Origin of the sequence: Ruegeria sp. HKCCSP351, from assembly GCF_017872535.1 — a bacterium.
GTDB lineage: Bacteria > Pseudomonadota > Alphaproteobacteria > Rhodobacterales > Rhodobacteraceae > Ruegeria.
The window spans coordinates 227117-283446 of record NZ_JAEDOV010000003.1; the positions used below are offsets into that span (position 1 = coordinate 227117).

General features: G+C 57.9%; 58 protein-coding genes and 1 other RNA gene (1 of these 59 cut by a window edge). 31 read left to right on the forward strand and 28 right to left on the reverse strand.

Features of this window, described 5'->3' with window-relative positions; genetic code table 11:
* From betA to I9182_RS08220, 5 genes are all read right to left on the reverse strand, one after another.
* Positions 1-1228, reverse strand: partial view of a choline dehydrogenase gene (gene betA / locus I9182_RS08200; protein WP_209597861.1) — the 5' portion only. It extends 431 nt beyond the left edge of the window; only the first 1228 of its 1659 coding nucleotides appear in the window; the start codon lies at positions 1226-1228; the stop codon falls past the left edge of the window.
* Between the two features lie 66 nt (positions 1229-1294).
* On the reverse strand, positions 1295-2803 hold the full coding sequence (betC, locus tag I9182_RS08205; RefSeq protein WP_209597863.1) for a choline-sulfatase: 1509 nt from the start codon (positions 2801-2803) through the stop codon (positions 1295-1297).
* Entirely contained in the window at positions 2800-3372 is a 573-nt protein-coding gene (gene betI / locus I9182_RS08210; protein WP_209504594.1) for a transcriptional regulator BetI, read from the reverse strand. The genes betC and betI overlap by 4 nt, the downstream gene beginning before the upstream one ends.
* An 83-nt stretch (positions 3373-3455) precedes the next feature.
* Positions 3456-4364 (reverse strand): DMT family transporter, encoded by a 909-nt coding sequence (locus I9182_RS08215; RefSeq protein ID WP_209504595.1) that lies wholly within the window; start codon positions 4362-4364, stop codon positions 3456-3458.
* Positions 4365-4404: 40 nt separating this feature from the next.
* On the reverse strand, positions 4405-5004 hold the full coding sequence (locus I9182_RS08220; protein WP_209597865.1) for a LysE/ArgO family amino acid transporter: 600 nt from the start codon (positions 5002-5004) through the stop codon (positions 4405-4407).
* An 87-nt stretch (positions 5005-5091) separates the two neighbouring features.
* Here I9182_RS08220 and I9182_RS08225 point away from each other — a divergent pair, with 87 nt between their 5' ends.
* Positions 5092-5985 (forward strand): LysR family transcriptional regulator ArgP, encoded by an 894-nt coding sequence (locus I9182_RS08225; RefSeq protein WP_209597867.1) that lies wholly within the window; start codon positions 5092-5094, stop codon positions 5983-5985.
* A gap of 27 nt (positions 5986-6012) precedes the next feature.
* Entirely contained in the window at positions 6013-6702 is a 690-nt protein-coding gene (locus tag I9182_RS08230) for a nitroreductase family protein (protein WP_209504598.1), read from the forward strand.
* A 46-nt stretch (positions 6703-6748) separates the two neighbouring features.
* On the opposite strand, the gene I9182_RS08235 is transcribed toward I9182_RS08230, so the two are convergent.
* Positions 6749-8008 carry a permease gene (locus I9182_RS08235; RefSeq protein WP_209597869.1) on the reverse strand — a complete coding sequence of 420 codons (1260 nt, stop codon included), beginning with the start codon at positions 8006-8008 and terminating at the stop codon, positions 6749-6751.
* 145 nt (positions 8009-8153) lie between these two features.
* Positions 8154-8894, reverse strand: coding sequence for a YebC/PmpR family DNA-binding transcriptional regulator (locus I9182_RS08240; protein ID WP_209597870.1), 741 nt, complete (start codon positions 8892-8894; stop codon positions 8154-8156).
* Between the two features lie 110 nt (positions 8895-9004).
* Here I9182_RS08240 and I9182_RS08245 point away from each other — a divergent pair, with 110 nt between their 5' ends.
* The 4 genes from I9182_RS08245 to I9182_RS08260 all read left to right on the forward strand — a co-directional run bounded on the left by I9182_RS08245 (position 9005) and on the right by I9182_RS08260 (position 14131).
* On the forward strand, positions 9005-10777 hold the full coding sequence (locus I9182_RS08245; protein ID WP_209504601.1) for an SLC13 family permease: 1773 nt from the start codon (positions 9005-9007) through the stop codon (positions 10775-10777).
* Positions 10778-10793: 16 nt separating this feature from the next.
* A complete protein-coding gene (locus I9182_RS08250) occupies positions 10794-11528 on the forward strand; it encodes a glutamine amidotransferase (protein ID WP_209597872.1) in 735 nt (244 codons plus the stop codon).
* Between the two features lie 73 nt (positions 11529-11601).
* Positions 11602-12459, forward strand: coding sequence for a bile acid:sodium symporter family protein (locus tag I9182_RS08255; RefSeq protein ID WP_209504603.1), 858 nt, complete (start codon positions 11602-11604; stop codon positions 12457-12459).
* 10 nt (positions 12460-12469) lie between these two features.
* Entirely contained in the window at positions 12470-14131 is a 1662-nt protein-coding gene (locus I9182_RS08260; RefSeq protein ID WP_209597874.1) for an FAD-binding dehydrogenase, read from the forward strand.
* Between the two features lie 13 nt (positions 14132-14144).
* Here the strand turns inward: I9182_RS08260 and I9182_RS08265 are convergent, their stop codons facing one another.
* The 3 genes from I9182_RS08265 to I9182_RS08275 form a co-directional block, all read right to left on the reverse strand.
* On the reverse strand, positions 14145-14882 hold the full coding sequence (locus I9182_RS08265) for a YbaY family lipoprotein (RefSeq protein ID WP_209597876.1): 738 nt from the start codon (positions 14880-14882) through the stop codon (positions 14145-14147).
* Positions 14883-14978: 96 nt separating this feature from the next.
* Entirely contained in the window at positions 14979-16757 is a 1779-nt protein-coding gene (locus tag I9182_RS08270) for an SLC13 family permease (RefSeq protein ID WP_209597878.1), read from the reverse strand.
* Positions 16758-16844: 87 nt separating this feature from the next.
* Entirely contained in the window at positions 16845-17660 is an 816-nt protein-coding gene (locus I9182_RS08275) for a TIGR00282 family metallophosphoesterase (RefSeq protein WP_209597880.1), read from the reverse strand.
* Positions 17661-17790: 130 nt separating this feature from the next.
* Between I9182_RS08275 and I9182_RS08280 the strand changes: the two genes are divergently transcribed.
* Entirely contained in the window at positions 17791-18018 is a 228-nt protein-coding gene (locus I9182_RS08280) for a DUF333 domain-containing protein (RefSeq protein WP_209597882.1), read from the forward strand.
* A 3-nt stretch (positions 18019-18021) separates the two neighbouring features.
* On the opposite strand, the gene I9182_RS08285 is transcribed toward I9182_RS08280, so the two are convergent.
* The gene (locus tag I9182_RS08285; RefSeq protein WP_209597884.1) at positions 18022-18579 is read right to left on the reverse strand and encodes a 5-formyltetrahydrofolate cyclo-ligase; all 558 of its coding nucleotides are present in this window, start codon (positions 18577-18579) and stop codon (positions 18022-18024) included.
* Positions 18576-19970: a magnesium transporter gene (mgtE, locus tag I9182_RS08290; RefSeq protein WP_209504610.1), complete on the reverse strand. Its 1395-nt coding sequence runs from the start codon at positions 19968-19970 to the stop codon at positions 18576-18578. Before mgtE ends, I9182_RS08285 begins: the two co-directional genes overlap by 4 nt.
* 139 nt (positions 19971-20109) lie before the next feature.
* On the opposite strand from mgtE, the gene guaD reads away from it, so the two are divergent.
* Positions 20110-21396 carry a guanine deaminase gene (gene guaD, locus I9182_RS08295; RefSeq protein WP_209597886.1) on the forward strand — a complete coding sequence of 429 codons (1287 nt, stop codon included), beginning with the start codon at positions 20110-20112 and terminating at the stop codon, positions 21394-21396.
* On the opposite strand, the gene I9182_RS08300 is transcribed toward guaD, so the two are convergent.
* From I9182_RS08300 to I9182_RS08310, 3 genes are all read right to left on the reverse strand, one after another.
* On the reverse strand, positions 21393-22727 hold the full coding sequence (locus tag I9182_RS08300) for an 8-oxoguanine deaminase (RefSeq protein ID WP_209597888.1): 1335 nt from the start codon (positions 22725-22727) through the stop codon (positions 21393-21395). The genes guaD and I9182_RS08300 overlap by 4 nt on opposite strands.
* Positions 22728-22841: 114 nt before the next feature.
* A complete protein-coding gene (hisN, locus tag I9182_RS08305; protein WP_209504613.1) occupies positions 22842-23633 on the reverse strand; it encodes a histidinol-phosphatase in 792 nt (263 codons plus the stop codon).
* A gap of 45 nt (positions 23634-23678) precedes the next feature.
* Positions 23679-24050: a helix-turn-helix transcriptional regulator gene (locus I9182_RS08310; protein WP_209504614.1), complete on the reverse strand. Its 372-nt coding sequence runs from the start codon at positions 24048-24050 to the stop codon at positions 23679-23681.
* A 338-nt stretch (positions 24051-24388) separates the two neighbouring features.
* Between I9182_RS08310 and I9182_RS08315 the strand changes: the two genes are divergently transcribed.
* A complete protein-coding gene (locus tag I9182_RS08315; protein WP_209597890.1) occupies positions 24389-25345 on the forward strand; it encodes an NADPH:quinone oxidoreductase family protein in 957 nt (318 codons plus the stop codon).
* Positions 25346-25351: 6 nt separating this feature from the next.
* Here I9182_RS08315 and I9182_RS08320 read toward each other — a convergent pair whose 3' ends face one another.
* Entirely contained in the window at positions 25352-26233 is an 882-nt protein-coding gene (locus I9182_RS08320; RefSeq protein WP_209597892.1) for a LysR family transcriptional regulator, read from the reverse strand.
* A gap of 127 nt (positions 26234-26360) precedes the next feature.
* Between I9182_RS08320 and I9182_RS08325 the strand changes: the two genes are divergently transcribed.
* Both I9182_RS08325 and I9182_RS08330 read left to right on the forward strand, forming a co-directional pair.
* A complete protein-coding gene (locus I9182_RS08325) occupies positions 26361-26570 on the forward strand; it encodes a DUF1127 domain-containing protein (protein ID WP_209597893.1) in 210 nt (69 codons plus the stop codon).
* A 182-nt stretch (positions 26571-26752) separates the two neighbouring features.
* Positions 26753-27529: a Bax inhibitor-1/YccA family protein gene (locus tag I9182_RS08330; RefSeq protein WP_209504618.1), complete on the forward strand. Its 777-nt coding sequence runs from the start codon at positions 26753-26755 to the stop codon at positions 27527-27529.
* 187 nt (positions 27530-27716) lie between these two features.
* Here I9182_RS08330 and I9182_RS08335 read toward each other — a convergent pair whose 3' ends face one another.
* From I9182_RS08335 to I9182_RS08345, 3 genes are all read right to left on the reverse strand, one after another.
* Complete coding sequence (locus tag I9182_RS08335) at positions 27717-28223, reverse strand: hypothetical protein (RefSeq protein WP_209504619.1); 507 nt, start codon at positions 28221-28223, stop codon at positions 27717-27719.
* A 217-nt stretch (positions 28224-28440) separates the two neighbouring features.
* Positions 28441-28608, reverse strand: coding sequence for a 50S ribosomal protein L33 (gene rpmG / locus I9182_RS08340; RefSeq protein ID WP_037309480.1), 168 nt, complete (start codon positions 28606-28608; stop codon positions 28441-28443).
* 126 nt (positions 28609-28734) lie between these two features.
* On the reverse strand, positions 28735-29442 hold the full coding sequence (locus I9182_RS08345) for a DUF533 domain-containing protein (protein WP_209504620.1): 708 nt from the start codon (positions 29440-29442) through the stop codon (positions 28735-28737).
* 278 nt (positions 29443-29720) lie between these two features.
* Here I9182_RS08345 and I9182_RS08350 point away from each other — a divergent pair, with 278 nt between their 5' ends.
* The 3 genes from I9182_RS08350 (at position 29721) to I9182_RS08360 (ending at position 31613) form a co-directional block, all read left to right on the forward strand.
* A complete protein-coding gene (locus I9182_RS08350; RefSeq protein WP_209597895.1) occupies positions 29721-30356 on the forward strand; it encodes a DUF1326 domain-containing protein in 636 nt (211 codons plus the stop codon).
* A 14-nt stretch (positions 30357-30370) separates the two neighbouring features.
* The gene (locus I9182_RS08355; protein ID WP_209597897.1) at positions 30371-31213 is read left to right on the forward strand and encodes a DUF2182 domain-containing protein; all 843 of its coding nucleotides are present in this window, start codon (positions 30371-30373) and stop codon (positions 31211-31213) included.
* Positions 31214-31280: 67 nt separating this feature from the next.
* On the forward strand, positions 31281-31613 hold the full coding sequence (locus I9182_RS08360; protein ID WP_209597899.1) for a GYD domain-containing protein: 333 nt from the start codon (positions 31281-31283) through the stop codon (positions 31611-31613).
* A 6-nt stretch (positions 31614-31619) separates the two neighbouring features.
* Here the strand turns inward: I9182_RS08360 and rnpB are convergent.
* The 5 genes from rnpB to gatC all read right to left on the reverse strand — a co-directional run bounded on the left by rnpB (position 31620) and on the right by gatC (position 35334).
* Positions 31620-32017: RNase P RNA component class A (gene rnpB, locus I9182_RS08365), an RNA gene on the reverse strand.
* 124 nt (positions 32018-32141) lie between these two features.
* Positions 32142-32861, reverse strand: a complete 720-nt coding sequence (locus I9182_RS08370) for an N-acetylmuramoyl-L-alanine amidase (RefSeq protein WP_209597901.1) — start codon at positions 32859-32861, stop codon at positions 32142-32144.
* Positions 32812-33516: a hypothetical protein gene (locus I9182_RS08375; RefSeq protein ID WP_209597903.1), complete on the reverse strand. Its 705-nt coding sequence runs from the start codon at positions 33514-33516 to the stop codon at positions 32812-32814. Before I9182_RS08375 ends, I9182_RS08370 begins: the two co-directional genes overlap by 50 nt.
* 39 nt (positions 33517-33555) lie before the next feature.
* On the reverse strand, positions 33556-35043 hold the full coding sequence (gene gatA, locus I9182_RS08380) for an Asp-tRNA(Asn)/Glu-tRNA(Gln) amidotransferase subunit GatA (RefSeq protein WP_209597905.1): 1488 nt from the start codon (positions 35041-35043) through the stop codon (positions 33556-33558).
* A gap of 3 nt (positions 35044-35046) precedes the next feature.
* Complete coding sequence (gene gatC, locus I9182_RS08385) at positions 35047-35334, reverse strand: Asp-tRNA(Asn)/Glu-tRNA(Gln) amidotransferase subunit GatC (protein WP_209504627.1); 288 nt, start codon at positions 35332-35334, stop codon at positions 35047-35049.
* A 228-nt stretch (positions 35335-35562) separates the two neighbouring features.
* Here gatC and I9182_RS08390 point away from each other — a divergent pair, with 228 nt between their 5' ends.
* Both I9182_RS08390 and I9182_RS08395 read left to right on the forward strand, forming a co-directional pair.
* Entirely contained in the window at positions 35563-35721 is a 159-nt protein-coding gene (locus I9182_RS08390) for a hypothetical protein (protein WP_209504628.1), read from the forward strand.
* A 157-nt stretch (positions 35722-35878) separates the two neighbouring features.
* Positions 35879-36442, forward strand: a complete 564-nt coding sequence (locus tag I9182_RS08395; RefSeq protein ID WP_209597907.1) for a DUF4202 domain-containing protein — start codon at positions 35879-35881, stop codon at positions 36440-36442.
* A 75-nt stretch (positions 36443-36517) separates the two neighbouring features.
* On the opposite strand, the gene I9182_RS08400 is transcribed toward I9182_RS08395, so the two are convergent.
* Positions 36518-37189: a ceramidase domain-containing protein gene (locus I9182_RS08400; RefSeq protein WP_209597909.1), complete on the reverse strand. Its 672-nt coding sequence runs from the start codon at positions 37187-37189 to the stop codon at positions 36518-36520.
* Positions 37190-37248: 59 nt separating this feature from the next.
* Here I9182_RS08400 and I9182_RS08405 point away from each other — a divergent pair, with 59 nt between their 5' ends.
* Complete coding sequence (locus tag I9182_RS08405) at positions 37249-37941, forward strand: metal-dependent hydrolase (RefSeq protein WP_209504631.1); 693 nt, start codon at positions 37249-37251, stop codon at positions 37939-37941.
* 8 nt (positions 37942-37949) lie between these two features.
* Here I9182_RS08405 and I9182_RS08410 read toward each other — a convergent pair whose 3' ends face one another.
* Positions 37950-38414, reverse strand: coding sequence for a nucleoside deaminase (locus I9182_RS08410; protein ID WP_209504632.1), 465 nt, complete (start codon positions 38412-38414; stop codon positions 37950-37952).
* 61 nt (positions 38415-38475) lie between these two features.
* Here I9182_RS08410 and I9182_RS08415 point away from each other — a divergent pair, with 61 nt between their 5' ends.
* From I9182_RS08415 to I9182_RS08480, 14 genes are all read left to right on the forward strand, one after another.
* Complete coding sequence (locus tag I9182_RS08415) at positions 38476-39291, forward strand: pseudouridine synthase (RefSeq protein WP_245222550.1); 816 nt, start codon at positions 38476-38478, stop codon at positions 39289-39291.
* 175 nt (positions 39292-39466) lie between these two features.
* Positions 39467-40381 (forward strand): 5-bromo-4-chloroindolyl phosphate hydrolysis family protein, encoded by a 915-nt coding sequence (locus I9182_RS08420; protein ID WP_209597913.1) that lies wholly within the window; start codon positions 39467-39469, stop codon positions 40379-40381.
* Between the two features lie 30 nt (positions 40382-40411).
* Positions 40412-41602, forward strand: coding sequence for a toxic anion resistance protein (locus I9182_RS08425; protein ID WP_209597915.1), 1191 nt, complete (start codon positions 40412-40414; stop codon positions 41600-41602).
* A 49-nt stretch (positions 41603-41651) separates the two neighbouring features.
* Positions 41652-42572: a DUF2927 domain-containing protein gene (locus I9182_RS08430; protein ID WP_209598092.1), complete on the forward strand. Its 921-nt coding sequence runs from the start codon at positions 41652-41654 to the stop codon at positions 42570-42572.
* A gap of 22 nt (positions 42573-42594) precedes the next feature.
* Positions 42595-43740, forward strand: coding sequence for an SPFH domain-containing protein (locus I9182_RS08435; protein ID WP_209597917.1), 1146 nt, complete (start codon positions 42595-42597; stop codon positions 43738-43740).
* Between the two features lie 47 nt (positions 43741-43787).
* A complete protein-coding gene (locus tag I9182_RS08440) occupies positions 43788-44891 on the forward strand; it encodes a TFIIB-type zinc finger domain-containing protein (protein WP_209597919.1) in 1104 nt (367 codons plus the stop codon).
* A 65-nt stretch (positions 44892-44956) separates the two neighbouring features.
* Positions 44957-45625: a nitroreductase gene (locus I9182_RS08445; RefSeq protein WP_209597921.1), complete on the forward strand. Its 669-nt coding sequence runs from the start codon at positions 44957-44959 to the stop codon at positions 45623-45625.
* Between the two features lie 40 nt (positions 45626-45665).
* On the forward strand, positions 45666-46103 hold the full coding sequence (gene dtd, locus I9182_RS08450; RefSeq protein WP_209504639.1) for a D-aminoacyl-tRNA deacylase: 438 nt from the start codon (positions 45666-45668) through the stop codon (positions 46101-46103).
* Positions 46103-47206 (forward strand): DUF4147 domain-containing protein, encoded by a 1104-nt coding sequence (locus I9182_RS08455; protein ID WP_209597923.1) that lies wholly within the window; start codon positions 46103-46105, stop codon positions 47204-47206. The genes dtd and I9182_RS08455 overlap by 1 nt, the downstream gene beginning before the upstream one ends.
* Positions 47207-47440: 234 nt before the next feature.
* A complete protein-coding gene (locus I9182_RS08460; protein ID WP_209504641.1) occupies positions 47441-49027 on the forward strand; it encodes an ABC transporter substrate-binding protein in 1587 nt (528 codons plus the stop codon).
* Between the two features lie 15 nt (positions 49028-49042).
* A complete protein-coding gene (locus tag I9182_RS08465) occupies positions 49043-49999 on the forward strand; it encodes an ABC transporter permease (RefSeq protein WP_209504642.1) in 957 nt (318 codons plus the stop codon).
* The gene (locus I9182_RS08470; protein ID WP_209504928.1) at positions 49999-50814 is read left to right on the forward strand and encodes an ABC transporter permease; all 816 of its coding nucleotides are present in this window, start codon (positions 49999-50001) and stop codon (positions 50812-50814) included. The genes I9182_RS08465 and I9182_RS08470 overlap by 1 nt, the downstream gene beginning before the upstream one ends.
* Positions 50811-52448, forward strand: coding sequence for an ABC transporter ATP-binding protein (locus tag I9182_RS08475; protein ID WP_209597925.1), 1638 nt, complete (start codon positions 50811-50813; stop codon positions 52446-52448). The genes I9182_RS08470 and I9182_RS08475 overlap by 4 nt, the downstream gene beginning before the upstream one ends.
* A gap of 156 nt (positions 52449-52604) precedes the next feature.
* The gene (locus I9182_RS08480) at positions 52605-53441 is read left to right on the forward strand and encodes an alkaline phosphatase family protein (protein ID WP_209504644.1); all 837 of its coding nucleotides are present in this window, start codon (positions 52605-52607) and stop codon (positions 53439-53441) included.
* A gap of 10 nt (positions 53442-53451) precedes the next feature.
* Here I9182_RS08480 and I9182_RS08485 read toward each other — a convergent pair whose 3' ends face one another.
* The gene (locus tag I9182_RS08485; protein ID WP_209504645.1) at positions 53452-54375 is read right to left on the reverse strand and encodes an alpha/beta hydrolase; all 924 of its coding nucleotides are present in this window, start codon (positions 54373-54375) and stop codon (positions 53452-53454) included.
* Positions 54376-54387: 12 nt separating this feature from the next.
* The gene (locus I9182_RS08490; RefSeq protein ID WP_209504646.1) at positions 54388-56277 is read right to left on the reverse strand and encodes an acyl-CoA synthetase; all 1890 of its coding nucleotides are present in this window, start codon (positions 56275-56277) and stop codon (positions 54388-54390) included.
* Positions 56278-56330 lie beyond the last annotated feature (53 nt).

Sequence of the window (56330 nt, forward strand, 5' to 3'; positions counted from 1 at the left end):
TGTAGTTGAACTTGATCACCGGCGCGTCTGCGGCTTGGGTAGAGCGCAATGTGACCGTCCCGCGCGACGGGGACCGCATCGGGCCGACATGCGCCTGGAACCCGTGCCCCTCTGCCGCCGCCTGCCCGTCATAGCGAACTGCGATCGGCAGAAAGTGGTACTGAATGTCGGGATATTCCACGCCCGGTTTCGACCTGATGAACGCCGCGCTTTCAAACTGGTTCGATGCGCCCAAACCTGTCTTGGTAAACAACCATTGCGCCCCGATCAGGCCTTTGCTGAACAGGTTCCAGTGCTTGTAGAGCGTGATCGGCTGCAGCGAAGCTTGTTGAATATACAGCTCCAGATGGTCCTGAAGGTTCGCACCCACCCCCGGACGATCCGCAACGACGTCGATCCCATGCTCGGCCAGATGCGCGCCCGGTCCGATTCCGGACAGCATAAGCAGCTTGGGCGAGTTGATCGAGGACGCGGCCAGAACGACCTCGCGCCGGGCCTTGATGATTTCTTTCTTATCGCCACGGATCAGTTCCACACCAGTGGCGCGACCGTTTTCCATAACAACCCGAGACGCAAGACCCCGCACGATATCGCAATTGTCGCGTTTGAGCGCTGGCTTCAGATAGGCATTCGCCGCTGACCAGCGCCGCCCTTTCCAGACGGTCTGTTCCATCGGGCCAAAGCCTTCCTGCTTTTCGCCGTTATAGTCGCCGGTGACCTCGTATCCCGCCTGCTGGCCTGCATCGACAAAGGCCTGAAACAGTGGATTTGCGCGTGGGCCGCGTGACACATGCAACGGGCCGTCAGTGCCGCGCCAGGCCGGATCGCCGCCATGACCACCGTCATGCCAGGTCTCCATACGTTTGTAATAGGGCAGAACATCCGCATAAGACCAGCCGTCAGCCCCCATCTCGGCCCATGTGTCGAAATCGCGTGCGTGACCGCGCACATAGACCATGCCGTTGATCGACGATGACCCGCCGATCACCTTGCCGCGCGGGCAGGCCAGACGGCGGTTGTTCAGATGCGGTTCAGGCTCGGATTGATATCCCCAGTCATAGCGCGACATGTTCATCGGATAGCTGAGCGCGGCAGGCATCTGGATAAACGGCCCCATGTCGGTGCCACCGTGCTCGATCACCAGAACCGAGGCCCCGGCCTCGCTCAGACGATATGCCATTGCGCAGCCTGCGGACCCTGCGCCAACGATGACAAAATCTGCTTCCATATTCATAACTCCTCACCCGCCGGGTATGACGCCTCCGGCGGGAGTATTTTCAAAAAGATGAAGAGGTTACTCGCCGCGTGGGAACCGGGCGTTTTCCTCGACGATGTTCAGATCCATGTGATTGCGCATGTAGCGTTCCGACGCTTTTTGCAGCGGCTGATAATCCCACGGGTAGTATCCGCCCTGCCGCAGCGCTTCGTACACAACCCAACGCCGTGCCTGACTGGCGCGGACATCCGCGTCGAAGCGCTCCAAATCCCATCGGGCCTCGGACTTTGCGCGCAGTGTTTGCAGTGTGCCCGCATGTTCGGAGCTGTCTGCCAGATTGGTCAGTTCATGCGGGTCTACCTCGAGATCAAACAGTTGATCCGGGTCCAGCGCACATCGATTGTATTTCCACTTGCCATAGCGCAGCGACACCAGCGGCGCGTAAGATGCCTCGGCCGCATATTCCATGGCCACAGGCGCGGTTCGCGCGCCACCTTGCGCCAATGGCACCAGGTTTTCGCCGTCCGTCCATGGGGCGATCTCGGCCATGTCAACGCCTGCCAGCGCCCCGAGCGTGGGTGTGACATCGATGGTGGAAACTGGCGTATCGATCCGCCCCGCAGGCAAGTCCGGGGACAAAATCATCAAAGGAACGCGCGCCGAGCCTTCGTAGAAGTTCATTTTGAACCAAAGGCCACGTTCGCCCAGCATGTCACCGTGATCCGAGACGAACAGGATGATCGCCTCTTGCCGTGTCGTTTCGAGCACTTCGAGGATTTCACCGATCTTGTCATCGAGATATGTGATGTTGGCGAAATAAGCACGGCGGGACTTGCGAATGTCTTCCTCGGTGATGTCGAAGCTACGCCAGTCGTTGGCATCAAAGATCCGCTTGGCGTGAGGATCCTGGTTGTCATAGCCGATATCAGCGATTTCGGGCAGCAAATGCGCGCAATCCTCGTAAAGGTCCCAGTATTTGCGACGGGCGACATAGGGATCATGCGGATGGGTGAAGCTGACCGTCACGCACCATGGGCGGTCACCCTTGCCGCGCGCAAGGTCATAAAGCTTGGCCTTGGCGTTATAGGCGACCTCATCATCATACTCCATCTGGTTGGAAATCTCGGCAATACCCGCGCCGGTCACCGACCCCATGTTGTGATACCACCAGTCGATCCGCTCACCCGGCTTTCGGTAGTCTGGTGTCCAGCCAAAATCGGCCGGGTAGATATCAGTTGTCAGGCGATCCTCAAACCCGTGCATCTGGTCCGGGCCGACAAAGTGCATTTTACCTGACAGACAGGTGTAATATCCGGCCCTGCGCAAATGGTGTGCGTAAGTTGGGATATCGCTGCGGAACTCTGCCGCGTTATCGTAGACACCAGTGCGCGAGGGCAATTGACCGGACATAATGCTGGCCCGCCCCGGCGCACAAAGCGGCGACGCTGTATAAGCGTTGGCAAAACGGGTCGACCTTTCGGCCAGTTTCTTCAGGTTCGGAGCATGAAGCCAGTCAGCGGGACCGTCGGGAAAGAGGGTTCCGTTCAGCTGATCCACCATCAGGATCAGAATGTTCGGTTTTGTCATTTTTCAGCCTCGAGCAGAGTATCGAGCACGCGCATAGCGTGGTTCACGGCCAATTGCGGTTCTTCCGGGGCGCTGAGCGCTGCGCGAATATAGAGCCCGTCAATCAGGGCAATCATGTTCTCGGCAGCCTCAACCGGATCCTGCATCCTTGGACGCAGGGCATGAACCAGATTCGATCTGATGCGCGCCTGATAGATCTGCCACAATCGCAGCGCGTCACTGTTGGTCTGCGCCAACACATAAAACGTCATCCAAGCGGCAGTCACGTCAGGTGTGAAACACGAAGGGGCAAAACAGGCGTGGATAATCGCCTCTGCCCGGTTGCCCGGTTTGGCCGCTTTCAACTGGGCCCTGGCTTCGTCGCTGAAGTCGGCGAGGATCTGACGCATTGCGGCCAGAAATATCTGATCCTTTCCGCCAAAATAATGGTGGGCCAATGCGCTGGACATGCCCGCGCGTTTGGCAATCTGGCTGACAGTTACATCCAGGGATTTCTTGACACCCAGTTCAGCAATCGTCGCTCGAACAATCGCGTCCTTGCGGATCGGCTCCATTCCAACTTTTGGCATCGCTTTCCCCATACAGGTGTCATGCGACCAAGCTAGGATGTTTTTATTGACTCGTCAATCAATGTAAGCGCGGAGATGTCACTTCACAGCTTCGGCGCAATACTGGGAGGCGTCAAGTCCCGACGGTTCAACATGAACTCGCGCCATGAGATGAAGCTTACAGCGCCCAGTATCAGGGTTCCGCCAGCCACAACCCATAGGTCGACACTTTCGTGGAAGATCGCTGCACCCACAAGCGTGGCCCAGATCAACTGCAGGAATGTAACGGGTTGTGTGACGGCCACAGGCGCGGCCTGCAACGCCAATGTCATGAAGTAATGACCTGCGGTCGCAAAGCTGGCCACCAGAAACAGAACCCCGAGTTCTTGCATACTGGGCCGGGTCCAGACGGCAACCGCAAATGGGATCAAGGCGATAGTTACCCAGATGGACAGATGCGCCACGACAACCGAAGGCGGAACGTCGCGGACAAGAAGCTTGGCCAGCAAATAGGACCCGCTTAGCATCAGGGCCGTTCCGAGCATGGCAAGGTGACCTTGCGAGACCTCGCGAAACCCGGGGCGCAGGATAACCAGTACGCCCACCAAGGCGACCAGAATGGCGGCAACCCTGCGAAAAGCCAGCTTCTCGCCCAGAAACAGGGCCGCGCCCAAGGTGACATAAACCGGCGTCATGTAGTTCATGGCAGTGACTTCGGCCAAGGGGATTTGTGTCATGGCAAAAAACCAAAGCATGACAGCTATCGCGTGTACGACACCGCGCAAACCGAACAACGTCAGCAGGCGGGGTGTCAGCCGGGTCGCCATGATCGACCGCAAGGCCGGTAACAGAAACACCAATCCCAGCGCATAACGCAGGAATGCAGCCTGGATCGGATTCATCGTCGTGCCCAGAGATTTGACCAAAGCGGTCATCACAACAAAGGACAGCCCGGCGGCAAACATCCAGAACATACCGGCAAGCGGGCGCGACGAAACGGCAAGCGATGTCATGGCTTAGGTTGAACACCGAAACCCTGCCGGGAACAACCCTTCACATGATAACAAGTTTCAGTGCGATACCCAGCATTACGACCCCGATCACTGCGTCCAGCACCTGCCAGGCGCGCGGGCGCGCAAACACCGGAGACAGAACACCCGCGCCGTATCCAAGTGAAAAGAAGAAGACAAAGCTGGACGTGACCGCCCCGATGGCAAATCCGACCCGGTCATCATACTGTGCCGAGATTGAGCCGATCAGAACCACTGTATCCAGATAGACATGCGGGTTCAGCCAGGTGAAGGCGAGAACGGCAAGCATCGCGGTTCTGAGGCTGGTTCGCGGGCCGCTGCCCGTTTCCATCACCGCGCCACCCCGCAGGGCAGACCCGAAGCTGCGCAGCCCATACCATGTCAGAAAAGCAACCCCGCCATATCGCATTACAGGTTCAAACCAGGGGGCTGAATGGGCCAGAGTCCCGAACCCTGTGACGCCTGCAACGATCAAAACCGCGTCGGACATTGAGCAGGTCAGGCACAGAAGAAACACATGTTCACGCCGCAATCCCTGTCGCAGAATAAAGGCGTTCTGTGCCCCGATGGCGAGGATCAGACTGAAACCCAGCGCGAAACCGGCGATCATGGACGTGGGCATGGGACCTCCTGCTATTGCAAGACGTTGACTAAGGCCGTCGGTGAGATCTATCAAATTAAAGATGTTATCCCGAGTTAAGCCTGACTAATGCTGCTGGATCCTCTTCACCTGTCCGCTTTGTCTGCCATTCTGCGCCATGGCAGCTTTGATGCGGCTGCGGCAGAGCTGGCGGTGACGCCCTCGGCGATATCCCAGCGGATCAGGGCGCTTGAAGATCGGATTGGAGCCACCCTGATACATCGGGGCAGCCCTTGCACCGGAACGCCCGCCGGGCTGCGCATTGCCCGTTACGCGGAAGATGTCGGGCTGCTTGAGGCACAGTTGGTTCGAGAACTGACGCTGGAGCAGGAACCAAGGTCCGCCCGCGTCCGCATCGCTGTACCGGCAGACAGTCTGGCCACCTGGTTTGTTGATGCGATGGCGCAGGTGCCTGACATGCTGTTCGATCTGGTGATCGACGATCAGGATCACTCCGCAGATTGGCTGCGACGGGGCGAGGTAAGCGCCGCCGTCACCGTTGGTGGCCAGACAGTGACCGGGTGCGACGCGATCCCATTGGGCGTGTTGCGCTATCTGCCAACAGCCAGCCCGGAATTCATCAACACCTGGTTTCGGGACAAAGTGACCGAGGCAGAACTTGGCAAGGCACCTTGCCTGGTTTTCAACCAAAAGGACGGGCTACAAAGGGCCTGGATTGTTCAACACACAGGCAAACGCCTGACACCCCCGTCTCATTTCCTGCCTTCTTCACACGGGTTCGTGGACGCGGCGATTGCCGGGCTTGGGTGGGGCATGAACCCCGCAGCTCTGGTGCAGGAGGCTTTGAAACATGGGCTGTTGCGCCCCATCGTGCCCGATGCGCCGTTGGATGTCGCGCTGAGCTGGCAGGTTGGGCGTGTTCTTGCGCCCGCGCTCAAACCTCTGACCCAGGCTGTCAAACGTGCCTCAGAACGAATTTTGCTTCTGCCTCAAAGCAGCTAAACAAACACGACATTTTCGGAGGAACCGATGTTCTCACGTGACGCTCTTGGCTATGACCCGATTCCCCTGCCGGACCGGTGCGACATCAGCGATGCAGACATGCTGGGCGCGGCGCAGGCATTTTACGAAAAGATGCGTCAGCGTCACACTGTCCGGGATTTCAGCCCCCGCCCCGTCGCCCGTGAGGTAATCGAATCCAGCCTGCGCACCGCGGGCACCGCCCCGTCGGGCGCCAATCACCAACCCTGGCATTTTGCAGCTATCTCGGACCCTGCCCTTAAACACCGCATCCGGGAAGAAGCCGAAGAAGAAGAACGCCGGTTCTACGCAGGTGGCGCCGGGGATGAATGGATCAAGGCACTGGAGCCCATCGGCACCAACGCGGTCAAAGAACATCTGACAATCGCCCCTTGGCTGATCGTGGTTTTTGCCCAGCGCTGGGGGCAATTCGAGGATGGAACGCGGTACAAGAACTACTACGTCCCGGAGAGTGTAAACATTGCCACCGGCTTTCTGATTGCCGCGCTGCATCACGCGGGCCTCAGCACCCTGACCCACACCCCGAACCCGATGCGGTTTCTGAACGACGCGCTGGACCGGCCCGCGTCGGAAAAACCAACCATGATCATCGCGGTGGGGCATCCGTCAGAAGACGCGACTGTGCCTGCTGTGGCAAAACTCAAGAAACCCCTGGAAGAGATTTCATCCTTCTTCTGAGGCCGTCGCAAGGGTGGCCGAAAACTCAATTCGTGGGCTGTACTGTCTATTTCTGTTCCGGTTGCATCATGCGGTAGCAGTTTACACAGGACGCCAGACTGGCGACGACGATGAAAGCCACGGCCATTGCGACCTCGTGCATATGGGCGACAGCGGCAAGGCCCGCGGACAACAACACTGCGGTTAAACGCGCAAACGCCTTGACCGCTGCCGATCCCCGCACCCGCTGTTCTTTGGGTGCCACATCCAGAAAATAGAGCTTGCGCGCACTGCTGATCCCGGTCACCGCAACGGTGACAACGAACAGCGCAATTGCATGCAAGTGAACCCGATGGTCGATGCCCAAATAGTGGAACACCAAAAGAACACTGCCTGTTGCGGCGACCATCAATGTCCCGACCACCATGACCGCACGATGGGACTTCATGTTGATGGTTTGCCACAGAGGGCCCGATACAAGATATCCCGAAGCGGAAGAGACGATCATCGCGGTCAATCCCTGTGTCGAGCTGTGATGCGCTTCGGCTGCGATGAGCGCGAAGAACGGAACGGACAGCGAAACAGCAACCAAGGGCAGACGCATGATCATATAGCGCCGGAACCACTGGTATTCGAACATACCCAGAATACCCTTGATATTCGCCTTAATCGAAATACCCCTTTCGGACTGCTGCGGTGTCGTCGGCGCGACCTCACGCACGGTTTCTGTCATCGCCAGCATGAACAGACCCGACAGCAGGAAGAATAAAACCGAAACGCCAATCATGACTGAATGGCGCGAAAAGGGTGGATTATCCTTGGTGATCTGATGCACCAGCAACGCAAGACCAATGGCACATAGCCCCCCGGCACCAAGCTGCAGATATTGCATGACCATGCGCGAACGTGCCTGAACGTGGTCGCCTAACAGATCCGTAAGCATCAGGGTCTGCACTTCGCTGACAAGCCCGATCACAAGAAATACAGACAGGAAAACCACAGCGATCAATGGGACAGCCCCGGTTGCGGCCGCAGCTATTGCCAGAAGCAGACAGGCGCCAATGACCGCTTCGGTCAACGCAATCGCACGTTTCTTCTTGCTTCTTGCTGCAACGGGTTGTGCCAGAAAGAAATCCGCAATCAAGCAACCGACCATCCGCACCGACACCAGTGCACCCGCCACAAACATCGGCAACTCGAAGGAAACGGCTAGAAACGGCAAAACAACCGACGGGCTGCCGAGCGTCCACGCGACCTGAGACAGGATACTCTGCCCAGCCAGAACGGGCACGTTGCGCTTGGCCTGATCGGAAGGTTTGAATGTCATTCGTACTGTGTCTTCATGTTTTCTGGATTTCCCGCACTTTCAGCCTAAGCGCATCGAATGTTTCAGCCAATAATTCAATAAAACCGTCAAAAAACAAAAAACCCGGCCGTTGCGACCGGGTTTCAATGAGTTGGTATGGGTCAGCTCAAAGCTGAGCCATGACCTCGTCGGTGGCTTCGAAGTTGGTCGTGACACGCTGAACGTCGTCATCGTCTTCCAGTGCATCGACCAGTTTCATCAGCTTTTGCATGTCCTCAAGGCCCAGTTCCGTCGTTGTGGTCGGTTTCCAGACCAGCTTGGTGGATTCAGACTCACCCAGCGCCCCTTCCAGAGCGTTTGAGACATCGTTCAGATCAGTATCCGCGCACCAGATGATGTGACCGTCTTCCGAACTCTCGACGTCTTCGGCTCCGGCCTCAATCGCGGCCTCAAATATCGTGTCGGCATCGCCAGCATCTGCCGAGTAAATGACCTCACCCTTGCGGTCAAACATGAACCCAACCGAGCCGGTCTCGCCCAGATTGCCACCGTTTTTTGAGAACGTGGAACGAACGGTCGAAGCGGTCCGGTTTCGGTTGTCGGTCATGGTTTCGACAATTACCGCTACTCCATTGGGCCCGTAGCCCTCGTAGCGAATTTCTTCGTAGTCCTCGCCTTCACCCGCTTGCGATTTCTTGATCGCACGGTCGATCACATCCTTGGGGACCGAGTTCGACTTGGCTTCTTTGACCGCCAGACGCAGGCGCGGGTTCTTGTCTGGATCGGGATCGCCCATCTTGGCGGCCACGGTGATCTCTTTGGACAGTTTGGAAAATAGTTTGGACCGCGCGGCGTCCTGACGCCCCTTGCGGTGCTGGATGTTGGCCCATTTGGAGTGGCCTGCCATAGTGCGTCCTCGTCATCATGTTTGCGTGTTCGGCGCTCATATAGACGTTTGCGGGGGGCAGGATCAAGAGAGCGGCTTGCGACGACCTCACCGCCTTGTATGGTGACGGCATGACGACAGATCAGATCATACTTTTTGCCCTTTTCATCACCGTCTTCGGAATGCTGCTATGGGGTCGGTTTCGATATGACCTTGTGGCCTTTGCCGCGCTTATGATCGGCGTGGTGCTGGGCGTAGTGCCTGTCGGTGACGCCTTCGCGGGATTTGGCCACCCGGCGACCATTATCGTCGCGCTGGTGCTTGTGGTCTCTGCCGGTTTGGTCAGGTCGGGAGCGGTCTTTCTGATCACCCGCACTCTGGTTGATGCGTCACGGGGACTGGGCGCGCATATCGCCCTGATGGGCGGGATCAGTGCCATTCTGTCGGCTTTCATGAACAATGTCGCTGCGCTTGCCCTGCTGATGCCCGTGGATATTCAGACCGCGCGCAAAGCAGGTCGCCCTCCGAGCTTGTCCCTGATGCCGCTGAGCTTTGCTACCATTCTGGGAGGCATGGTCACCCTGATCGGCACCCCTCCGAATATCATCATCGCCTCGATCCGGCAGGAAACGCTCGGCGAGCCGTTTCACATGTTCGATTTCGCCCCTGTTGGTGGAACAGCAGCGATTGCCGGTCTGGCATTTGTCGCGCTGATCGGATGGCGGTTGATCCCCAATCGCGGCGTGCAACAAGAAACATCCGAGGTGCTGGCCGAATACATTGCCGAACTGACGATTCCGCCGGGGTCTGCCCATATCGGCAAACGGGTCAGCGAACTTTATGAAACGGCCGAAAAATCCGACGTGGCTATCATCGGCCTGATCCGGAATGGGAAACGGCGATATGGCCGGTCAACCCATGCCACACTGAACGATGGCGACGCGCTGGTACTGGAAGCACGCCCCGAAGCACTGGACGAATTCCGTTCTGCGCTGAAACTGGATTTCTCGGACACACGACGGCAGGAGCTGCTGACGGCTGAAGGCGACGGGCTTGAAGTGATCGAAGTGGTCGTTCCCGAAAGCGCGCGCATAACCGGCCGTACTGCGCAGGGTATTGGACTGGCCTGGCGCCAAAGTACCGTCCTGATGGGCATCTCGCGTCAGGGTCGTCAGATCACCGAACAGGTTCGCAAGACCGAGGTTCAACCGGGAGACATCCTGCTGCTGCTTTGCCCTCGTGATCGCAGCCCTGATGTGACCGATTGGCTGGGGTGTCTGCCACTGGCCGAACGCGGATTGAACGTGACGGCAAACGACAAGGCCTGGCTGGCCATCGGTCTGTTTGCCGCTGCCGTTTTCGCGGCCAGTGTCGGATTGATTTACCTTCCAGTCGCATTGGGTCTTGTCGTCATTGCCTATGTGCTAACCAAGGTCATGCCAATCACGGAGATCTATAACCATATCGAATGGCCCGTTGTTGTACTGCTGGGTTCGATGATCCCTCTGGGCAGCGCTTTGGAAACATCCGGCGGCACCGAGCTGATTGCCAATGCGCTGATCCAGCTGACCAACGGCCTGCCTGCATGGGCGATCCTGACCGTACTGATGGTCGTGACGATGACCTTGTCGGATGTCCTGAACAACACCGCCACCGCCATCGTCGCGGCCCCGGTGGGCATCCAGATGGCCCAAACGCTCGGGGTGTCGCCCGACCCGTTCCTGATGACCGTGGCCGTTGCGGCCTCGGCTGCGTTCCTGACGCCTATCGGTCACAAGAACAACACGCTGGTTCTGGGCCCCGGCGGCTATCATTTTGGCGACTACTGGCGCATGGGCCTGCCGCTTGAGGCTCTGATCATCGCGGTTTCCGTCCCCGCCATCCTTGTCTTTTGGCCGCTGTGACGGGTAAAGGCTGTTCATGAAACGCTTTTTGATCCTGCAACTGCGCCCGGAAACGGATGCCTCCGACGCAGAATATGCTTCGATCCTGAACCGCAGCGGGTTATCGCCCGAACGCACACACCGCATCCGTCTGGATTGCGACGACCTGCCTGAAGGGCTGGATGTTACGGACTATGCCGGTGTCATCGTAGGCGGTGGGCCGGGATGCGTCAGTGATGACCCCGCAACCAAATCTGCGACGGATGCGCGGATCGAAGCCGCAATCCTGGGTTTGATGCCGCAGATTACCGCGCTGGATCACCCCTTCATGGGGTGCTGCTATGGCCTTGGTATTCTGGCCGTACATTTGGATGGCAACGTCAGCAAAGCCCGGTATGGCGAGCCTGTGGGACCATCCAGGTGCCGCCTGACCCCCGAAGGACAACAAGACCCGCTTACCGCAGAATTGGACGCCACCTTTGATGCTTTTGTTGGTCACAAAGAAGCGGTTCAAACCCTGCCCCAGGGCTGCGTTCACCTTGTTGCGTCCGACCCCTGCCCGTTCCAGATGATCCGCTGGGGCCAGAACGTCTATGCCACTCAGTTCCACCCGGAAGCCGATGCCAAAGACTTTGAACAACGCATCAACATCTACAAGAACCATGGCTACTTCCCGCCCGAAGACGCGCAGAAACTGATCGACCATTGCCATTCGGCAGAGGTTACGCAACCCGGCGAAATCCTGCGCCGTTTCGTCCAGCGATACGAGTGACCCAACGGCGCGGTTGCCTGCGCCTTGCCCCCTCGCATAGGCTGATCTGACGCAACTTTGGGAGGGGTTGTCCTTGGATTTGCTTTTGAATGTCGGCTTGCCGGTGTCGCTTGCCATTATCATGTTGTCTCTGGGCATCGGGCTGGAAGTGGCAGACTTCCGTCGTATCCTGAGCCGGCGACGCGCCTTTGCCATCGGGGCAGCAAGCCAGATTGTTCTCTTGCCGGTCGCAGCCTTTGTGACGGTCACAATCTTTGGATTGCCCCCCGAGATCGCGGTTGGTTTCATGCTGCTCAGTTTTTGCCCGGGCGGCGTAACCAGCAACATCCTCTCCAAGCTCGCCAAAGCCGATGTCGCACTTTCGGTCAGCCTGACCGCCGTGATCAGCCTTTTGTCGATGGTGACCGTACCAATACTGGCCGCGTGGTCGATCAGGCAATTCATGGGCGACGAAGCACCCGAGGTTTCGATCACCGGGCTGGCTGTTGCATTGTTTCTGATAACAACGCTGCCTGTGGCAATCGGGGTCGGAATTCGCTACTTTGCAACGGGGTTTGCAAACCGCGTAGAGCCGGGATTGTCAACGCTCGCGACCGTTTTGTTCGTGCTGATCGTTGCCGCGGCACTGGCCGGGAACTGGCAATTGTTCGTCGACAATCTTGGCATCATGGGCGCAGGCTTGATTTCTTTGAATATCGCCCTGCTGTTCATCGGGCTGGGGCTTGCGCGGATATCAAACCTGTCCTGGAATGAGTGCAAGACGATCTCGATCGAAACCGGTATTCAAAACTCCACGCTGGGCATTACACTGGCGGCGCTGATCACGAATACCGAAAGCGGGTTCAGCCCGCTGGCCCTGCCCTCGGCGGTTTATGGCATTACGATGTACGCCGTGGTTCTGCCGTTTCTTGTCTGGTTCCGCAGGCGCTGAAAGGACCGTTATGACAAACGACACTGCTGATGCGATCGTAATCGGTGCTGGTCTGGCCGGATTGGCCGCCGCAGCCGAACTGGGCGACCGAGGCAAAAAGGTAATCATACTCGATCAGGAACCTGAAACCTTTCTGGGCGGTCAGGCGTTCTGGAGCCTTGGTGGACTGTTCATGGTCGACACCCCCGAACAGCGCCGCATGGGTATACGCGACAGCCACGATCTGGCGTTGCGCGACTGGATGGGCAGCGCACAGTTTGACCGTGACGAAGACGCATGGCCCCGCAAATGGGCCGATGCCTATATCGAGTTTGCGGCTGGCGAGATGCGTCAGTGGCTGCACGAAATGGGCCTGCGCTGGTTTCCGGTCGTTGGCTGGGCCGAACGCGGCGGGGCTTATGCGACGGGGCACGGCAACTCGGTCCCGCGCTTTCACATCACATGGGGCACCGGCCCCGGCGTTCTTGAACACTTTATCCGACGTGTCCGCGACCATGTCAGCGCCGGATTGATCCAGATGAAGTTCCGCCACCAGGTCAGCCATATCATCATGCAGAACGGAACCGCCAAAGGTGTTTCCGGAGAAATTCTGGCCGATGACACCTCCCAGCGCGGTGGCAAAACCAACCGCGATGAGGTTGGCGAGTTCGAAGTTTATGCCCCGTCGATCATCGTCACCTCCGGCGGTATTGGCGGCAATTTTGACATGGTGCGTCAAAATTGGCCCCGGGACCGTTTGGGTGAGCCTCCCAAAGACATGGTTGCAGGGGTACCCTTTCACGTTGATGGCCGCATGATCGCAATCAGCGAAAAAGCGGGGGGCCATGTCATCAATGGTGATCGGATGTGGCATTACACCGAAGGCGTCCACAACTGGGACCCGATCTGGCCCGCCCACGGCATTCGCATCCTGCCCGGCCCAAGTTCAATGTGGTTTGACGCCAGGGGCAACCGCCTGGCACCGCCCTGTCTGCCGGGGTTCGACACATTGGGGTCACTGCGTGAGATCCTGAAAACCGGATATGAATACAGCTGGTTCGTTCTGACCCAGAAGGTGATCAAAAAGGAATTTGCGCTGTCCGGGTCGGAACAAAACCCCGACTTCACTTCGGGCAGCTGGAAAGAGGTTATCCGTCAGCGCATTCTGTCAGGTTCCAGCGCAACTGCTCCGGTCGAGGCGTTCAAGGAAAAGGGTGAGGACTTTGTTGTTGCCAACACGCTGACCGAACTGGTCAACGGCATGAACCATCTGGGCGACACTCCGATAGATGAGGCTCAACTGCGTGCCCAGATCGAAGCCCGGGATTCGCAGGTCGACAACCCTTTTTCGAAAGATGCGCAGATGATGGCGATCCTTGCCGCGCGCAATTATCGCGGAGATAAACTGATCCGCACAGCCAAACCGCATAAGTTTCTGGATCCGGCCAACGGCCCGCTGATTGCCGTCAAGCTGCATATTCTGACACGCAAATCTCTGGGTGGGTTGCAGACCAATCTGGACAGTCAGATGATTGGATCAGACGGAAATGTGGTACCGGGCCTGTTCGCTGCTGGCGAAGTCGCCGGATTCGGCGGCGGCGGCTATCACGGCTACAACGCGCTGGAGGGTACATTCCTGGGCGGCTGCATCTTTTCCGGTCGAAATACCGGGCGATCAAGGGCCGTTGCCTGACGCACTTTCCCTGTTACTTGCGCACCAGTTTGATCACCGGCTGGCCCTGCACATCTAGCAGAGCCAGAGCGTTGCCCTGCATCGCGAATGTCGTAACGTTTTGCAAGGCTTGCAGGAATTGCCGCTCAACCGCGTCCAGCGGGGGCGGGCACGCCATGAGTGTTGCCGCCATGTTGTCTGGAAACGCAATGCGATTACCGGAAATTTCGGCCTGACCAGTGAACCGGTTACAGCCGCTGCTTCCTGAAAAGACCCCATCCTGACCAAAGACAAGCTCGGGGCGTTTTTCGGATTCGACAGGCGCACCATTCAGGACCGAGGCGGCCCATTGGGTGTTGTCCAGCGCTGCCGACCCCTGCCCCTGGACCTGAACCAACAGAAGGTCAGCGGCATTTTCTGCCCCATTCGTCAGAACGGGGTAAACGGTATCTGTGGTGAACAGCAGGTTTTGTCCCTGCATCACTGACGCCCGCACAGCATAGCGATGGGCATCCATGATCAGCGCATCGTCATAAGTCAATTTGAACTGCGCGGGCACCCCGCTCAGCGCATACCGTTGCGCGGCAAGTGTGACAGCGGGGGCATCGGCCAGCGAGATATCCTGAAGCTCGACATAAAGGGTTGCGTCCGGTGGCAGTGCAATGCGCTCTCGGTACGTGGCGGTCCCTTCAACTGCACCGGCAATGGCGACACCGCTTAACGCTGCCCAAGTTGCTGCACACACCCATATTGCGCGACTTAAATGCTGCATAGGTCAAATCCTTTTGCAAACCCTCTTCGCAAAAGATCGTGTGCCCTTGGATCTTTGCAAGATGCGCTTCGACAAAGTGGCAATTCTGCGCCGAAATCACAAAGGCCAGATCAACGGAATAAGCAGCGATGCCAGCAATCCGACTGTCAGATTTAGCGGAACACCGACCTTCATGAAATCGGTGAACCTGTAACCGCCAGGGCCGTAGACCATCATGTTAGTCTGGTATCCGATCGGTGTTGCGAACGATGCCGAAGCCGCCACCATAACCGCAACCACCAACGGGCGCGGGTCCATTCCGACGGCCTGGGCCAGCCCGATGGCAATAGGCGTGACCACAACCGCAACCGCATTGTTGGAAACCAGTTCGGTCAGCACCGAGGTCAGCAGATAGATCGCCCAGATGATCAGGAAGGGCGGCAAAGCGCTTAATCCCGGTGCCACGGCCTCGACAATCAGTGAAACCGCGCCAGAGCTGTCCAGTGACGCACCGATGGCGAGCATCGCGAAGATCAGCGCCAACAGGCGACCTTCTACAAAGGAAAACGCCTCGTCTGCATCGATGCAGCGGGTCAGAAGAACCACGGCTACGGCCACAATCGACAGCAGCAGGATCGGCGCGACACCCAATGCCGCCAGGACGACGATCCCGACCAGCGCGCCAATTGCAATCGGCGCATGGCTGCGACGGAAGGCGCGTGCAGAGGGTTGGCTGACATCCACCATGTCCATGTCCGCGGCTAGGCGCTGGATATCTGCCGGGGCGCCCTCCAGCAGTAATGTATCCCCGACCCGCACCACCAGGTCATCCAACTGACGGCCGATATTCTGATTACGGCGGTGAACGGCCAGCACATAGACACCGTACCGGCGCCGCAACCGCAGCATTCCCAATGTCCGCCCCACCATCCGGCATCCGGGTGTGATCAGCACCTCGACCGTCTTGGTCTCGACAGCGGAAACCTGATCCACGCGCTTGAGCTCTTTGTTGGTCTGAAGGCTAAGAAGTTCCGTCATCTCGGTCCGCAAGACCACGCGGTCACCGACCTGCAATTCGACGCCCTTCAGATTGCGCCGCAGCGATTCATCGCCCCGGACCACGTCGATCAGTCGCACGCCGGGGCGTTTGAACAACTGAACGCCGGTCACTTCACGCCCGATCAGGTTGCTGTCAGGCGGAATGACCGCTTCAGTGAAAAACTTCATTCTGGACCGGTCGCTAAGCAGCGAGGCCATGCTGTCCCGCTCGGGCAGCAATCTGGGGGCGATGAAACGCAGATAGATCATGCCGTAGATCACCAGTGCAATCCCCAGCGGCGTGACCTCGAATATCGTGAATGCTTTCATCCCCTGCGCACGGGCCACACCATCCACCAGCAGGTTGGTGGACGTTCCGATCAGTGTCAGTGTCCCGCCAAGAATGGCGGCATAACTGAGTGGAATTAGCAGCTTTGACGCGGGTACATTCAGCGTGCGGGCGATCTGAACAAAAACCGGGATCATGACCACAACAACGGGCGTGTTCGACACAAAAGCCGAGGCCAGCACGACGAACCCCATCAGCAAACCGATGGCAATGCGCGGGTTGACCTGCGCCTGCCTTTGCGCGGTCGACGTGAAGGCGTCTAAGGCCCCGGTCCGCACCAAGGCCCCCATGATGATGAACATCGCCGCAATCGTCCAGGGCGCGGGATTGGACAAGACCGCCAGCGCGCTTTGATAGGGCAATATCCCTGTGACCAGCATCAGTGAGACACCACCGATGGCCACAACCTCGGTCGGATAAACCTCGCGCAGGAACATGACGAACATGCTCGCAACAATCAGCAGCGCCAGAATTGCGCTGCCCGTCTCTGTCAGTGGAAGGAAATTCATTCGTGGTATTCTGTCCGAACCCTGGCCCAAGCGCCTGATGACATGCAGTTTCACGCATTGCGCGTGGCAGAGCAAGCCCGACGTTCGTTAATCAGGCCCGGCTTGTTCCAAACGCCCACCAAAGCGCACCATGCGAACAGATTTGGCCTGGCCGTCGCGATCATCCGTTTCGACAAAAACGCCGCTCAGCGTGGCCTCGCCATTGGCGGGGGTAAATCGGGTCTTGGGCATCCCGGTTATGAACCGGCGCATCGGTTCCTGCTTGTCCATACCAATGACCGAGTCATAGTCGCCGCACATGCCCGCATCCGTCAGATAGGCTGTGCCACCCGGCAGAATTTGCGAATCCGCTGTGGGTACATGGGTATGTGTGCCCACCACAAGGCTGGCGCGCTTGTCGCAATAGTGACCCATGGCCATCTTCTCAGACGTCGCTTCGCAATGCATATCGACGATGATGGCCTGTGCCTGTCCACCCCGTGGGTGCGACTTCAGGATAGGTTCAATGGCCGAGAACGGGTCGTCAAATGGCCGTTTCATAAATACCTGCCCCAGCACCTGCACCACCAGAACCTTGCGCCCGCCGGGTGCGTTGAACAGCCGGTGCCCCCGCCCCGGTGCGCCCTTGGCATAGTTCACCGGGCGCACGATGCGCTGTTCTTTCTCGATATATTGCAGCATGTCTTTCTGGTCGAACGCATGATCGCCCAATGTCAGGCAATCTGCCCCGGCATCCAGCAGCAGCTTGGCGTGATCGCCGCTTAACCCCATGCCGTTCGACGCGTTTTCGCCATTGACCACAACGAAATCCAGCCGCCATTCGTCGCGCAGGCGCGGCAAATGCTGCTGAACGGCCGCGCGCCCCGCGCGCCCCATGACATCACCAAGAAACAAAATCCTCATGATCCGGGTCGTAGGGGCTGTGCTGGGCAATAACAAGGCGGAACCGTGAAATTTAAGTTGAGCCCGAACTTGAAATTACATGCAGGCGCGGCAAAATCATAGCCATGCGCATAAGTCAAAAGGACATGTTGTGAAATTATTGGCAACACTGACAGTCGGCCTTGTGGCCGCTTCGGGCGTTATGGCCCAAGGTACGAAGACATCCATGCCCAACCCCGCCGCGACCTTTTGCATCGAGAATGATGGGGTTTACCAGCTTCGGAAGAACGAAGACGGAAGCGTCTTTGGGGTCTGCATCCTGAAAGACGGCACCGAGGTGGATGCCTGGGATTACTTGCGCAGCCATTTCGAACAGTAGCAGCTAGAACGTCAGCACCCGGCTTTCCGTGACAACCATGTCCAGCGGCTGATCGGTCGGCTCCAGCGGCAGATCCTGCGCCTCTTGCGCGTCAAAAGCGAAACCGATTGCCATTGTCGCGCGCTTGCCTCGCAATCCTTCCAGCGTGCGGTCATAAAATCCACCACCATATCCAAGGCGCCCGCCGTTGGCATCAAAAGCCACCAGCGGCACAATCAGAATTTCGGGGTCGAAATAATCATCAACCTCAGGCACTTTGGCGCCGAATGGGCCGTCTTTCAGCGGTCCTTCTGGCGTCCAGCGCGAAAATTTCAGAGGTTTTCCAGCGGCTTGGATCACGGGAACACCGACAGGTCCATAAGCCGCAGCTTCAGCCATGGCAGACACCGGGTCGATCTCGGTTCGGATTGGCATGTAGCCTGACAAGGGCACGCTGCGATAACCCGCCAGAACCTCGGACAAACGTCCGGCCGCACCGGGAACACGCGTGTCGAACGCGACTTTGCGGCGCGCAAACGCCGCTTTGCGTGCAGCTGCTTTGATTTCTGTCAGATCGGTCACAATAGCACCACACTGGCAAGCCCAAGAAAGATGAAGAACCCCATGACATCGGTTGTGGTTGTCACAAAGGTTCCTGAAGCCAGCGCCGGGTCAATTCCCAGACGATCCAGCACCACCGGTACTACCGTGCCTGCAAAGCCCGCGATGATCATGTTCACGACCAAGGCTGACCCAATCACGACACCCAGCCAAGGTGAACCGAACCACAGCATTCCCACGGTCCCCAGCACAATGGCAAAACAGAGCCCGTTCAACATGCCCACCAGCAGTTCCCGCCTGATAACGCGCATCACGTTTGAATTGGTCAGGTCGCGTGTCGCCAATGCGCGCACTGCAACGGTCAGCGACTGAGTACCCGCATTGCCCCCCATGGATGCTACAATCGGCATCAGGATGGCCAGCGCGACAAGCTGGTCAATAGCCGCCGCAAATTGCGAGATAACCAACGAGGCACAGATTGCCGTGCACAGGTTTACCGCCAGCCAGGGCAACCGTCGCCGACTGGTCGCCGCGACACTATCTGACAGAGAGCTTTCGTCGCTCACACCGGCAAGGCGCAGGATGTCTTCTTCGTGCTCTTCATCCAGAACGACCATCGCGTCATCGATGGTGATCACACCAACCAGACGCCCATCGGCATCCACCACTGGGGCCGAGATCAGGTGATACTGGTTGAAGGCATAAGCCACGTCCTCCTCGTCCTGATCAACGGGGATGATGTGAAACTCCTCTTCCGCCAGATCGCACAACGGCACTTCGCGTCGGGACGCCATCAGCTTGCCCAATGTCACCTGCGCCGTTGGTTTCAGACGCGGATCGACCAGAACAACATGATAGAACTGCTCGGGCAGATCGTCATTGGCACGCATAAAGTCGATGGCCTGACCGACGGTCCAATGCTCGGGCGCCATGACGACCTCGCGCTGCATCAAACGACCAGCCGAATTCTCGGGATAGGCAAGCGCTTGTTGCGCTGCTAGCCGCTCGGAATCTTCGAGCGCGCCCAGAATGGTCTCCTGCTGCGGTTCCTCAAGGTCTTCCAGAAGGTCAACGACATCGTCGCTTTCCATCTCGCGCACGGCTTCCGCCAGAACCTCGGGAGTCAGAACGGCGATGATTTCCTCGCGAACCGATTCATCCAGTTCAGACAGGATGTCGCCGTCAAATTCCTTGTCATAAAGCCGGATCAGCCGCGCCCGATCATAAGGATTGATCTGCTCCAAAAGGTCAGCGATATCGGCCGCGTGCAGCGGCTCCATCAGCTCAATCAGCTTGTCGCGATCATCCACATCGACGGCGTATAGGATCGCCGCCACGGTCCGGCGATCCAGCGCATACGCGTCATCGTCCTGGGGCAGATCGTGTTCGGCTTGATCACTGCCTGTCGTCATGCGATGCCCCCTTCGTTCGGCGATTGGCCCCTAAATAGAAGAAGCAGCTACCAGAAAACAATGACAATGCGCCGATTTACCCACTTCTTTCGTCTGCCTATGCTACAGCGCGGTCCCAAACAGGTGGAGAACAGGGCAAATGGCGCAAAAGACGCTTTTGAAAGGGCACGTTCTGAGTTTCACAGGCTCACCCTTTGACGGAGAGCCAACCGAAGCGACCCGGCTGGACGAGGCCGTCGTGATTGACAAAGGGCGCGTTGCTGATGTCGGAGCGTCTGATGCGCTGATGCGGCGTCACCCTGATGCCGTCATCAAGGACCATAGCAATCACCTGATCATCGCGGGTTTCGTTGACCCGCATGTGCACTACCCGCAGACGGCCATGATCGCCAGTTGGGGGAAGCGGTTGATCGACTGGCTGAACACCTACACCTTCCCCGAAGAGATGAAGTTTGGTGATCCTGAATACGCCTCTGAAATCGCCAACCGTTATCTGGATCTGACTGCCGCCCATGGCACAACGACGATGTGCAGTTTTTGCACAATCCACCCCGAAAGCGTGGATGCCTTTTTCACTGCCGCGCAGCAACGGGGACAACGTGTGGTCGCGGGCAAGACCTGCATGGACCGCAATGCGCCTGAAGGTCTGCGTGACACGGCCCATACAGCCTATGACCAATCTGCCGCGCTGCTTGAGAAATGGCACCGTGTCGACCGCCTGTCTTATGCCATCACGCCCCGGTTTTCGCCTACGTCCACTCCTGAACAGCTTGAGGCCATGGGCGCGCTTTGGGCGGAACATCCCCATTGCCTGATGCAAACACACCTGAGCGAGCAGACAGACGAAATCGAGTGGGTCCGCTCCCTGTTCCCCGATGCCCGGGACTATCTGGACACTTACGAAAAGTTCGGGCTGCTGGGGCAGAACGGACTTTATGGGCATGTCATCCATCTGGAAGATCGGGAACGCGATCGTCTGAGCGAGGTTGATGCGTCACTGATCCACTGCCCCACCTCGAACACCTTCATAGGGTCGGGTCTGTTCGACATGAACGGCTTGATCCATGATGGCCACCGGATCGGTTTGGCAACAGATACCGGTGGCGGATCAAGTTTTTCAATGCTGCGCACCATGGCTGCCGCCTATGAAATAGGTCAGTTGCGTGGGCGACCCCTGCATCCGGCGCAATTGCTGTGGCTGGGTACGGTCGGGTCGGCGCGCAGCCTGCGGATGGATGATTGCATCGGCAACATTGCGCCGGGAATGGAGGCGGATCTGGTCGTGATTGATCTCGCCTCGACCCCGGCCATAGCCCAGCGCGAGGCTTGTGCAAACGATGTTTGGGAGGCCATCTTCCCTACCATCATGATGGGTGATGATCGGGCTGTGGCCGAGGTCTGGATCGGTGGGCGGCAGGCCGCCTAGGCCTGCAACTCCTTGGCAAGACTGTTTTGACGCTCAATCACGCGGGGCAGGTCAATCGTCGTGATATGCCCATCCCGCACGATCTGGCGGCCTTCGACAAACAGGTGCTTTACCTGCATCGGACCTGCAAGAAGCAGAGCTGCCGGGTCCCAACTGCCTGCGCTTTCGATACTGCGCATATCCCAAACAGCGACATCCGCACGTTTTCCCGGCATAAGCCGCCCGCAATCGGGACGCCCCAGCACATCGGCCCCGCCACGTGTCGCAATCTCCAACGCTTCACGGGCCGACATCGCATCTGCCCCATTGACCACCCGCTGCAACAGCAGCGCCTGCCTAGCCTCAAGCATCAGATTGCCGTTGTCATTACTGGCCGAACCATCAGCGCCGAGACCCACCTTTACCCCCGCATCGCGCATCGCCCGCACCGGCGCGATGCCTGATCCCAGTCGGCAGTTCGAACATGGGCAATGAGCGACACCAGTTTTCGTACGTGAAAACAGATCAATCTCGGCCCCGTCCAACTTGACACAATGGGCGTGCCACACATCCGGGCCAGTCCAACCCAGATCTTCGGCGTATTGACCGGGCCGACAACCGAACTGAGCCTGTGAATAGGCGATATCTTCATCGTTTTCAGCCAGATGCGTATGCAACATCACACCTTTGTCCCGTGCCAGAAGGGCTGCATCTCGCATCAGGTCCCGGCTGACGGAAAACGGTGAACACGGGGCCAGACCTACGCGGCACATCGATCCTTCTGACGGATCGTGAAACGCATCCACGACACGGATCATGTCGTCCAGTATGGCTGTTTCTTCTTCAACCAGACTGTCCGGTGGCAGGCCGCCACCGCTTTCACCAATGCTCATCGCGCCGCGTGTTGGGTGAAATCGAATCCCCAACTCGGATGCGGCAGCAATCGTATCCTCCAGCCGCGAACCATTGGGGTAGAGGTACAGGTGATCAGAACTGAGCGTACAGCCTGACAGTGCCAGCTCTGCCAAACCGATCTGGGCCGAGGTGAACATCTCGTCTGGACCGAACTTCGCCCAAATCGGATAGAGTGTCTGAAGCCACCCGAACAGCAATGCGTCCTGCCCGCCCGGCACCGCGCGGGTCAACGTTTGGTAAAGATGGTGATGAGTGTTCACCAGCCCGGGTGTCACCAGACAGCCCGAAACATCGTGAACCTCGCCTTGTGCCTGCAATCCGTGCCCGATCCCGTCGATCTGGCCGTCGCGGATCAAAATGTCAGCCCCGGGGAGTTCCTGCCGGGACTCGTCCATCGTCAGGATCAGGTCAGCATTTTTGAGTAGGATTTCTGTCATGTCGCGCTCCTGAATCTGCCCGTCTCTTGCAAGGAGTGCGAAGGTCGGTGGAAAACGGGCTCAAGAACCGACTGTGTAGTATGTACCCGCCATCGGGATCTGCGACAACAGGTTTCAGAACCGACGCAGGATCTGAAGCGCCTCTGCATGAATCTCTGCGTTGGCTGCGGCCAATGCACGACCGCCCTCATGCGCCGGGCCGCCTTGCCAGTCGGTCACAATTCCACCGGCCGCCTGAATAACCGCAATAGGGGCCTGAATATCATACGAGTTCAGCCCTGCTTCGATCACCAGATCCGCCTGCCCAGCTGCCAACAAGGCATAAGCGTAGCAGTCCATTCCATACCGGGTCAGTTGCACCTGTTCCGATACGGCCTGAAACCCGGCCCGGTCATCCGGGGTGCCGACTTCAGGAAAAGTGGTGAACAGCGTCGCTTGCGCCAGAGATTTCGTCCCCCGTGTTTGCAGCTTACTGGTCCCCAGCGGCCCTTTAAGCTGCGCACCAGCAGTCGATCCGACAAAGCGTTCGCCAATGTAGGGCTGATCAATCACCCCCATGATCGGCCCATCTGCTGTGCTGAGCGCGATCAGAACGCCCCAGGTTGGTGTACCACTGATAAACCCGCGCGTCCCGTCGATGGGGTCCAAGACCCAGGTTCGGCCGCTGCTGCCTTTGTGCGCACCGTATTCTTCACCCAACACGCCATCTTCGGGGCGCAACCGGGACAGAACCTCTCGCATGGCTTTTTCGGCGGCCCGGTCCGCCACGGTGACGGGGTCGAACCCATCGGTCAGCTTGTTCGCAGTTTCCAGATTGGTCTGACGAAAAAAAGGAAGAATGGCCGCGCGTGCCGCTTCGGCCATTTCTTCTGCAATTTCAATGTCGCTTAAACTCGCCGGATGCATGGCACTCTGGTGCGGGCATTACCTGGCAAAGTCAAGCCGGTCTGATCAGGCGACGTCGCTGAGGACACGTGCAAGTTCAAACAGGCGGCGGCGCTGGTTTTCCGGAATTGCGTAGTAAGAGCGGACAAGATCCAAGGCTTCTTTATCGCCCATCAGATCAGCTGGAACAGATTTCTTTTCCGAGCTGCTTTTCTGGGCTTCTTCCAATCCTTCGAAGAAGAAGCTGACCGGAACGTCCAATGCCTCGGCAATGTCCCACAGGCGCGACGCGCTGATTCGGTTGGCTCCGGTCTCATATTTCTGGATCTGCTGGAACTTGATACCAACTTGCTGCGCCAACTGTTGCTGGGTCATCCCAATCAGCCAGCGGCGATGCCGAACGCGCTTGCCCACATGAACATCGACGTGATGAGTCATTGGTATTCTCCTCTACTACACACATTTGTACGGGATCGTGCGACGTCCGATATCGCAATACCAAGAGGGCTCCCCTTAAACGCCCCCTGATCCGGACTGTGCCGTCCCCCGTTACCAGCACTGATAGTCTATATTGCCCGTTTTGAATTTTTTTTCAAGCTGGTTGAATCGATCCCCCCTCACAAGGGCTGTGGTTGTATGCGTCAAATGCCCTGCCCGCTTTTCGCGTGGCCCGGTCGGACATGCGACAGATTTTCAGTCGTTTCGGGGCGCCGCGCATAAGGAATTGACATCTTGCACAGCCCACGTGCCTATGCCCCAAACACGTGAGGAGCCAAATGAAGGCCTATTGTATTCGATCTGACGGGGCAGTTGCCCAGCTGTGCGATGTACCGAAACCCGAACCGGGTGAAGGTCAGGTGCGGGTTGCGATCAAAGCCTGCGGTTTGAATTTCGCTGATCTGTTGATGCAGAAAGGCACGTATCAGGATACACCGCCTGCACCGTTTACTTTGGGTATGGAAATCGCCGGTGTCGTGGATGCCATAGGTCCAGGTGTGTCCACCCTGAAACTAGGCGACCGGATTGCCGTCTATTCCGGTCAGGGAGGGCTCGCAGAATTTGGCGTATTCGATGCCGATCGCGCGATCCCGTTGCCGGGCACGACCCGTTTCGAAGACGCCGCTGCGATCCAGATTGCCTATGGCACCAGCCACATGGCGCTTGACCACCGCGCCCGACTGCAACCCAGCGAGACGCTTCTGGTTACCGGCGCAGCGGGCGGTGTCGGGCTGACCGCAGTTGAAATCGGCAAGCTCATGGGCGCCACCGTCATCGCACAGGCCCGCGGCCTCGAAAAGCTGGCCGTTGCACGCGCCGCAGGGGCCGACCACCTGATTGATGCCTCAGAGGATCTGAGGGATCGGGTCAGATCGCTTGGCGGCGCGGATGTCGTTTATGACGCAATCGGCGGCGATGTGTTCAAGGCGGCCTTTCGCGCCACCAACCCCGAAGGCCGCCTGCTGCCCATCGGATTTGCCGGGGGAGATGTTCCGCAAATCCCCGCCAATCATCTGCTGGTCAAGAACCTGACCGTGATCGGCTTTTACATTGGCGGGTATTTGAAGTTCCGACCGGAAGCCGTGCGCGAAAGCTTTGGCACCCTTTTCCGCTGGCACGCCGAGGGCCGTATCAATCCGCACATTAGCCACGTCTTGCCTCTTGATGAGGTCGCGCAGGGCATGCGGTTGCTGAAAGAGCGGAAATCGACGGGCAAAATCGTGATCACCCCCTGACCGCAATCAACCCACCACGGCACGCAGTTGCGTTCCCGCAAGCAGGCGGAAGTTCTGACGCACCAACTGCGCCAGTGCTTCGACAACCGCGTCTCGACCCGGCTCGCCACCATACAGGTTGATCATATGCGCAGGCAGGTCCGGTAGCGCACCGCCGCCTTCGATCTGCTCAAGATGTGCGGCTTCAGTACCTTCCAATGCCGCATACACTGCCAGATCAGCACTGACCGTGGCCTCGATTGTGCGGTCGTTTTCAGTTTCCACCGACAACTCCCAGGGAATACCGGCTGCATCCAGCGCGGATATCACCTGTGGTCGAAACAAGCAGCGACGTCCAAGTGCCAAAGGTAGCGGACGCTTGCGCCAGGCTGACCCGCCCGGTGCACCTATCCAGCGCAAGGGCAGCTCTGCAATGGTTTCCGCACCATCCACCGACGACGGCTCCGTGGTCAGGATCACGTCACATTCACCGCGTTGGTACATCTCTTTCAACTGCAAGGAATAAGACGACACCAGCTGAACTCTGACCCGCGGGAAATCCGCGTTGAATCGTTGCAGGACCCTGGGGATGGCCGGGTAAACTATGTCGTGAGGAACCCCCAACACCACCTCACCTTCAAAGGCCTGATCGGTCAGTTTCGAGATGACCTCATCATTCAATGCGATCATGCGGCGCGCATAAGCCAGCAATTGTTCACCGGACGCGGTCAGGGCAATCGTTCTGCCACTGCGGTCCAGCAACTGCAGGCCAAGCAACTCCTCCAGCCGTTTCAACTGCATCGAGACCGCAGATTGCGTCAGATGCAGGAACCCGGCAGCGCGTGTCACTCCACCCTGATCTGCCACAGCAACAAATGAGCGCAGGGTTGTGATGTCCAGATTTCGCATATTCACAATTCCTTATGGGTTTCATCAAAAATATTCGTTTTCAAAATATGTCATACTCCCCCATATCAATCAAGGAAATTGATGACGACAAGCGAAACCATCGACAAAAAACGAAAGGACAATAAATATGACCCAAATTGCCATTCATCACCCTTGCAAGCAGAAAAAGCAATCACTCAGCACTATTATCAGGCGCGCTGTTTCCCTGAAGCGTCAACGCCGCCAGCTGGCGCAACTTGATAATCGCGCCCTTCAGGACATCGGAATCTCCAGATCAGAGGCCGATGCCGAAGCCAGACGCTTCGTCTGGGACGCGCCGGATTTCTGGCAGAAATGATGCAAATACAAATCTTTAGTTCATGAGTGGCGGTCACTTGTTACGGATCGCCACTTTTGTTGCGTAAATTAGTTGGTTTTCCGCGGTAAATACTTGAAACACAGCCCTGAGTTGCCGATATTTGCCTAGAACGCTTCCCGCACAGCCGGGGGCTGCATAATTATGTAAAGGGAGACCCTTTGATGGCACAATTCGACACGATCCGGACGGCGGCCGGCGCGCGCGCTGCCGAGATTGATGAGGGCCTGCGCGCCCATATGAACAAAGTCTATGGCACTATGTCCGTAGGCATGCTGATCACATTCGCAGCAGCCTGGGCCATCGCGGGCCTGGCAACCACTAGCGATCCGTCAGCCGCGGCGGCACAGTTGAATGCCGATACCTATCTGACATCGCTGGGCTATAGCATTTACGCATCGCCCCTGCGCTGGGTCATCATGTTTGCACCCCTGCTGTTTGTCTTCGGCTTCAGCGCCGGGATCAACCGTATGTCGGCGGCCGCCGCACAGCTGGTGTTCTACGTTTTTGCAGCGGTGATGGGCGTTTCGATCAGCTGGATTTTCCTTGTTTTCACCGGTGAGTCGGTCATTCAGGTCTTCCTGATCACCGCAATCGCGTTCGCGGGCCTTTCCCTGTATGGTTACACAACCAAGAAAGACTTGTCCGCCATGGGCACTTTCCTGATGATGGGCCTGATCGGCCTGATCGTCGCGATGGTTGTGAACATCTTTCTGGCGTCTTCGGCGGTTGCCTTTGCAATCTCGGCCATCGGCGTTCTGATCTTCGCGGGCCTGACCGCCTATGACACCCAGAATATCAAGAACACATACTTGCAAATGGCCCATAGTGGCGATCAGGAATGGCTGGGCAAGGCCGCTATCATGGGCGCGTTGAACCTGTACCTGGATTTCATCAACCTGTTCATGTTCCTGCTGCAATTCTTGGGTAACCGCGAGTAATTGCAAACCAATGTAAGGGATAAAGGCCGGTCGTCAGACCGGCCTTTTTTCGTTTAGAACCAACTGATGATCGCGCTTGCCCGATGCACAAGTCCTTCCAGACAAAGCTTTGGCGTCCGCGCGTACCCAGACAAGAAAAAGCCCCCACCAGATCGGCGGGGGCTTGATACATCAGAAGGTATGAGATTTAGCTGCAGTTCAACGGCACCGCAAAGCCCGAACTACGCTCGGACGTGCCTTTGCGGAACACATCACCAGCAGGCAGGCACCCGGTAAAACGCTCGGCCTCTTGCGCAAAACCAACACCGATCGAGTTGTCGACCTTTACACTGTTCGTCGGCGTGCGAAGGACACCAAACAAGGTTCCGTTGACGCTGACGGTGCTCAGGAACAGGTTCGTATCGCTGCCCTGTAGCTGGACCGCATTGTCCGGCGTCCGCCCGCCATTATCGATAGCAACGGCTGCCACCTTGGAGGGGTCCACTTCATCAGCCAATAGAGTAACGGTCTGAAGTTCTGCCAGCTCAGCCGGGACATTCGTTTCAGGCGGCAAAAAAGCAACGGCTCCGGGGACGTCGGAAATCGTGCGGGGTTCGCCATCGATTCCGGTAAACCCGACACCTTCACGGTTGAACGGGTCTTCACAAGCCGCCAAAGTCAGAACGGCTATTGTGGATAACAAGATTTTTTTCATGGCGGTCAACATTTTGTGGCGGTTTGCTCAAGCGTACTTGCAGGTCGGCACAAAAAGCAAGCCACAGCCAATGCGATTGCATCGGTGGCTGATGCGCTCCTGCAACGGCCCGAGATGGTTATTTTGACGTTCTTGGCAACCAACCACCGGAATTCAGCACAAAAAAAAGGCTCTGCCAAGCAGAGCCTTTTTGGAAAGTCCAAATGGAACGGAAAGATTACTTGATCTTGCCTTCCTTGTACTCGACATGCTTCCGAACGACCGGATCGTATTTACGAATGGTCATTTTCTCGGTCATGGTGCGCGCGTTCTTTTTGGTCACGTAGAAGTGGCCCGTGCCCGCGGTCGAGTTCAGACGGATCTTGATTGTCGTCGGCTTCGCCATGGTTATCTCCTGCGTCCGGAAAGGCAGGGGCCTTTCGGTTGAATTCCTATGAGCGTGCGCTTTTACGCGCTACGCTGTGCATGTCAAGGCCAATCGGACAACCCAGCCCAGGAATCGGGCACAGATTTAACCCGGTAACGTTGGTGCACCCATATAGCTGTGAATCTGGTCTCTTTCACTGTCCGAAAGACCCAGCGCAGTGGACAATTGCCGCAAATATGCGGCCTCGCGATCGTTGTCCAACCGTATTGCCGCCAGAGACGTCGCATAAATCTGCGTTCTGAGAGGTGCTCCAGAATCAGCTGCTAGGCCCATGACATCGACGGGTGCGTTCAGTTGCTCCTGCACGAAAGCGCGTTCCTCGTCACTGATGTCATCGCCCAACTCTCCGAGGATCGTTTCTTTCTCGTGCTCGTCCAGCTCGCCGTCTGCCTTGGCCGCCTGGATCATTGCCCGCAACATGAGCTTGGCCTGAGCTTCCATCGCAGCCCCCGCTGGTGTTTCACCAAACACGGTCTCCATCATGTCGGTGGTCTGCTGACTGCCCGTTCTGGCCGCCCCCTGCATCGCATTCAAAAGCCCGCCAAGACCGGCGGCACCGGCGGAACTGCCCCCCAACCCCATCTTACCCATCATGTCCTGAAGGCCTGTCGCACCTCCGGGAAGGCCGAACTGTTCGGCCATCTTGCCGAGCTGTTCCATACCAAGGCCACCACCTGCGCCTTGCATCATGTCCTGCAAGCCAGCCATTCCGCCCATTTTCTGGTATTTTTCTAGCCCCTTCGCGGCCGCGAATCCAACGGCAACGGACGCAAGTGTCTTCATAAAGCTCATGACAATTCTCCCGGTTTTTCAAAATATGCCCCAATTCTATCAAAGGAACGCAAAGGCGAATACCACGTTCAACCCCCACGGGATTCCGGACTGAATTTCCAAGCCGATGAGGACCAATGGGCGGTGAGTTAGTTTGTACATATCACGATATCGTGATAGGTTTGCCGCAACTGGTACGTCCAAGAGGCCAACTTCAGGCTCGACGACCAAGGCAGTGTGAACAGGTAATGCCCGCGCGGAGCAGTGTTGTTTGACGCAGCTTTTCTTGGGGGGCTATCATGACAGAATGGGTTATTCAGGGCGAAGAACTGGCCAATTGTAATTGCAACTTCGGTTGCCCCTGCCAGTTCAGCGTTCTTCCTTCTCATGGCAATTGCGAGGCTGTGGTCGTTTTCGACATCGAAAGCGGACATTATGGCGATACTGATCTGGCCGGTTTGCGGGCAGCAGGTGTTTATCACTGGCCGGGACCGATCCACGAAGGCAATGGTCAGATGCAACTGATTATTGACGAAAGTGCTACAGCCGAACAGCGCGCAGCATTGCAGGCCATCATGACCGGTGAAGACACCGATGAAATGGCAACCATGTGGTACGTCTACAGCGCGATGGCCCCGACGAAATATGATACGCTTTTTGTCCCGATCGAATTGAACTGGAACCGCGATGATCGCAGCGGCTATGCCAAGGTTCCGGGGGTCTTCGACGTCGAGGTCAGTCCGATTCCTCATATCGTATCGGGCGCTGCGCACAGGGCATCGATCCAGCTGCCGAACGGCTTTGAGTACCGCCACGCCGAGGCCGCCTCGGGGTCGGCCAAAACAAAGGGCGGCGAAATCAGCCTTACCTTTGATGCCACGCACGCCCATCTCGCACATCTGAACCTCTCTGGTCACGGTGTTCTGGGCGCGTAGCCGGAGACTTTCTCATGACCAGACAGAGTGCGGCAGCCCCTGTCGGGGCGATTGAGCGGCTGTTGAGGCAGGACAATGCAATCGTGTTGGGCAGCGTCCTTCTGATCATTCTTGCAGCCGCCTGGTACACAGTTGCCGGCGTCGGGATGAAAATGTCTGCGGTCGAAATGACTCGCATGGCAGGCCCGGTTGGAGAGCCCATGCAGATGGGTTCTGCAACCGCCTGGAGCTTCGGCTATGCTCTGCTCATTTTCCTGATGTGGTGGATCATGATGATTGCCATGATGACCCCAAGTGCCGCGCCAGCCGTGCTTTTGTTTGCGGCGACAAAGCGCATGGGTCCTGAGAAAGAGCGCGCCGCAACGTTCAGCCTGTGCTTCCTGCTGGGCTATCTGGTGACCTGGGGTACGTTCAGCCTGACTGCAACGGCATTGCAGTGGGGGTTGGAACAAATCGGGCTGTCGAGCGGGCCGATGATGACTATTCGCTCTGGCCAGTTCGCGGGATGTGTTCTGCTGGCTGCCGGATTCTATCAGTTTTCAAGTTTGAAGAATGCGTGCCTTCGTCACTGCCAAAGCCCTGCAAGGTTTCTTGCCGATCACAACCGGCCCGGCCCCTTCGGCGCGCTCAGAACCGGAGCTCTGCACGGCACGTATTGCCTGGGCTGTTGCTGGGCGTTGATGCTGCTTCTTTTCGTCGGTGGAATCATGAACCTCTACTGGATTGTTGGCATTGCCGCTTACGTGGCACTGGAAAAACTGCTGCCGACAGCCCGGTGGCTGGTGCCGGTGTCAGGTGTGGTGCTTATCGGCGCAGGTCTTTGGCACATCGTGGCACCGTTGATCTCCGGCATCTGACGTAAGACGGCTCTCGGGGTCGGCTGACTGAAAGGCCCTGTGAATTCTCGTTAAAACGGAGGTACCAATGCCTGTTTTCATTACCTACGCAACTTACTCGCAAGCTGGCGTCAAAGGCATGTTGCAAAAGCCCGAGAACCGCACCGGCCCGGTGAAAGCACTGCTGGAGAAAGTCGGCGGCCGACTGCTGTCCTTTTACATGACAACCGGCAGCAATGACGTGGTCGTGATCAGCGAAGCGCCAGACGGAACAGATGCTGTGGCGGTTGGCATGGCAGTCGCGGCATCAGGTGCGGTCACGAACATAGAAACGGTTCGGGCCTGGACCGCGGACGAGTTCGTTTCGGTTGCTGAGAAGGCCGCAAGATTGACGGGGACATACACGCCGCCCGGAGGATAACAGGATACGCGCGGAGGGCCTGTAAGCCGGATCTTGTTCCGGGGTTGCCCCCTTCGATGACCATTCCTCTAGGCCGTGCATTGCTGCGCGGCTCAAGCTGCCAACCCGGTCCCTCTCGGCCAAGACGTGCCTAGCGGCGGTATCGGCTTGCGCCGACCGGCCCGCGCGGGGACCCTATTTGGCATTGCTCCCGGTGGGGCTTGCCGTGCCGCCCCTGTTGCCAGCGGCGCGGTGGGCTCTTACCCCACCGTTTCACCCTTACCCTGAACCAAGGTTCCGGGCGGTCTGATTTCTGTGGCGCTTTCCGTCGGGTTGCCCCGCCCGGGCGTTACCCGGCACCGTTGTCTTGTGGAGTCCGGACTTTCCTCTCGGGCATAGGCCCCAGCGGCCATCCGGCCCTCCGCGCCTGGGCTGGGTAGGCTTTGTGGTCTGCGGCGTCAAGAGCTGACGGGTTCGAGAAGGGGCCAGCCCCTTCTTGGCCTGCGGCCAATTCAACCCCGGGATATTTTTGGCCAGATGAAGAGCGGATCAGGTTGTTGTGTCCGACGGGGTGAGCGCATTCATATCCGCCATGTCCAGCGGACCTTTCGCCCAGGGTCGAAATCGCAATCGGACAGCGGCCAGCAGTTTTGCATCGTCCACGGGGGCGGTGAAACCTGCCATCCGAGCAGAGGTGCGAAAAGCTTCTGCGTTGGGTGACATCGGATCAACTCCTGTGCCGCGCGGTTTGGCCAGCGCCTGCTTTTCGAGCCTGCTCCAGTCAAAGCGCGGCCCAGGGTCGGATTTGCGCCCGGGCGCCATGTCGGAATGTCCGATAACTCCGGACGGAGTAATGGACCAGCGGGTCATGATCAGGGGCAACAACTGTTCCAGCACCACCAATTGCGGCTGCGAAAACGGATGTGTCCCGGTGTTATCCAGTTCGATCCCAACCGAGCGCGAGTTTATGTCGTCCTTGCCGTCCCATTCCCCTGCCCCGGCATGCCAGGCGCGATCTTCTTCCCGCACCATTTGCCAAAGGGTGCCATCGCACCCGATCAGGTAATGAGCCGAAACCTCGGAAGCCGGGTCGCATAGGCGATCCAGAGCCGCCTGCGCACCGCCCATGGCAGTATAGTGGATCACGATCAAGGATGGCACCAGCCCGCCCCGGCGCTTGCCGAAATTCGGAGACGGGTGCCAGATCGGCGCCAGGGCGTCAGTTGTTAACGGCACTGCGGAACGGGCTGGGGTCCCAGCCACAGGCATAGCCGTCGCCGTCCGGGTCCAGCCCCTTGCGGTCACGTTGCGGACCGCCGTTGGACAGGAATTCGATCTGAGCCTGATCCGGTGACGGGAATTGCGCACAGTTCCGCTGTGCCTTGGCTTGCAGGTTGAAACCAGAGCGGCTGTAGAGTTGCGTGCCCACCGGGTTGGAGGTGCTCAGCGCATATTGTACGATATTCGGCTGGCCGCTCGCCGTGCGCTCGGGCACGGCGGTTGGCGCGACGACTTCGTAGGTCTGGCGGTTTTGCTCAATCCGGGCGGCATCGGATTGGATGCTGCGCCTCTCGGACACGGCTGCGAAGTCCTGCTCGTCAGAGATCGCACTGCTGCTGGAGCCGGAAGTCGGCGACACGGGGACCGCGGATTGCCCAGACGTGCTGGCCAACGCAGCGGCAGTCTGGTTGGCGATGTCCGCATTCTCACCCGTTGCAAAGGTCGATGCTCCCGACGTGCCCAACGGTTGCTGGGAAACATCGACCGGAGCCAGCAGAGGATTGATCGCCCCACCCTGGCCCGCCAATTGAGCCTCGCGCTGCGCCTGATATTCAGGCGTGTTGAAACCCGTGCTGGTCAACGGCGCGACATTGGTGCAAGCCGCAGCCAGTGTCAGGGCCGGGACCAAAAGCAAAACACGCATTGTTTGGCTCCGTTTTCAGAAATCCAGTTGCCCGAAGGCTTACCACCATTTGCCGGGCTTGGCCACAAATCCGGCTGCGTTTTCCAGCGCATAAGCGGTGTTGAGCAAGTCACCTTCTTCCCACGGGCGCCCGATCAGCTGCAACCCCAAGGGAAGACCTTGCGCATCCAGCCCTGCGGGGACCGAGATACCGGGCAAGCCAGCGAGGTTCACGGTAACTGTAAAGACGTCGTTCAAATACATTTGAACAGGGTCCGCCTCGGTCATTTCACCCAGACCGAAAGCCGCCGAAGGGGTTGCCGGTGTCAGAATGGCATCGATACCTGCGGCAAACACGTCTTCGAAGTCTTTCTTGATCAATGTCCGGACCCGGCGCGCGCGATTGTAATAGGCGTCATAGAAACCTGCGGACAGCACATATGTGCCGACCATCACGCGGCGCTGCACCTCGGGGCCAAAGCCTTCGGCGCGGGTCTTTTCGTACATCTCGGTGATGCCATCGCCCTGCGCCAGCTGGGCGCGGCGGCCATAGCGAACACCGTCATAACGGGCGAGGTTCGAAGACGCCTCGGCCGGGGCAATCACGTAATAGGCGGGCAGTGCGTATTTGGTGTGCGGAAGCGAGATGTCGACAATCTCGGCACCCGCAGCTTTCAGCATCGCTGCGCCATCGGCCCAGAGTTTTTCGATCTCGGCGGGCATGCCGTCCATACGGTACTCTTTCGGGATACCGATCTTCTTGCCCTTGATGTCACCGGTCAGCATGGCCTCGAAATTCGGGACGGACAGTTCGGCACTGGTCGAATCCTTGGGGTCATGCCCGCACATGGTTTCCAGCATGATCGCTGCATCACGTACGTTCTTGGTCATTGGTCCTGCCTGATCCAGCGAGGACGCAAAGGCGACGATGCCCCACCGCGAGCAACGACCATAGGTGGGTTTGATGCCCGTGATGCCAACGAAGGCCGCAGGCTGGCGGATCGAGCCTCCGGTGTCGGTACCTGTCGCAGCCAGGCACAAATCAGCAGCCACGGCAGATGCAGACCCGCCAGACGAGCCGCCCGGTGTCAGTTGTGCATCATCGTTGCCACGGCGCCACGGGCTGACCGCATTGCCATAGGTCGAGGTTTCGTTGGACGATCCCATGGCGAATTCGTCCATGTTCAGTTTACCCAGCATCACCGCGCCTGCATCGGCCAGTTGCTGAGAAACAGTGGATTCGTATTCCGGCTTGAACCCTTCCAGGATTTTCGACGCCGCTTGCGACGGCACACCCTTGGTGCAAAACAGATCCTTGATACCGATCGGCAGGCCACACATCGACGGTGCGTCGCCACGCTGGATACGCTCATCCGCGGCCTTGGCCCGCTCCATCGCAAGTTCGGGTGTCTTGTGGACAAAGGCGTTCAGCGCATCTGCCTCGTCAATGGCTTTCAGGCAGGCGTCGGTCAACTCGACAGATGTGACGTCACCGGAACGCAGGGCATCGCGTGCCTCGGCCAGACCCAGTTTGTTCAAATCGCTCATGTCTTACTCCACCACTTTGGGAACAGCGAAGAACCCTTCGCGGGCGTCAGGCGCGTTGGCCAGAACCTTGTCCTGCTGGTTGCCGTCGGTCACCTCGTCCTTACGGCGTTTCAGCCGCATCGGCGTGACCGAGACCATCGGCTCGACACCGTCGACGTCCACTTCGTTCAGCTGTTCGATGAACCCAAGGATGGTATTGAACTCGGATGCCAGCGCCGGCAGCGCGTCATCCTCGACCTTGATCCGGGCCAGTTTGGCCACTTTGGCGGCGGTGCTTTGGTCAATCGACATCGGCTTCCCTCATCTACGTTATGGGGCGTTTACCTGTCTGTCGCGGCAGTCGCAAGACCGCTGCGCCATGGGCCGTACCGAGTTTAAGTTTCGCCGCATGACCCCCGCCATTCAAAACTGAATGAGTGGTATGCAAAAAAGTGAACTTATTAGTTCAATATTGCTCTTGAAAACTGAACTATATTGTTCATTTCTAGTTTTGCGACACAACGCAAACCGGAGAAAAACATGAAACCCCTGATGATTGCCGCAGTCTTGTCCGCCACCTTTTTGGCCGCACCGGCCATGGCATTGGGTATCGACACAAGCAACCTGACACGCACGTTGACCTTCCCGTCGCCCGTGACGGAACCGGTCACACAGGACAAGGTTAAACCTGCAAAGTGACGCGCAGGTCCCGGCCGGGTTGGATTTCCCCTCTCTGACCCGGCCGTAGCGCATATTCGAGGGTGCACAGCCCTAAGCGAGTCGTTAGCATTGCTGCAAATACCAAAAGGGAACTGCATAGGTCGCTTGCGGTTCCGACAAGCAAGTGGAGCAGCTGATGAACACGCAAAAACAAGCGGTCCTGGATGCCATCGATGCAGCCAACGCAAATGACCCCAATCGCGATGATGGCCGCCCCGAAGCGCAGCTTTACGGCGAACGTATGAGTGCAGAGCTTGACCGCCTTTTTCCGGGTGCGTCCGACGCCTTGCAGATTGCGGCGCGTGGTCAACATGTGGAGCGGTGGAAACTTGCCCGCAGTGAATTCCCGGAAGGCCGGGTGGGTTATCTGGCCTGGCGAAAGGCGCAGGGTGTGCATCACGCGGACGTGGTGATGAGTTTGATGACTCAAGAAGGCTATGACGCCGAGCAGGCCGAAGCTGCGGGCCGAATGCTGCGCAAGCAAGGCATCAAACGCGATGCAGAGGTGCAGGCGCTTGAAGATGTGATCTGCTTTGTGTTTCTGAGATGGTACTTCCAGCCCTTTGCGGCGAAACACTCAGTCGAAAAAATCCAGAGCATCGTTGAAAAGACTGCTCGCAAGATGTCGCCTGAGGGCCGCGCACGGGTCTTGAGCGAATTCAACCTGCCCGATCATCTGGCCGCAGCCTTCAAGGACTGAGAAAGCTCTGCGCAGCTTCACTGACAGCCAGCCCAAGTCTGAAGGATGGTCTCGACAGGCCTCCGTGCCGTATGCTCATGACCCATGAGTTTGGGTGACATGACCCCTGATGAGAGCCGCACAATATACTTCGATCATCCAGCCCAACATGATGGCATTCAGGATATGCCACATGAAGTGTGTCCCCACGGGCCATTGACCACAGAGACGCATATCGAGGTCACGGAAGGTTATCGACAGGATCAGGATCAACGCCCCGATTTTCAGCCCTTTGGCCAGAATCGGATCACGACCGCTCAAAAGAACAGCATAGATCAGGATCAGCAAAGGGACAGGTGCATAAACCGCCGACCCTCCAAGCCCCGGAACCATTTGGAACAGTGGGACAGCAGCCGTCGCATAGGGAAGAAAAAGAAGCATACCCCCGAACGCCAACCACGAAGGCATCTTCCAGATGTCTTTGTTCACCGCAAAAATATAGACTAATATGAACAACAGTATGGGCACAACATCCAACAAAGCCGCCCATACCTGCGCATGCGTGTGAAACAGGTAACTGCCAACCCCGATAATCGCCAAAAGCGCCACCAGTACCTTGGCCAGTGGCATGTCCTGATTGCGCAAGCGCCGCCACATGACCCATGCGCAAATCAGAAATACAGCGTTTGTAACCGCGTTAACGGGCTCTGCCCAGTAGGCTGGAGACAACCGCTCGCAGTACCCGTCTATTTCACGAAACCAATCCATGGAAATTTACTTAACCGATGTTAGGCTGCCGCCAACAGAATGATCGGGAGGAAATAATTATGAACATTATCTGGTTGGGCCATGGAAGTTTCCGTATCGAAACCCAGGGACAGGTGCTGCTAATCGACCCCTGGTTGACCGGCAACCCGGCCTTGCCCGAGGAACAGCATAACGCCGCCGTTGATGGCGCCACCCACATCCTTCTGACCCATACGCATTTTGACCATGTCGTCGACGTTCTGCCGTTGGCCAAACACCTGAAAATTCCGGTTGTGGGACAATATGACCTGATGGGGTACTGGGCCGAAGCCGAAGGCATCGAGACCATTGGTTTCAACAAGGGCGGCACGGTCAACCTTGACGGGGTCAAGGTAACAATGGTCCCGGCCTCTCATAGCTCGACCTTTTCGACACCGGATGGCCTGCGCACGGGCGGCAGCGAGGTCGGCTTCATGATCAGTGCCGAGGGGCGCATGCTTTATGTTTCGGGTGATACCGACATCATGGCCGACATGGACTGGATGGGGGATTACTACAAACCCGATATCGGCATCCTGTCAGCGGGCGGGCATTTCACCATGGATATGAAAGCTACCGCTTACGCTGCTGATAGATATTTTAACTTCAAGACTGTAATTCCGTGCCACTACAAGACCTTCCCGATTCTTGAGCAATCCGCTCAGGCGCTGGTTGACGGGTTACCCGGTGTGGACGTGATCGAGCCTGAGGTGATGCACCCAATCAAACTGTAGTCCGTGCTTCAGCCCGGCTCACCCTTCCGGCGCGACGCAAAGAAGTCTTTCAAAAGTTCTGCGGCGTCTTCCCCGGCGATACCGTCATAGACTTCGGGCGCATGGTGTGCCTGAGGGTGTGAAAACACGCGGGCCCCATGTGCCACGCCCCCCGATTTGGGGTCGGCGGCCCCGTAGTAAATGCGCCGGATGCGCACGGCCGCTAAGGCCGCGGCACACATAGCGCAAGGCTCCAGCGTTACATAAAGGTCATGATCCGGCAAACGTTCTGAACCTGTCTGCGCACAGGCCGCGCGCAAAGCCAGGATTTCTGCATGCGCCGTAGGATCGTTCAACTCACGAGTCCGGTTTCCTGCCACCGCCACAACAGAGCCGTCCGGCCCGACTATGACCGCACCAACGGGCACTTCGCCGCGATCCGCTGCTGCGCGCGCCTCACACAGCGCCTGTTCCATATGCGATTTGAACACCATGCCCCTGACTGCATCAGAAACCTGCCTTTCGCAAGCGCGCGGGATAGGGTATGGCCCAGACATGAACAAGACCCCTCCTCCTGGCGACCGGATCGCCAAAGTCCTGGCCCGTGCTGGCGTCGCGTCGCGGCGCGAGGCCGAGCGCATGATCGAAGCTGGCCGCGTGGCCGTGAATGGCAAGACCATCGACAGCCCCGCCCTGAACGTGACGGCGAAAGACAAGATCATTGTCGACGGCAAACCGGTCTCGGAACCGGAACCCTCGCGTTTGTGGCTGTATCACAAGCCTGCTGGGCTGGTTACGACAACCCGCGACGAAAAAGGGCGCGATACGATTTTCGACAAGCTGCCCGAAGACATGCCGCGGGTGATGAGCGTTGGTCGGCTTGACCTGAATTCCGAAGGTCTGCTGCTGCTGACTAATGATGGTGCTATCAAGCGTAAGCTTGAACTGCCCGCGACCGGCTGGTTGCGCAAATACCGTGTGCGGGTGAACGGCCGCCCGAAAGACGAAGATTTCGAACCGCTGCGCAAAGGGCTGGTGATTGAGGGAGAGCGGTTCCAGCCAATGACCGTCACATTGGATCGCCAGCAGGGCGCAAATGCCTGGCTGACCATCGGTCTGCGCGAAGGAAAGAACCGAGAAATCCGTCGCGCGATGGAAGATATCGGTTTTAATGTGAACCGCTTGTTGCGGGTTTCTTACGGCCCGTTCCAATTGGGCAATCTGAAGCCGGGCGAAGTCGAAGAAATCCGCCGCCGCGTTATGCGCGATCAACTTGGGCTGGATTCGGATACCAAACCCGAAGTGGCCCCCAAACGCCCGACGCGACCACAAAGAAAACGTCCGCCCACCGGCAAGAATCCCCGCAAGTGATGCAGGTTCGGCAACCTTCCCCCTAGCGCCAAGCCTGCGTATCCCCTAAATTTTCTGTGATTGCTGCAAATTGGGGAGCGTGATGTCCGGAAGCGGAGTGCAAAAATTCGCCTACGCCGTATTGCTGGTGCTCTTGTTTGGCGTGTGCACAGGCGTGCTTGGGGGCTTGTAACGCATGGCTAAGCGATTTGGCGGTAAATACAGCCCTCAGGATGATACGTCCGGCGACACTCTTCAGCCCCGTGGGCAATTCGATGGCGCGCGGGTCGAACCTGCGGGCGCGCGTGCCAATGTCCTGTTCATACCGGCCATCCCAGTGGTATTTCTGTCGCTGAACGACGGCGCGATTGGCATGACCATAGGTCTGATTGCAGCGGGCCTGCTGACGGCAGCTGCGTTCTTGCTGCGCGAAGGTCTGCGGGCCGAAGCCGCGTTTAACGCCCGTAAAACCGCACGCCGGCCTGCGTTTCCGCGTAAAATCTTTGCCAGCCTTTTGACAGGGCTGGGCGCCGGTCTTGCGTCCTACCGGACCGAGTTTCTGAATGCTGAAGCGGCATCACAAGTCAGCCTGCTTGCCCCTGTCTTGTTCGGCGTGGCAGCAACCGTTCTGCATTCGGCCTCCTTCGGGTTTGATCCGATGAAGGACAAGGGCATGGAAGGAATTGACACCTTTCAGCAAGATCGCGTTGCCAGGGTCGTTGAGGATGCGGAAAACCGTCTTTCCGAGATGACTGACGCCATCAAACGCGCGGGTGATCGCCGGATCGAAGCCCGTTTGGAACGGTTCCAGGACACCGCACGTGACCTTTTCCGAACGGTCGAGGAAGACCCCCGCGATCTGGCGGGCGCGCGGAAATACATGACGGTTTATCTTCAGGGCGCGCGTGATGCGACTGTCAAGTTCGCGGATGTCTATGCCCGGACCCGCGATGCGCAGGCGATGACAGACTACATCGCGCTACTGGATGATCTGGAACAGAATTTCGCCGCGCGTACGCGCAAAATGCTATTGGATGACCGCAGTGATTTGACGGTCGAAATCGACGTGCTGCGCGAAAGGCTGCAGCGCGAAGGCGTCCGGTTGGACTGACCGGCCATTATTTGAGCGAGGAACATCCCCATGTCCGATGAGATCAAGAACAAGGCGGCTCAGGCCGAAACACTGGTGCAGGAAGTCACCGCAGTTGCCCTGCCCGAACCAAAGGCCGAGGTAATCTCGCTTGAAGAAGCCGACGAACCTGTGAGTGCCGAGATTCGTAAGCGCATGGACGAGATCGACATGAGCAACACCAATTCGATTGTTGCTTTCGGGTCTTCCGCTCAGGCCGAATTGCAGGAAATCAGTCAAGCCATGCTTGCGGATGTGCGCAACAAGGATGTTGGCCCGGCAGGCGACAGCCTACGCAATATCGTGACCACCATCCGCGGTTTTTCAGTCAGTGAACTGGATGTGCGCCGCGAGCGCAGCTGGTGGGAAAGGCTGCTGGGCAGGGCCGCGCCATTTGCGAAATTTACCGCTCAGTTCGAAGAAGTTCAGGGGCAGATCGACCGCATAACCGACGATCTTCTGGGGCATGAGCATACACTGCTCAAGGACATCAAATCGCTGGACCTGCTTTATGAAAAAACTCTGGGTTTCTACGATGAACTGGCGCTGTACATCGCGGCGGGTGAAGAAAAGCTGACCGAGTTGGACAGCCACGACATCCCCGAAAGGGAAGCTGCCGTTCAGACCGCGCCAGAAGAAGAACAAGTGATGAAAGCGCAGGAACTGCGTGACATGCGCGCCGCGCGTGACGATCTGGAGCGCCGCGTGCACGATCTGAAACTGACCCGTCAGGTCACGATGCAGTCGCTGCCGTCGATCCGGCTGGTGCAGGAGAACGACAAGTCTCTGGTCACAAAGATCAACTCGACGCTGGTGAACACCGTGCCGCTGTGGGAAACGCAACTGGCACAGGCCGTCACCATTCAGCGCAGCGCCGAAGCTGCCGCCGCGGTGCGCGACGCCAACGACTTGACCAACGAACTCTTGACTTCGAATGCTGCCAATCTGCGTCAATCGAACAAGATGATCCGCGAGGAAATGGAACGCGGCGTGTTCGATATCGAAGCTGTCAAAAAGGCCAACGCAGACCTGATCGGCACCATCAACGAAAGCCTTGCCATTGCGGATGAAGGAAAAGCCAAACGTGCTGCCGCCGAGGCCGAGTTGCAGAAGATGGAAGCGGAACTGCGCGACACTCTGGCATCCGCCAAGGCGCGACGAGACGGGACCGGCGACAACGCTGGAACCGCTGTCCCCGGCTGAGGCTGAACTGGGCGTGCGGGATATTACATATCTGAAACTGGGGTTGGGGATGGCGGCGTTTTTGGCTTTGGCCAATTGCGATGAAACACTGACATCCTCGATTGCACCACAAGCGCGCGCGGCGCCTGTTTCTGTTGCGGCGAATGCCTATGTACCGCCATCTGCCGCAAGTCAGGATCTGGCGCGGTTTTACCAGCGTGTCGAACGCGACCTTCTGGTCCGGGGGTTATTGCGGACAGACGGGGGCGGCCCCGATACGCCTTATGACGCCCAGGATCTGGCGCGAAATTTCGAAGCGATTGCGTTCTACAGCGAATATCCGACCCAAAATGTTTCCATCGGTTCCCGCCAGACAGACGGGCAACTCAGCCGGTGGTCGGGGCCGGTGCGCATCCAGACCGAGTTTGGGCCTTCCGTGCTGCCCGCTGTTCGGGAACAGGATGCGGAACGGGTTCAATCCTTTGCCACGCGCCTGGGGAGGCTGACGGATCATCCGATTTCCGTGGTCTCCCGAAACGCTAACTTCCACGTCTTCTTCGCGGGCAAGGACGACAGCACCTATGTGGTGTCCCGACTGAAACAGCTGATCCCGAATATCAGTCAGGCTTCGCTTGATCTGGTCGCAAATCCGAGATCGAATTTCGATTGTTTTGTTTTTGCCTCGGCGACAACGGCGTCTCCGTACAAATATGTGCGCGCCGTTGCGTTGATCCGGGCCGAGCTGACCGATCTGGTCCGCCGCAGCTGTATCCACGAAGAAATCGCACAGGGGCTGGGATTGTCGAACGACAGCCCGGCAGCGCGCCCATCGATCTTCAATGATGATGACGAGTTTGCCCTGCTGACGAGCCATGACGAAAAACTGCTGACAATGCTATATGACAAGCGGCTTGAGCCCGGCGTGACAGTCGATCAGGCCCGCCCCATCGTGCATGTCATTGCCCGGGAATTGATGGGGCAGCCGCTCTGACACCAAGGACAGGAGAACCCAAATGGGAATATTCGATTTTCTGACCGGAGAATTCATTGACGTCATCCATTGGGTTGACGACACTCGCGACACCATGGTCTGGCGGTTCGAGCGTGAAGGCCATGAAATCAAATACGGCGCCAAGCTGACCGTGCGCGAAGGTCAGGCGGCCGTATTTGTGCACGAAGGGCAATTGGCAGATGTGTTCACTCCAGGTCTCTATATGCTTGAGACCAACAACATGCCGATCCTGACCACGTTGCAGCACTGGGATCATGGCTTTCAGTCGCCGTTCAAGTCCGAGATCTACTTCGTCAATACGACCCGGTTCAACGACCTGAAATGGGGGACCAAGAACCCGATCATGCTGCGCGACCCCGAGTTCGGGCCGACCCGCATTCGCGCCTATGGCACCTATACCGTTCGGGTCAAAGACCCGGCCAGGTTCCTTGTGGAAATCGTCGGAACCGACGGCGAATTCACCATGAACGAGATCAGCTTTCAGGTCCGCAACATCATCGTGCAGGAGTTCAGCCGCGTTATTTCGGGGTCGGGTATTCCTGTATTGGACATGGCGGCGAACACGGCTGATCTGGGCAAACTGATCGCGGCTGAAGTTTCCCCGGTGCTGGATGGTTATGGGCTGGAGATGCCGGAATTCTACATCGAGAATATTTCGCTTCCGCCGGCGGTCGAGGCCGCATTGGACAAGCGGACCTCGATGGGATTGGCCGGAGATCTGGGCAAGTTCACACAGTATTCCGCAGCAGAGGCAATGACGGCTGCGGCCAGCAACCCCAGCCAAGGCGGTGGCATGGGCGCAGGTCTTGGCATGGGAATGGGCATGGCGATGGCACAGCAGATGTCAAACATGGCAGCGGGCCAGCCGAGCGGCCCGTGGGGATCGCCCGCCCCCGCTGCCCCACGTCCGGCAGCTCATACGGCCCCGCCGCCGCCGCCGGTCGAGCATGTTTGGCATATCGCCGTGGATGGGCAGACCAGCGGCCCATACTCCAAAGCCAGGATGGGCCGAATGGCCAGCGAGGGCGATCTGACGCGCGACACTTATGTCTGGACCGCGGGCCAGGACGGCTGGAAAAAGGCCGGTGACGTGCAGGAACTGGCGCAACTGTTCACCATTCTGCCGCCACCGCCGCCGGGGGCCTGACCGAAACGCGATACTCCTCCATCTGACCTGACACTATTGGGTAACGTATGACACACGCCCCTGACCTTGCAGAGCACCGCTTTCCCTGCCAGCAATGCGGTGCGGATTATCGATTCAGCCCTAGCAATGGTACGCTGACATGTGATCATTGTGGTCATTCGGAACCAATCGGATCGGGCCCTTGGCAAGGTGCCAGCCTGCGCGAACTGGATTTTGACGCGGCCATTGCGGACCGTCTGCCTGACAGCGAGCTGGAACAGACCCGCGTACTTTCCTGCCCGAACTGTGCAGCGCAGGTTGAATTCGACCCCAACACGCACGCTGCGGAATGCCCGTTCTGTGCCACGCCGGTGGTAACCGACACCGGCGTGAACCGGCATATTAAGCCAAAGGGTGTTCTGCCATTTGCTTTCGACGAGCGCGAGGCGCATAAGGCGATGAGTGATTGGCTGGGTCGGTTATGGTTCGCGCCAAACGGGTTGAAGGACTATGCCCGCAAGGGCCGCAAGATGCAGGGCATCTATGTTCCGTACTGGACCTTTGATGCCGACACCAAGTCCGCCTACCGTGGTGAGCGCGGCGTGATCTATTATGAAACCCACACAGTGATGCGGGACGGTAAACGGGTTCAGCAGCAGGTGCCAAAGGTGCGCTGGTCGCCCAAATCGGGTCGTGTTGCGCGGTTTTTTGACGACGTCCTGGTGCTGGCCTCGCAGTCGCTGCCCAAGGCTTACACCGACGCGCTGCAGCCTTGGGATCTGCCTGCGCTGGAGCCTTACCAGCCAGAATACCTCGCCGGGTTTCGCGCCGAAGCGTATACGGTCGAATTGAAAGAGGGCTACAGCGAGGCCCGCGCGCATATGGCGCGCGTGATCGAACGGGATGTTCGTTTCGATATTGGGGGCGACAAGCAGCGTATCCACACGCTAGACACCGAAGTACGAGACGTCACGTTCAAGCATATTCTGCTACCGATCTGGCTGGCGGCATACAAATATCGCGGGCAGACCTATCGATTTGTGGTAAACGGCCGAACCGGGCGGGTTCAGGGGGAACGCCCCTGGTCAGCCATCAAGATCACGATTGCCGTTATTCTGGGCCTGCTCGTCGCCGGGGTTGTCGGGTATCTGGCAGCCAACGGGCAGCAATAGCGGTCTCTTGTACATCTGGCGTGGCATGATCATCCTAAGTGTCGAGACGTAGAAACGAGGCGCCTGTGTCATTTGCAGAACTGAATAACCTTCTGAAAAATCGCCATTCCTGCCGGGCCTTCCTGCCCGACCCTGTGCCAAAAGAGCAGATCGAGCAAATCGTGGCCAGCGCGGCCCGGGTCCCAAGCTGGTGTAACGCGCAGCCGTGGCAATTGGTAATCACAAGCGGCGCAGAGACCGACAGGTTCCGTGCTGCGATGCAAAACGAAGCTGAAACAGGCGTACCGGCCCCCGATCTTCCGTTTCCCGCGTCATACTCCGGCGTCTATCAAGACCGCCGCCGCGCGTGCGGTTGGGCGCTCTATGAAGCCGTCGGTGTGGAACGCGGGGACCGGGCAGGATCGGCCCAACAAATGATGCGCAATTTCGCTCTGTTCGATGCACCGCATTGCGCCATCATCTCAAGCCCGGCGGAACTTGGACCATATGGCGCAATGGATTGCGGGGGGTTTGTTACGGCTTTCTCGTTGGCAGCGCAGACGCTGGGTGTGGCAACCATTCCTCAGGCCGCATTAGCCGCGTATGGCCCGTTTCTGCACAGATATTTTCAAATCCCGGAAAACCGCCTGATCCTGTGCGCAATTTCCTTTGGGTATTCAGACAGAAAGCATCCCGCAAATAACTTTCGCACAGATCGTGCCGCGCTGGGTGACTTTGTCGACTGGCGCGGCTAAACCTTCGCTCAGGCAAGATAATCGCCAAGGGGGGAACCACGTGCGCGCTCTGCTTCAAAGAGTTTCGCAAGCCAAAGTATCGGTCGATGGCAACGTCATTGGCGCATCCGGTCCGGGGCTTTTGATTCTAGTCTGTGCCATGCAGGGGGACGATGAAGCCCAGGCTGAAAACCTTGCGCGGAAAACCGCCAGACTCAGGATATTCAAAGACGACGCGGGCAAGATGAACCGCTCTCTTCTGGATGTAAAAGGGTCGGCTTTGGTGATCAGCCAGTTCACACTGGCGGCAGATACAACAAGCGGAAACAGGCCGGGGTTTTCAACGGCGGCACCGCCCGAGCTGGGTGAGCATCTGTATAGCACCTTCGCAAACCACCTTGCCGCGCAGGGTGTAGCGGTGGAAACTGGACAATTTGGGGCCGACATGGCCGTTGAACTCGTCAACGACGGGCCGGTCACAATCTGGGTGGAAACTTGATGGATACTAAAAAGCAAGCCGTTCAACTTTGGCACGCCGGAGTTGAGGCTGTTGACGGATATGCCGCCACCGAAGCCGCCCTGCCCGACATCCCGAAACCGGATCGTATTCTGGCCGTAGGCAAGCCCGCCGCCGCCATGGCACGAGCAGCCTTGGCGCGGTTCGGCGCAATTCCCACGCTTGTCGTGACCAAGGACGATCACGGTCGGGACTTGCCGGACACTGTCGAGGTGATCGAAGCCTCGCACCCGGTTCCGGACAACCGCAGCCTTGCTGGTGGGCACGCTCTGCGTAAGGTGCTGGAACAGATGGAACCCGGATCACATGTGCTGCTTTTGGTTTCGGGTGGCGCGTCTTCGTTGGCCGAGGACCTTTTGCCCGGAAAATCACTGAGCGATCTCGAAGCATTGAACCGCAGGTTGCTGTCAGAAGGGATGGATATCGGCGCGATGAATGCTGAGCGGCGCAAACTGTCCCGCATCAAAGGCGGGGGGTTGCTGTCGCACTTTGCGGGCGCGCGCGCGACTGTTCTGGCCATCTCGGACGTACCGGGCGACGACCTCAATGTCATTGGATCGGGTATCGGCGCTTTGCCTCCCAGCCACACATTTGAGGCCACCACGCGGATCGTGGCCTCGAACGCCCATGCCCGCAATGCGGTTGTACAAGCCGCCGAAGCAGCTGGGCTAAAGGTTTGGGCCAATGAAGAGGCGCTGCATGATGACTATCTGAAGGTTGCCGCACATCTTGGCCAACTGCTGCGCGGTATGGAAAAGGGCGTGATGGTCTTCGGTGGGGAACCGACTGTGGTCTTGCCGGATCACCCTGGGCGCGGTGGACGAAACCAGGCATTGGCACTTGCACTGGCGCGGGAAATCTCCGGGCAATCCAACCTGACAGTTGTTGTCGGCGGCACGGACGGCACAGACGGACCGACCAATGCGGCAGGGGGAATCATTACCGGTGCAACATGGAACGAAAGCGGTATAGCCGCCCTAAAAAAAGCTGACAGCGGCTCGTTTCTTGAAAAAGCCCAAGCCTTGCTGACAACCGGGCCAACTGGCACCAATGTCATGGACTTGGTTGTCGCAATACGTGGATGATTTGGCGTATTTCATGCCGCCCCGGACCGTAAAGGCTCGGAAACTGGTCTGAAACACGATTGTATCATAGTATTCTTGTGGAAAGGGCCTCGCACCGAACAAGGTTACTTGCGCTTCGGCCTTCGGCATTGAGGAGAAATACCCTTGCCCGGCCCGCTGAAATAAGCCAACGTTGACTCATGCGTCAACAAAAACCCGAAAAGGGTTAAAACCACTCGATAGGGAGAATACTCGATGAACGAACAAATCACGCATATGGCCGGTCAGGTCACAGCCGGAAAAATGACCCGCCGCGAATTCATGGGGAAAGCCGCGGCTTTGGGTGTTTCGGCTGCGATGGCCAGCACAATGTTCGCAGACGCCGCTCGGGCTGCTGGCCCGAAAAAGGGCGGTGATTTGAAATTTGGTCTTCAGGGTGGTGAATCCACTAACTCTCTGGACCCGGCGACCTACGCAAGCTCTGTTCCCTTCCAGAACGGCAAACAATTTGGTGACCAGCTTGTCGAAGTTGCACCGGACGGCTCGATCGAGCCTCGTCTGGCGGAAAGTGTTGAAGGCAGTGCTGATGCCAAAGTTTGGACTTTCAAGCTGCGTCAGGGTGTCGAATTCCACAACGGCAAGACCATGACCAGCGAAGACGTGCTGAAAACCATGCAGCGCCACTCGAACGAAGACTCCAAGTCCGGTGCCCTAGGCATCATGAAGGGCATCGAGTCAATGAAAGCTGACGGTGACAACTTCCAGGTCACCCTGACCGAGGCAAACGCCGACCTGCCTTATCTTATGGCCGACTACCACCTGATCATTCAGCCTGATGGCGGTATGGATAATCCTGGAGCGGGTATCGGAACTGGACCGTACAAACTGGAAGTTGACGAACCCGGCGTGCGTCACTTGTTTACAAAGAACGAGAACCACTGGAATTCTGATTTCGGCAACTTCGACAGTGTCGAAGTCGTCGTCATCAATGACGCAACCGCGCGAACCGCGGCGCTGCAATCCGGACAAGTTCACGCGATCAACCGGGTCGAGCCGAAAGTCGCCGATCTGCTTGGTCGTGCGCCAAATCTAACGGTTCATTCAACCGCTGGCCGCGGTCACTATGTCTTTATCATGCATTGTGATACCGCGCCGTTTGACAACAACGAACTACGCACTGCGTTGAAATACGCCATCAACCGCACAGAACTCGTAGACAAGGTTCTGCGCGGCTATGGCTCGATCGGGAACGATATGCCAATCAACGCGGCCTATCCACTGTTCGACTCAACCATTGAACAGCGTGAGTTCAGCATCGAAAAAGCAGCCGAGCACTACAAAAAGTCCGGCCATGATGGTTCGCCGATCATCCTTCGTGTCGCAGATGGCGCGTTTCCAGGAGCCGTTGATGCCGCTGCCCTGTTCCAGCAGACGGCCGCGCAGGCCGGTATCCCGCTGGAAATCAAGCGCGAACCCAATGATGGCTACTGGTCCGAAGTCTGGAACGTGCAACCCTTCTGCGCTTCTTATTGGGGTGGCCGCCCGGTGCAGGATCAAATGTACTCGACCGCATACCTGTCGACTGCGGACTGGAACGATACACGGTTCAAAGTTCAGGCCTTTGACGACTTGCTGTTCGCGGCACGTGCAGAACTGGATGTCGAGAAACGCAAAGGCATCTATAGCCAGATGGGCCGTATGGTCCGCGACGAAGGCGGCTTGATTTGCCCGATGTTCAACGACTTCGTCGAAGGTATCAGCAACCAGCTGGAAGGTTGGGAAAGCGATCCGACACAAGAGATGATGAACGGCAACGTGTCGCGTAAGATGTGGTTCGCGTAAAACAGGCCACGGATCATGCATCCTATCATCAAACTGGTTTCCCAGCGCCTCGCGCTGGGACTCCTATTGCTGTTTGGCGCTTCGGCTCTGATTTTTGGCCTGACCGAAGCCCTTCCCGGAGACGCAGCGCAAGCCGTCCTGGGGCAGTCCGCAACCCCAGAGGCCCTTGCAAACCTTCGCGAAGAAATGGGCCTGAACCGGCCTGCCCTGACCCGCTATTTCGAATGGCTGGGCGGTATCGTTCAGGGTGATCTGGGTCAGTCCCTGACCAACAAGCTCGACATTGCTGAAAGCATTGGCAAACGGTTGGGCAACACATTGTTTCTGGCATGTGCCGCAGCCGTGGTTTCGGTTCCGCTTGCCATCTTTCTGGGCCTGCTGGCGGTCCGCTACCGCAACCGCTGGCCAGACAAGCTGATCTCTGCCATCACATTGACGACGGTTTCGATCCCCGAATTTCTGATCGGTTACGTGGTGATCTACTATGTCTCGGTAAAGCTGGGCTGGTTTTCCTCGCTTGCGATGATCAATGACTCGATGTCATTCGGGCAAAAACTCAATGCGATCGCGTTGCCCGCATTCGTGCTAACACTGGTGGTTCTGGCGCAGATGATGCGCATGACCCGCGCAGCGATCCTCAACCTGATGCAGTCGGCCTATATCGAAACGGCGGAACTGAAGGGGTTGTCGAACTTTCAGGTCATTGCGCGACATGCCTTTCCGAACGCGATCTCACCCATTGTAAACGTGGTGATGCTGAACCTGGCCTATCTGGTTGTGGGTGTTGTCGTAGTCGAAGTGGTGTTCGTTTATCCCGGCATGGGACAATACCTGGTGGACTCGGTGACCAAGCGTGACGTGCCGGTCGTGCTGGCGTGCGGTGTGGTCTTTGCCGCCGTCTATATCGGGCTGAACATGGTGGCCGATATCGTATCGATCCTGGCCAACCCAAGACTGAGGCATCCGAAATGATGAAGAATATTCCAATTTCGGCGATGATCGGTCTGTTTTTCACAGGTCTCTATTTCTTTGTCGCCTTAGCCGCACCTTTGATTGCACCATACGGTATGGCCGAAGTGGTTGGCGATGTGTGGGAGCCATCAAGCGCCGAACACCTGTTGGGCACCGACAATATCGGTCGGGATCTACTGACACGCATGATCTATGGCGGGCGCACCACCATCTTCATTGCTGCTGCGGCTACGATCCTTAGCTTTGTAACCGGCACATCGCTGGGTTTGCTGGCTGCGGTTCTGGGCGGTTGGGCCGATCAGGTTCTCAGCCGGGCAGTCGATCTGGTCATGTCGATCCCGACGCTGATCCTGGCGCTGGTCATTCTGGCCATCGTCCCGGTGACGGTCCCGATCCTGATCCTGGTGATGGGGCTTCTGGACGCGACACGCCCGTATCGCCTGTCGCGGTCGGTTGCTGTCGACATCAACGTGATGGATTATGTCGAGGCGGCCAAATTGCGCGGCGAGGGCCGTGCCTGGATCATCTTCCGCGAAATCCTGCCAAACGCCCTGTCACCGCTAGTGGCCGAGTTTGGGCTGCGGTTCATCTTTATGGTTCTCTTCATCTCGACCCTTTCGTTTCTGGGGCTGGGCGTTCAGCCACCGCTGGCCGACTGGGGCGGCATCGTGAAGGAAAACAAGGACGGCATCGTGTATGGCATTGGCGCGGCCCTGTACCCCGCGGTGGCCATCGCAACGCTCGCGATCTCGGTCAACCTTGTGGCTGACTGGATCCTGAACCGAACCACATCGCTGAAAGGAGGCCGGGGATGAGTGATACCCTTCTCAAGGTCCGTGACCTCAAGATTGGTGCAACGGTCTATCCACCGGGTGAGAAACCCCATGATATCGAAATCGTGCACGGGGTCAGTTTTGACCTCGAACGCGGCAAAGTGCTGGGGCTGATCGGAGAATCCGGTGCCGGGAAATCCACCATCGGCCTCGCTTCCATGGCCTATGGCCGGGGTGGTGTTGAAATCACCGGCGGCGAGGTTTGGGTAAATGGGCGCGATATCCTGAAATCATCCCATGGCGATATCCGCAATCTGCGCGGGGGTGAGGTAGCGTATGTGTCGCAATCCGCTGCCGCGTCGTTCAACCCGGCCAAGAAGATCATGGATCAGGTTGTCGAAGCTGCGGTCGAGCACAAGAAGTTTTCGCGAAAAGAGGCCGAAGGCCGCGCGCGAGAACTGTTCGCCAAACTAGGCCTACCCGACCCGGATAATATCGGTGACCGCTACCCGCACCAGGTTTCAGGCGGACAGTTGCAGCGATGCATGACGGCGCTGGCGCTGTGCCCTGAACCCGATCTGGTGGTGTTCGATGAACCCACCACGGCGCTGGATGTGACCACGCAAATCGACGTGCTGATGGCGATCAAAGAAGCCATTCGCGATACCGGTGTTGCTGCTCTCTACATCACGCACGACCTTGCGGTCGTGGCGCAGGTCAGCGACGAAATCATGGTTCTGAGGATGGGAAATACGGTTGAATACGGGTCGACCGATCAGATCATCAACAACCCGCGGGAAGAGTACACGCAGGCTCTGGTCTCGGTTCGTTCGATCGAGCACGAGGAAAAACAGCCCACAGCGGAACCGCTGCTAAGCGTTGACGGTATCACCGCGCGCTACAAGGGGCTGAATTTCGACGTGCTGCACAACGTCAATGTCGAGCTTCATCCAGGTCAGACGCTGGCGGTTGTGGGTGAATCCGGGTCAGGTAAGTCGACACTTGCCCGGGTGATCACTGGCCTGTTGCCGCCCCGCGATGGCGTGATTACGTTTGCCGGGCGCAAACTTTCGCCTGATCTTGCCGGACGATCCCGCGAGGACCTGCGCGAGTTGCAGATGATCTATCAGATGGCTGACGTGGCAATGAACCCGCGACAGACCGTGGGCACGATCATCGGGCGCCCGCTGGAGTTCTACTTCAACATGCGCGGTGCCGAAAAGCGCAAACGGATCGTCGAGCTGCTGGACGAGATCGAGTTGGGAGAGAAGTTCATTGACCGTTATCCGGCCGAGTTGTCCGGTGGCCAGAAGCAACGCGTGTGTATCGCGCGGTCTTTGGCGGCCAAGCCCAAGATGATCATTTGTGACGAGGTGACATCGGCGCTCGACCCGCTGGTGGCGGACGGTATCCTCAAGCTGCTGCTGGATTTGCAGAAGATCGAGGATGTGGCCTATCTGTTTATCACCCACGATCTGGCGACGGTTCGGGCCATCAGCGACAGCATTGCGGTGATGTATCAGGGACGCGTGGCCCGTTATGGCCCAAAGAGTCAGGTGCTCAGCCCGCCATTCGACGACTATACAGACCTTCTGCTGAGTTCAGTGCCAGAAATGCATCTGGGTTGGCTGGAGGAGGTCGTTGCCCATCGCAAAATGGAAAGCGCGGGGAACTGATCTCTGCGCCTGTAACATCACTTTGAAGAAATGGATTCCCGGCGTTTTGCATCTTGGCTGACGTCGGGAATTTAATATTTGGGACGCGATTTGGCAGGCGCATGGTTTCAACTCGCGTATCGTCCGCATGAAATACCCAGATCAAGGGGCCGAACCATGGACCGTAAACTACTTTTGATCATCCTGGACGGAGTACCATACCGGAATTTCCGCCGCCTGTTTGGCAACCTGGAAGGCTGGGTCGACAGCGGCGAAGCTCGGGTGTGGAAGCACCGCGCAGTGCTGCCTTCAACTTCGGCCAGTTGCTATGCATCGATCCATACGGGCGTAACACCGCAAGAACACGGCTGCACCGGAAACGGCAACGTTTTTCGCCTGAGCCATAAGGATATTTTTAGCCAGGTACGTGAGGCCGGCGGTGTGACCGGGGCTGTCACACACAGTTTCTGGTCGCAGTTCTTCAACCGTCACCCGTTCGACTATGTCCGCGACGTCGAATATGACGAGCCTGAGAGCCAGACCATCAATCACGGTCGCTTTCACAGCATGACCGGCTACGGCAAAGACAATCAGATGACCCCGTCCGACATCGATCTATTTGCGACCCTGACCAATCTGTGTCTGCGCTTTGGGTTGGACTATGGCATCCTGCACACCTGCACATTGGACAGCATGGGTCACCGTTTCTATCACGACTGCGAGGAAATGGATCATGCCTGTTTTGTTGCAGACGAGATGCTGGCCCCGTTCATCCCACGCTGGCGCCAATTGGGGTATGAGGTGATCGTCACCGCCGATCACGGCCAAGACGAGCGCGGACACCACGGAGGGCGCAGCCCCCTGCAACAGGAAACTGCGCTGTATTACTTCGGCGATGCCGAAGGGCCTGACACGGAAACCGTAATCGACCAGATCCAATTGGCCCCGACTATTCTAAGTCGCATGGGTGCACCTCTTGCCGACTCGATGAAGGCTAAGCCGTTTTTGAAGTAACTGGCTGGCTTCAGTCGTAGGGCCAGATCTCTTGCCCCAGTGCTTCGATTGCGACCGAGATCCGTTCGAAACTGTCTGCCGCACGCCTTACCGAGGTTCGCGCACGCAGGTACCCATGAACAAGGCCAGGTTCGTTGATCCAATGGGCCTGACCACCAGCCGCGCTGATCCGCTCGCAATAGACCTTCCCGTCATCGCGGAGCGGGTCACAGTCAGCGGTAATCACAACAGTAGGCGGCAGTTTCGAAAAATCATCGCCCTGTAGCGGCGCATAAGTCGGATCGCCTTGCGGCTGGGCGTCTGTGTATCGGACTGTTTCATAGAACTTGATATCGTCCAGTGTCAGTAAAGGAGCATGGGCGTGCTCGAGATATGAGCCGCGCGATTGATCTCCGCCAAGGCCGGGGTAGATCAGGACTTGCCCCAGAATATTGTCCAGCCGCCCGCGCGCATGGTGGGCAATAGCTGCTGACAAATTTCCTCCCGCGCTGTCCCCGGCCAGAACCAGCGGGTCGCCATACTCGACCGCCGCCCATTTCACAGCTGTCCAGCAATCCTGGAACTGCGCTGGATGCACATGTTCAGGACACAGCCTGTAGTCGACTGAAACGACGCGGTATCCCGTCTGCGCACAAAACTCGGCACAGACATCATCGTGGCTGTCCAACCCGCCAACGACAAAGCCACCACCATGAAAATAGACAACCGTTCGGGTCGGATGCCCGGCGGTATAATGGCGGACCGGCACGCCATCGGCGTACAGGTCCTGGGTTTCGACACCGGCAGGGCGCGGTTGGCGAAACTGCTTGCACATCGTGTCATAGACCCGACGCTGGTCCTCGATGGACAAATCGACCGCATCATCCGGATAGCTTTCGGCCGTGCGGCGTATGAACGCCCAGGTTTCTTCGTCGATCAGGCGTTCATAGTCCATTGTTCCTCCGGCTTATTTGGACCACTCCCAGGGCCGGGTATATGCGCCCAGCACTTTCGAGACATCGTCTTCCGAAGATCCGTTCGCGTCAAGCTGCGCGACAAGGCCACGCTTTTTATCGTCGATCACAAGAACAACCCGCGCAGCAAGCCCCGCAGCGTCAAGAGCACCGTTGTAAATGCGGGTGATGGCCTGTTTGCGCAGGTCCGGCTTGAACACCTTACCGACGGCAGTTTTCGGCAACTCGTCAAGAATGGTTATATGCTTGGGTTGTGCAGCACGCTCATGCACGTGAACCTTGCAATACTCCAGCAGCTCGTTTTCAGTGACCGACGCTCCATCGACCAATTCTACAAAGGCGCAGGGCACTTCGCCCGAATGCGCGTCCGGCTGACCGATCGCCCCCGCGAAGGCAACTGCATTGTGACCCAGCAGCGCCTCTTCGATTTCAGCAGGATCGATATTGTGACCACCGCGAATGATCAGGTCCTTGGCGCGACCCGTGATCCAAAGGTAGCCGTCTTCGTCAAACCGCCCCAGATCGCCCGTACGCAGGTATTTGTCAAAGTGGTAAAGACCAATGTTCTTGTCAGCCTCAGTATACGTGTTGCCTGCATACACACCGGGGTTCGAGATGCAGATCTCACCAATCTGATCAGTGCCGCACTCTGTCGGTCCATCCGGCCCATCCAGCAGGATTTTGACATCCGTATAGGGGAACGGAATACCGATCGAACCGATCTTTTTCTCGCCATCCACGGGGTTGCACGAGACCAGACAGGTGGCCTCGGTCAGGCCGTAGCCTTCGACGATGGTGACGCCCGTCGCCTCTTCGAAGCGGCGGAACAACTCCACCGGCAGCGGCGCCGAACCCGAAAAGGCGGTTTTCACGCTTGAGATATCGGCATCTACCGGGCGTTGCATCTTGGCTGAAATCGCGGTTGGAACAGTGATGATAAAGCTCACTCTCCAGCGCTCGATCAGCTTCCAGAAATTGTCGAACACACCGTCACCGCGATAACCTGCAGGTGTCGGGAAAATTACATGCGCACCTGACGAAACGGCGGCCATCACGATCACATGCACGGCAAAGACGTGGAACATCGGCAGCGGGCACATGATGACGTCATTTTCATCAAACAACAGCGTTTTGCCCAGCCAGCCGTTGTAGATCAGGCCCGAGTATTTATGTTGCGCCACCTTGGGCATCCCGGTGGTCCCACCGGTGTGGAAATAACAAGCAACGCGATCTTCCTTGCTGTCCTCGAATGTCAGCGTCGTCGGTTGCTTGGCAAGTTCCTTGTTGAAGTTTTTGTAATCCGCATGCGCCAGCTTTTCCTTTTCGCCCATCTTGGGGCGCAGGAAGGGAACCAGCCACGACTTGGGCGGCGTCAGGTACCGATTCAGGTCGATTTCCAGAATGGTGTTGACCTTGGGCGCGTGGCGCACCGCCTCTTCCACCTTCTGGGCAACATCTGTTTTCGGGAAGGACTTTAACGTAACAACCACCTTGGCGCCTGTCTCACGCAGGATCGCCGCAATCTGCTCGGGCTCCAGCAGCGGGTTGATGGGGTTCACGATTCCCGCAACTGCACCGCCCATCATGGTAATCAGCGTTTCGTTACAGTTTGGCAGCACATAAGCCACCACGTCTTTTTCACCAACACCCAGCGAGCGGAACAGGTTTGCTGCCTGATTGACCTTACCCAGAAGTTCCGACCAGGTCAGGGTTTCAGCCTTGTCTGTGGGCCCGGAAAGCAGCTGAAAACTGATGGCGTTGTGGTTGGGAAATTTCTCTGCCGTGCGCGACAGGAGCTGATGGAAGGTGACAGGCAAATCCCGATCCTCCCACGACATCTCCTGTTCTATGCGCGTCTTGTCTTCCAATCCCACAAAGGCCATGTGGTTCCTCCCGTTTTTCTCCCGTGTTTTTGCACGAGCTTGTTGTTCGCAAC

Coding starts and splice junctions, on each gene's coding strand:
- betC (WP_209597863.1), bottom strand. CDS start 2,803: ATGACAAAACCGAACATTCTGATCCTGATGGTGGATCAGCTGAACGGA.
- betI (WP_209504594.1), bottom strand. CDS start 3,372: ATGCCAAAAGTTGGAATGGAGCCGATCCGCAAGGACGCGATTGTTCGA.
- I9182_RS08215 (WP_209504595.1), bottom strand. CDS start 4,364: ATGACATCGCTTGCCGTTTCGTCGCGCCCGCTTGCCGGTATGTTCTGG.
- I9182_RS08220 (WP_209597865.1), bottom strand. CDS start 5,004: ATGCCCACGTCCATGATCGCCGGTTTCGCGCTGGGTTTCAGTCTGATC.
- I9182_RS08225 (WP_209597867.1), top strand. CDS start 5,092: ATGCTGCTGGATCCTCTTCACCTGTCCGCTTTGTCTGCCATTCTGCGC.
- I9182_RS08230 (WP_209504598.1), top strand. CDS start 6,013: ATGTTCTCACGTGACGCTCTTGGCTATGACCCGATTCCCCTGCCGGAC.
- I9182_RS08235 (WP_209597869.1), bottom strand. CDS start 8,008: ATGACATTCAAACCTTCCGATCAGGCCAAGCGCAACGTGCCCGTTCTG.
- I9182_RS08240 (WP_209597870.1), bottom strand. CDS start 8,894: ATGGCAGGCCACTCCAAATGGGCCAACATCCAGCACCGCAAGGGGCGT.
- I9182_RS08245 (WP_209504601.1), top strand. CDS start 9,005: ATGACGACAGATCAGATCATACTTTTTGCCCTTTTCATCACCGTCTTC.
- I9182_RS08250 (WP_209597872.1), top strand. CDS start 10,794: ATGAAACGCTTTTTGATCCTGCAACTGCGCCCGGAAACGGATGCCTCC.
- I9182_RS08260 (WP_209597874.1), top strand. CDS start 12,470: ATGACAAACGACACTGCTGATGCGATCGTAATCGGTGCTGGTCTGGCC.
- I9182_RS08265 (WP_209597876.1), bottom strand. CDS start 14,882: ATGCAGCATTTAAGTCGCGCAATATGGGTGTGTGCAGCAACTTGGGCA.
- I9182_RS08270 (WP_209597878.1), bottom strand. CDS start 16,757: ATGAATTTCCTTCCACTGACAGAGACGGGCAGCGCAATTCTGGCGCTG.
- I9182_RS08275 (WP_209597880.1), bottom strand. CDS start 17,660: ATGAGGATTTTGTTTCTTGGTGATGTCATGGGGCGCGCGGGGCGCGCG.
- mgtE (WP_209504610.1), bottom strand. CDS start 19,970: ATGACGACAGGCAGTGATCAAGCCGAACACGATCTGCCCCAGGACGAT.
- guaD (WP_209597886.1), top strand. CDS start 20,110: ATGGCGCAAAAGACGCTTTTGAAAGGGCACGTTCTGAGTTTCACAGGC.
- I9182_RS08300 (WP_209597888.1), bottom strand. CDS start 22,727: ATGACAGAAATCCTACTCAAAAATGCTGACCTGATCCTGACGATGGAC.
- hisN (WP_209504613.1), bottom strand. CDS start 23,633: ATGCATCCGGCGAGTTTAAGCGACATTGAAATTGCAGAAGAAATGGCC.
- I9182_RS08310 (WP_209504614.1), bottom strand. CDS start 24,050: ATGACTCATCACGTCGATGTTCATGTGGGCAAGCGCGTTCGGCATCGC.
- I9182_RS08315 (WP_209597890.1), top strand. CDS start 24,389: ATGAAGGCCTATTGTATTCGATCTGACGGGGCAGTTGCCCAGCTGTGC.
- I9182_RS08320 (WP_209597892.1), bottom strand. CDS start 26,233: ATGCGAAATCTGGACATCACAACCCTGCGCTCATTTGTTGCTGTGGCA.
- I9182_RS08325 (WP_209597893.1), top strand. CDS start 26,361: ATGACCCAAATTGCCATTCATCACCCTTGCAAGCAGAAAAAGCAATCA.
- I9182_RS08330 (WP_209504618.1), top strand. CDS start 26,753: ATGGCACAATTCGACACGATCCGGACGGCGGCCGGCGCGCGCGCTGCC.
- I9182_RS08335 (WP_209504619.1), bottom strand. CDS start 28,223: ATGAAAAAAATCTTGTTATCCACAATAGCCGTTCTGACTTTGGCGGCT.
- rpmG (WP_037309480.1), bottom strand. CDS start 28,608: ATGGCGAAGCCGACGACAATCAAGATCCGTCTGAACTCGACCGCGGGC.
- I9182_RS08345 (WP_209504620.1), bottom strand. CDS start 29,442: ATGAGCTTTATGAAGACACTTGCGTCCGTTGCCGTTGGATTCGCGGCC.
- I9182_RS08350 (WP_209597895.1), top strand. CDS start 29,721: ATGACAGAATGGGTTATTCAGGGCGAAGAACTGGCCAATTGTAATTGC.
- I9182_RS08355 (WP_209597897.1), top strand. CDS start 30,371: ATGACCAGACAGAGTGCGGCAGCCCCTGTCGGGGCGATTGAGCGGCTG.
- I9182_RS08360 (WP_209597899.1), top strand. CDS start 31,281: ATGCCTGTTTTCATTACCTACGCAACTTACTCGCAAGCTGGCGTCAAA.
- I9182_RS08370 (WP_209597901.1), bottom strand. CDS start 32,861: ATGCCTGTGGCTGGGACCCCAGCCCGTTCCGCAGTGCCGTTAACAACT.
- I9182_RS08375 (WP_209597903.1), bottom strand. CDS start 33,516: ATGCGTGTTTTGCTTTTGGTCCCGGCCCTGACACTGGCTGCGGCTTGC.
- gatA (WP_209597905.1), bottom strand. CDS start 35,043: ATGAGCGATTTGAACAAACTGGGTCTGGCCGAGGCACGCGATGCCCTG.
- gatC (WP_209504627.1), bottom strand. CDS start 35,334: ATGTCGATTGACCAAAGCACCGCCGCCAAAGTGGCCAAACTGGCCCGG.
- I9182_RS08390 (WP_209504628.1), top strand. CDS start 35,563: ATGAAACCCCTGATGATTGCCGCAGTCTTGTCCGCCACCTTTTTGGCC.
- I9182_RS08395 (WP_209597907.1), top strand. CDS start 35,879: ATGAACACGCAAAAACAAGCGGTCCTGGATGCCATCGATGCAGCCAAC.
- I9182_RS08400 (WP_209597909.1), bottom strand. CDS start 37,189: ATGGATTGGTTTCGTGAAATAGACGGGTACTGCGAGCGGTTGTCTCCA.
- I9182_RS08405 (WP_209504631.1), top strand. CDS start 37,249: ATGAACATTATCTGGTTGGGCCATGGAAGTTTCCGTATCGAAACCCAG.
- I9182_RS08410 (WP_209504632.1), bottom strand. CDS start 38,414: ATGGTGTTCAAATCGCATATGGAACAGGCGCTGTGTGAGGCGCGCGCA.
- I9182_RS08415 (WP_245222550.1), top strand. CDS start 38,476: ATGAACAAGACCCCTCCTCCTGGCGACCGGATCGCCAAAGTCCTGGCC.
- I9182_RS08420 (WP_209597913.1), top strand. CDS start 39,467: ATGGCTAAGCGATTTGGCGGTAAATACAGCCCTCAGGATGATACGTCC.
- I9182_RS08425 (WP_209597915.1), top strand. CDS start 40,412: ATGTCCGATGAGATCAAGAACAAGGCGGCTCAGGCCGAAACACTGGTG.
- I9182_RS08430 (WP_209598092.1), top strand. CDS start 41,652: ATGGCGGCGTTTTTGGCTTTGGCCAATTGCGATGAAACACTGACATCC.
- I9182_RS08435 (WP_209597917.1), top strand. CDS start 42,595: ATGGGAATATTCGATTTTCTGACCGGAGAATTCATTGACGTCATCCAT.
- I9182_RS08440 (WP_209597919.1), top strand. CDS start 43,788: ATGACACACGCCCCTGACCTTGCAGAGCACCGCTTTCCCTGCCAGCAA.
- I9182_RS08455 (WP_209597923.1), top strand. CDS start 46,103: ATGGATACTAAAAAGCAAGCCGTTCAACTTTGGCACGCCGGAGTTGAG.
- I9182_RS08460 (WP_209504641.1), top strand. CDS start 47,441: ATGAACGAACAAATCACGCATATGGCCGGTCAGGTCACAGCCGGAAAA.
- I9182_RS08465 (WP_209504642.1), top strand. CDS start 49,043: ATGCATCCTATCATCAAACTGGTTTCCCAGCGCCTCGCGCTGGGACTC.
- I9182_RS08470 (WP_209504928.1), top strand. CDS start 49,999: ATGAAGAATATTCCAATTTCGGCGATGATCGGTCTGTTTTTCACAGGT.
- I9182_RS08475 (WP_209597925.1), top strand. CDS start 50,811: ATGAGTGATACCCTTCTCAAGGTCCGTGACCTCAAGATTGGTGCAACG.
- I9182_RS08480 (WP_209504644.1), top strand. CDS start 52,605: ATGGACCGTAAACTACTTTTGATCATCCTGGACGGAGTACCATACCGG.
- I9182_RS08485 (WP_209504645.1), bottom strand. CDS start 54,375: ATGGACTATGAACGCCTGATCGACGAAGAAACCTGGGCGTTCATACGC.
- I9182_RS08490 (WP_209504646.1), bottom strand. CDS start 56,277: ATGGCCTTTGTGGGATTGGAAGACAAGACGCGCATAGAACAGGAGATG.